Origin of the sequence: Enterobacter cloacae complex sp. IR5402 (assembly GCF_049238125.1) — a bacterium.
In the GTDB taxonomy this organism is placed as follows: Bacteria; Pseudomonadota; Gammaproteobacteria; order Enterobacterales; family Enterobacteriaceae; genus Enterobacter; species Enterobacter hormaechei_C.
Window position 1 is genome coordinate 26,607 of the sequence record NZ_JBMKHO010000017.1, and the last position, 54,922, is coordinate 81,528.

The following is a 54,922-nucleotide window of genomic DNA, read 5'->3' on the forward strand; positions in this document are numbered from 1 at the left end:
TACCCTCTCCCCAAGGGGAGAGGGAAATGGCTTATTCGTCTTCCAGTAGTGCTTCGTACGCGGTCGCATCCAGCAGCGCGGCAACCTGCGCTTCGTCGCTGGCTTTGATCTTGAAGATCCAGCCGCCTTCATACGGTTCGCTGTTCACCAGCTCCGGGGAGTCGCTGAGCGCGTCGTTCACGGCAACAATTTCACCGCTTACCGGGGCGTAGATGTCAGAGGCCGCTTTAACGGATTCCGCCACCGCACAGTCATCGCCTGCGCTCACGGTTGCGCCCACTTCCGGCAGGTCAACAAACACCATGTCGCCCAGCAGCTCCTGCGCGTGCTCGGTGATCCCAACGGTGTAAGTGCCGTCCGCCTCTTTGCGCAGCCACTCGTGTTCTTTGCTGTATTTCAGTTCTGCTGGCACATTGCTCATTGAAGTTCTCCTGATAAAAATAGTTAGGCGACCGGCTTACCGGCGCGAACAAAAATCGGTTTGGTCACGTTGACCGGCATTTCGCGGTTGCGGATCTGCACCACCGCCGTTTCGCCAATCCCCGCCGGCACGCGTGCCAGGGCAATACTGTAGCCGAGCGTCGGGGAGAACGTTCCGCTGGTAATCACGCCTTCGCGATGATTGCCATCGGCATCGGTGAAGCGCACCGGCAGCTCGCCGCGCAGCACGCCTTTTTCTTTCATCACCAGGCCTACCAGCTGTTCAGTGCCCTTCTCGCGCTGCATCTCCAGCGCTTCACGACCAATAAAATCACGGTCAGCCGGTTCCCATGCGATGGTCCAGCCCATGTTGGCGGCCAGCGGAGAGACGCCTTCGTCCATCTCCTGACCGTAGAGGTTCATCCCCGCTTCCAGACGCAGCGTATCGCGCGCGCCCAGGCCCGCAGGCTTCACACCTGCCTCCACCAGCGCACGCCAGAAATCAGCGGCCTTCTCGTTTGGCATGGCAATTTCATAGCCCGCTTCACCGGTGTAGCCGGTGGTGGCGATAAACAGATCCCCCGCCTGCACGCCGAAGAATGGCTTCATGCCTTCGGTGGCTTTGCGCTGCTCGTCGCTGAACAGAGACGCGGCTTTCGCCTGGGCGTTTGGCCCCTGTACGGCAATCAGCGACAGATCGTCACGGACAGTGATGTCAATGGCGTAAGGTTCAGCGTGTTGGGAAATCCAGGAGAGGTCTTTTTCGCGGGTGGCGGAGTTTACAACGAGGCGGAAGAAATCTTCGGTGAAGTAGTAGACGATGAGGTCGTCAATCACGCCGCCAGAGGCATTGAGCATACCGGTATAGAGCGCTTTGCCCGGCGTCTTCAGTTTGGCGACGTCGTTTGCCAGCAGATAACGCAAAAACTCCCGGGTGCGGCTACCGCGCAGGTCGACAATCGTCATATGAGACACGTCGAACATACCGGCATCGGTGCGCACCGCGTGGTGCTCATCAATCTGCGAGCCGTAGTGCAGCGGCATCATCCAGCCGTGGAAGTCCACCATGCGGGCACCGCATAACACGTGCTGTTCGTACAAAGGAGTCTGTTGAGCCATCTTTTCCTCGTTGAAAAATTCACCGTGAAACCCGGTGTCGGCCTCGCGATCGGGGGCCGACGCAAACGTTCTCTTTTACCTGAACTTACCACCTAAACCGGCGGTTAACCATAAGGTAAAACGGGTCATCACATTAGCTTATGACCAAAAATCGCTGAAAAGCCTACAGAGTTATTCACTGGGAAAATGCGATTAAACCCGCATAAAATTAACAATGATCTAACAGGATTTAGCAGATGCTGATATTTCATGCGGAAAAATGGGCCGAAATTCCGTAACATAAAAATAGTAAGATTAGATTTTCTAATGCGAAAAATGACGTGAAATTAGATTATTTCAAACGAGGGAATTTCCCCGGCGCGCAGGCCGGGAAAATAAAGTGTGACGGGGATCGAGATTAACGTAACCAGTCGGGAAGATCGTTGAGGCCCATTGCCTGACGAAGAAGCTGCGGTTTTACGCCGGGAAGGGTGTCGGCCAGTTTGAGGCCAATATCGCGCAGCAGTTTTTTCGCCGGGTTCGCTCCGGCAAACAGCTCGCGGAAGCCCTGCATACCCGCCAGCATCATAGCCGCACTGTGTTTGCGGCTGCGCTCGTAGCGACGCAGATACAGATGCTGACCAATATCTTTGCCTTCCCGATGCAGGCGACGCAGCTCTTCAACCAGCTCAGCCGCGTCCATAAAGCCGAGGTTCACTCCCTGCCCGGCCAGCGGATGAATGGTATGCGCCGCATCCCCCACCAGCGCCAGACGGTGCGCGGCAAACTGACGCGCGTAGCGACCGGTTAACGGAAACGTCTGGCGTTCGCTTTCAAGCCCGCACAGGCCCAGACGGTTATCAAACGCCACGCATAGCGCCTGACTGAAGGCATCCGGCGTCGTCTCCTGCATCTGCTGCGCTTTCTCCGGCTCTAAGGACCAGACGATGGAGCAGAGATGCGGATCGGCAAGCGGCAGAAAGGCCAGAATGCCGTCATTATGGAAAATCTGGCGCGCCACGCCGCCGTGCGGCTCTTCGGTGCGGATTGTGGCCACCAACGCGTGATGACGGTAATCCCAGAAGGTCAGCGGAATATCCGCTTTGTTACGGAGCCAGGAATTAGCGCCGTCGGCACCCACTACCAGACGCGCAGTCAGCATATCGCCACTTTCAAGAGTGATAAACGCGTCGTTTTCGCCCCACGCCACCTGATGAAGTTTCGCCGGTGCGATCAGCGTGACGTCGCTGCACTGCTGCGCTTTCTGCCACAGCGCGTGGTGGATCACCGCGTTTTCAACGATATATCCAAGGTGGCTGTAACCCATGCTTTCATCGTCAAACGCGATACGGCCAAAGCTGTCTTTGTCCCACACTTCCATCCCGTGATAGCAACTGGCACGGAGCGCCACGATTTCAGACCAGACGCCAAGGTGCGTCAGTAGCTTTTCGCTGGCGGCATTGATCGCCGAGACGCGAAGCTCTGGCGGTGCATCCTGCGCCACAGGCTGCGGCGCTTTTTGCTCAAGCACGGCCACGCGCAGGCCGCTGCCCTGTAAACCACAAGCCAGCGCCAGTCCTACCATTCCGCCGCCCACAATGGCGACATCAACATTTTGCACGGTCAATACTCCTTAACGCGCGACCCAACCCAGGGTCCGCTGCGCCAGCACGTCACGTGCCGGAATGAACAGTTCCATCGCCATAAGCCCAAGGTTGCGACCCGCAACCAGCGGTGCCCAGCGATTGGCAAACAGGTGGACTAAACCGTCGGTGACGCCAATGGTCGCCGCTTTGTCCGCCTGGCGTCGTTTCTGGTAATGGCTCAGCACTGAGTATGCGCCACAATCCTGTTGTTCGCTCCACGTTCGGGCCAGGAGCTCGGCCAGGCTCATCACGTCACGGAGGCCAAGGTTGAAGCCTTGCCCGGCGATGGGGTGTAGCGTCTGCGCGGCGTTGCCGACCAGGGCGACGCGATGGGAGACAGTCTGCGATGCGGTCGTCAGCGCAAGCGGATAGGCCACGCGTTTTCCGGCGTGGGTGATGCGCCCAAGCCGCCAGCCGAAGGCCTTTTGCAGCTCGGAACAAAAACGTTCGTCGGACCAGGAGAGAACCTCATCGGCCCGATCCTGCGCATGGCACCATACCAGCGAGCAGCGCCCGTTCGACATCGGCAGCATGGCCAGCGGGCCGTGCTCCGTGAAGCGCTCAAATGCCCTGCCGTTATGCGCGCCAGCCGTAGAGACATTAGCGATGACCGCCGCCTGTCCATAGGGTTCAGAGCGCCATTCGACGCCGCACTGCGTGGCGATCGCGGAGCGTGAACCATCTGCCGCCACCAGCAGTTGCCCCTCCAGCGTGGTGCCGTTGTCCAGCGTCACGCTGACGGCCTCGTCACGGCGGCTGAAGCTGGCGACGCGCGCCGGACAGTGCAGCGTGACGCCAGGGGCATCCTGTAACAGACGGAACAGCCGCAGCCCCACGTCATGCAGCTCGACGACCTGCCCCAGTGCCTCAATTCGGTAATCGTGGGCATCCAGCGTCACAAACCCGGCGTGGCCGCGATCGCTGACGTGAACGGTGCCGATGGCCGTCGCGCAGTCCGCTATCGCCTGCCAGATGCCAATGCGCGCAAGCTGCTGGCAGGTTCCCTGGGCCAGCGCGATGGCGCGGGCATCGAAGCCGGGATGATCGGCCGCCTGCGGCGCAACCGCCTCAACAAGATGCACCGGAAGCTGGCCTTTGGTTAACTGCGAAATGGCCAGCGCCAGAGTAGCGCCGGTCATGCCTCCGCCAACGATGATCACGCTCATACGCGTGCCGCCGCCATCAGCGCCTCGATGTCGTCGGCTTTTTTCACCACGGTCGCGGTCAGGTTTTCGTTACCGGTTTCGGTGATGACGATGTCATCTTCAATGCGAATGCCGATCCCGCGGTACTGTTCTGGCACGTCGGCATCCGGCGCGATGTACAGCCCAGGCTCAACGGTCAGCACCATGCCTGGCTCCAGCACGCGCGAACGTTCCGGACCGTATGCCCCGACGTCATGCACATCCAGCCCCAGCCAGTGGCTCAGGCCGTGCATAAAGTACGGACGATGGGCGTTTTCGGTTATAAGGGTGTCCACATCGCCTTTCAAAATGCCGAGCTTCACCAGCCCGGTAATCATGATGCGCACCACCTCGCCCGTAACCTCCTGGATGGAGGTGCCAGGGCGGAACAGCGTCAGCGCGGTCTCCAGAGACTCAAGCACGATGTCATAGATTTCACGCTGCGCGGTGGTGAATTTACCGTTCACCGGGAAGGTACGGGTGATGTCGCCCGCGTAACCCTGATATTCACAGCCCGCGTCAATCAGCACCAGATCGCCGTCGCGCAGTTCACTTTCGTTTTCGGTGTAGTGCAGAATGCAGCCGTTTTCACCGCCGCCTACGATGGTGTTATAGGACGGGAAGCGCGCGCCGTGACGGTTAAATTCATGGTGAATTTCGCCTTCAAGCTGGTACTCGAACATACCGGGACGGCACTTTTCCATGGCGCGGGTATGCGCCAGGGCGCTGATTTCGCCCGCGCGGCGCATCACGTTCAGCTCTTCTTCAGACTTAAACAGACGCATCTCATGCACCATCGGACGCCAGTCCGTCAGGGTGGCGGGTGCAGACAAATTCTGACGTGAGCCTTTACGCAGCTTATCCAGCGCGGTGAAGACAATGTCATCCGCATACGCGTATTCGCCCTGCGCGTGATAGAGCACGTCCAGGCCATTCAGCAGTTGGTAAAGCTGCTGGTTGATTTCGCTGTAGGCCAGCGCACGGTCCACGCCCAGTTTTTCCGGCGCCGCCTCCTGCCCTAAGCGGCGGCCAAACCAGATTTCCGCGGTCAGATCGCGCACGCGGTTAAAAATCACGCTGTGGTTGTGGGTGTCATTGCTTTTAATCAGCACCAGTACCGCTTCCGGCTCGTTAAACCCGGTGAAGTACCAGAAATCACTGCTCTGGCGATAGGGGTATTCGCTGTCGGCGCTGCGCGTCACTTCCGGCGCGGCGAAAATCAGGGCAGCGCTTCCCGGCTGCATTTTTGCCAGCAGCGCCTGACGACGGCGAGAATACTCTTGACTGGAGATAACCATGACACCCTCCTGTGCGTTATTTTTCTTAGTGTAATGTTGGCTTGCGAACTTCCGGCGCGGTCGGCTGCGAGCGCGTAAAGTTGTCGTGGCACAGCAGAGACGCCACGCGCACGTACTCGATAATCTCTTCGAGAGACATTTCCAGCTCTTCCTGGTCTTCGTCTTCATCGTAGCCGAGCTGGGCGATATTACGCAGATCGTCGATCGCTTCACCCGCTTCGCCGGTCACTTTATCCAGTTTAGGCTGGGTTACGCCCAGGCCAAGAAGATAGTGGTTTACCCAACCCGCGAGCGCATCGGCGCGATCGAAGACGCTGACATCGTCGCCTTCAGGCAGATAAAGCTGAAAAAGAAAGCCATCGTCTTCCAGGGAATCGCTGGTTGCGGCGTGCATTTTACGCAGCGCTTCCGCCAGTTCGTGGCCAAACGCCAGCCCTTCGTTGGTGAGGTCGTGGATCAGCGGCTGCCATGAGCTGTCGCTGTTTCCGCCGCACAGTATGCCGCTGATCAGACCGTGCATTTCGGCAGGGGTCAGACCGACTCCCTGCTGGTTCAGTAACTGGTTTAAATCCTTGTAACCAGGCATTTCGTTCTGTATAGACATACGCATTCGTCATCAAAGGGAGGATATTCATGATATGCTACCACTTTGGACCCTGGTGATACCAGAAAAGGGCTTGTATCTTCACATCAGGGTAGCTATAGTGTCGCCCCTTCGCAGCCCCCGGGGCAGTAAGCGAAGGCAGCGCAGTCAATCAGCAGGAAGGTGGCATGTCTGCACAACCCGTCGATCTCCAGATTTTTGGCCGTTCACTGCGAGTGAATTGTCCGCCTGAACAAAGGGATGCCTTGAATCAGGCTGCGGACGATTTGAATCAGCGGTTGCAAGATCTAAAAGAACGCACTAGAGTCACAAATACTGAGCAGCTGGTTTTCATCGCCGCGTTGAACATCAGCTATGAACTGACTCAGGAAAAAGCGAAGACCCGCGATTACGCGGCAAGCATGGAGCAGCGCATTAAAATGCTCCAGCAGACCATAGAACAGGCATTGCTTGATCAAGGTCGCAGTCCCGAAAGACCGGGACCAAAGTTTGAATAACACTTCTCAGTTGACTATGGTAGAGTAACTGTGAAGACAAAATTTCTCTGAGATGTTCGCAAGCGGGCCAGTCCCCTGAGCCGATATTTCATACCACAAGAATGTGGCGCTCCATGGTTGGTGAGCACGCTCGGTCCGTCCGAGAAGCCTTAAAACTATGACGACACATTCACCTTGAACCAAGGGTTCAAGGGTTACAGCCTGCGGCGGCATCTCGGAGATTCCCTCTCTTTTCTTCTACCGACTACCATGACTCAATTCCCTGAAGTTTCTGCTTCACGCCAGGACATCCGTCAGCTTATTCGCCAGCGTCGTCGCGCCTTAAGCGCCGAGCAACAGGCACATTTTGCCCAGCAGGCCGCCGCCCGCATGATGGCCTATCCGCCTGTGGTGATGGCAAACACCGTCGCCCTGTTTCTCTCGTTTGATGGTGAGCTGGATACCCAACCGCTTATCGACCAGCTCTGGCGCGCCGGGAAAAAAGTTTATCTGCCGGTGCTACATCCCTTTAGCCGAGGCAATCTGCTGTTTCTGCACTACCATCCGCACAGCGAACTGGTGGTAAATCGTCTGAAAATCACAGAACCCAAACTCGACGTGCGCGATGTGCTCCCGCTTTCCGGGCTGGATGTGCTGATTACGCCGCTGGTGGCGTTTGACGAGCAGGGCCAGCGATTAGGCATGGGCGGGGGTTTCTACGACAGGACGCTACAAAACTGGCAGCAGTACGGATTGCAGCCGGTGGGGTATGCGCATGATTGCCAGGGCGTGGAGGTATTACCCGTAGAGAAATGGGATGTGCCGTTGCCGGCGGTGGTGACGCCCAGTAAAACCTGGACCTGGTAGAATAAAGCCGGGTGGCGGCTACGCCTTACCCGGCCTACATAAATCCTCGAACATTGTAGGTCGGGTAAGCGTAAGCGCCACCCGACACCACAGACCGCACCATCAGTACAGCAGACGCGCGCGAATCGTCCCCGGAATGGCCTTCATGCTCTGCAATGCTTTCTCGGCGATGTCTTCATCCGCTTCAATATCAATAACCACATAACCCATCTGCGAGTTAGTTTGCAGATACTGCGCAGCAATGTTAACGCCCTGCTCGGCAAAGATCTGGTTGATGGCGGTCAGCACGCCAGGACGGTTTTCGTGGATGTGCAGCAGACGACGCCCACCGTGCAGCGGCAGAGACACCTCCGGGAAGTTCACCGCAGAGAGCGTTGAACCGTTGTCGGAATATTTACTCAGTTTACCCGCCACTTCCAGGCCGATATTCTCCTGCGCTTCCTGAGTAGAACCGCCAATGTGCGGCGTCAGAATCACGTTGTCGAACTCGCACAGCGGAGAGGTGAACGGATCGCTGTTAGTGGCCGGTTCCGTCGGGAACACGTCAATCGCCGCACCCGCCAGATGTTTACGCTTCAGCGCGTCGCACAGTGCAGGAATGTCAACCACGGTACCGCGCGCGGCGTTGATCAGCAGAGAGCCCGGCTTCATCAGCGCCAGCTCTTCTGCGCCCATCATGTTTTTGGTGGACGCATTTTCCGGCACGTGCAGGCTTACCACGTCGCTCATGTTCAGCAGGTCAGAAAGATGCTGCACCTGCGTCGCGTTACCCAGCGGCAGCTTGCTTTCGATATCGTAGAAAAACACGTGCATGCCGAGAGATTCCGCCAGAATACCGAGCTGCGTACCGATATGGCCGTAACCGATAATCCCGAGCTTTTTCCCACGGGCTTCGTAGGAGCCCGCAGCCAGCTTATTCCACACGCCGCGGTGCGCTTTGGCGTTAGCCTCCGGAATGCCGCGAAGCAGCAGCAGCAGCTCGCCAATTACCAGCTCCGCCACGGAACGGGTGTTAGAGAACGGCGCGTTAAAGACCGGGATACCGCGTTTTGCGGCGGCATTCAGATCAACCTGGTTGGTGCCGATGCAGAAACAGCCAATCGCCACCAGCTTTTCCGCCGCAGCAATAACGTCTTCAGTCAGTTGGGTACGGGATCGCAGGCCAATGAAATGGGCATCACGGATGGACGCTTTCAGCTCTTCGGTATCGAGCGCGCCTTTGTGAAATTCGATGTTGGTGTAACCTGCCGCACGAAGGCTATCGATTGCTTTTTGATGCACGCCCTCGACCAGCAGGAATTTAATCTTGTCTTTCTCCAGTGATACCTTTGCCATTTACCCGACCCTGTTTTTGTCTGAACTGATGTTGTGCTGGATATAAATCCGCTGTAGCCAACATATCAAAAAAAACTATTGCAGCAATATGAACGTTTGCGTCAGTACGCTGAAGGAAAGTCATACAGCGCAAAATGGCAGAGGAAAATGCTATGGAAATTTACAAACGCGGAAGGATCGGCAAAAGAGACATAAAAACGTGACACAAGTCACCGAATTTAGCGTTTCAAAAATTTTTTAGCGGGGGGAGGACTCCCCCCGTCAGATCATTTTACGATGGTTTTCACGCCGTCAGCGGTGCCGATCAGCGCCACATCCGCGCCACGGTTGGCAAATAACCCTACGGTAACAACGCCTGGAATGCCGTTGATCGCATTTTCCAGCGCAATGGCATCGAGGATCTCAAGGCCGTGAACGTCGAGGATCACGTTGCCGTTGTCGGTCACCACACCCTGACGGTATTCCGGACGACCGCCCAGCTTCACAAGTTGACGGGCAACCGCGCTGCGCGCCATCGGGATCACTTCGACCGGCAGCGGGAAATTCCCCAGAATGTCGACCTGCTTGGAGGCGTCCGCGATGCAGATGAACTTATCCGCCACGGAAGCGATGATTTTTTCGCGGGTCAGCGCCGCGCCACCGCCTTTGATCATCTGCATGTGGCCGTTGATTTCATCCGCGCCATCAACGTAAATGCCCAGACGGTCCACTTCGTTGAGGTCGAAAACGGTGATGCCGAGGCTTTTCAGCTTTTCCGTGGAAGCATCGGAGCTGGAAACCGCGCCCTCGATCTGCCCCTTCATCGTGCCCAGCGCATCGATAAAGTGCGCCGCCGTCGACCCCGTACCAACACCGACAATGGTACCCGGCTGTACGTACTGGAGAGCGGCCCATCCTACTGCTTTTTTCAGTTCATCCTGCGTCATGATCGTTTTGCCTGTGGTGTGAAAACTCAGGGCGCATTATAGAACACGTCGAATGGATTTCGTCTGCCACGAAGGGAAAATTGTGTCATAGTGCAGATTAAGCAAAATTAAGGAGTCAGCCAGAGCAATGAAACGTCCGGACTACAGAACACTACAGGCACTTGATGCAGTTATTCGTGAACGCGGTTTTGAGCGCGCGGCGCAAAAGCTGTGCATCACCCAGTCCGCCGTATCACAGCGTATCAAACAGCTTGAAAACATGTTCGGGCAGCCGCTGCTGGTGCGTACCGTACCGCCGCGTCCGACAGAGCAAGGACAAAAGCTCCTCGCCCTGCTGCGTCAGGTTGAACTGCTGGAAGATGAATGGCTGGGCGATGAACAAACCGGCTCCACGCCGCTGCTGCTGTCGCTGGCAGTGAACGCCGACAGTCTGGCAACCTGGCTGCTGCCGGCCCTTGCGCCAGTGCTGGCCGACTCCCCAATCCGCCTGAACCTTCAGGTTGAAGACGAGACCCGCACTCAGGAACGCCTGCGCCGTGGCGAAGTGGTTGGGGCGGTCAGTATTCAGCCGCAGGCGCTGCCAAGCTGTCTGGTGGATCAGCTGGGCGCGCTGGATTACCTGTTTGTCGGTTCAAAAGCCTTTGCAGAGCGCTACTTCCCGAACGGCGTGACTCGCGCCGCGCTGCTGAAAGCCCCTGCCGTCGCGTTCGACCATCTGGACGATATGCATCAGGCCTTCCTGCAACAAAACTTCGATTTGCCGCCGGGCAGCGTGCCGTGTCATATCGTTAACTCGTCCGAAGCCTTCGTACAGCTCGCGCGTCAGGGCACCACCTGCTGCATGATCCCGCATTTGCAGATTGAGAAAGAGTTGAAAAGCGGTGAGCTGATTGATTTAACCCCGGGGCTGTATCAGCGCCGGATGCTATACTGGCACCGTTTTGCCCCGGAAAGCCGCATGATGCGCAACGTCACCGACGCGCTGCTGGCGTTTGGGCATAAGGTGTTGAGACAGGATTAATCGCTTGAATTCCCTCTCCCTGTGGGAGAGGGTTAGGGTGAGGGCAAACTACTGCGCCTTAGCCGCCTCAGTTTGCTGAGTTTCAGTCGGCTCCAGCTGGAACACCACATCAACCTGATCGTCGAACTGAATGGTTGGCTGCTCGTAGGTTTCCTGAGCAGAAACCGGCGCGGCGTCCGCCTTCATCATCCGCACCATCGGGCTTGGCTGGTAGTTTGAAACGTGGTAGCGCACGCTGTAAACCGGACCGAGCTTGGTCTTGAAGCCGGAAGCCAGCTGCTGCGCCTGATGAATGGCATCATCTATCGCCGCTTTACGCGCTTCGTCTTTATATTTCTCCGGTTGCGCAACGCCCAGCGAGACGGAACGAATTTCGTTCAGCCCTGCCTTCAGCGCACCATCCAGCAATCCGTTGAGCTTATCAAGCTGGCGCACGGTCACTTCCACAGTACGCACGGCGCGATAGCCTTTCAGGATGCTTTTGCCGTTCTGGTAGTCGTAATCCGGTTGGGTACGCAGGTTCGCAGAGCTGATGTCTTTTTTCGCGACACCGTTCTGTTCCAGGAAAGAGAGGTATTGCGCAACACGATCGTCTGCCTGTTTCTTGGCGGAAGCAGCATCTTTCGCCGCCACGTTCACTTCAATTGCCAGGGTTGCAACATCCGGTACCGCATCCACACTTGCCGTGCCTGAAGTGACAATGTGCGGGCCGTTCGGCAGTTCATTCGCCTGCACCGACACCGCACCTAAACTTACTAATGCCGCCAGGGCCATCACCTTAAACTTCACTGTCATTCCTCCATGTTGCGAAGAGTGCCCTGTTAACAGGGCTCATGCCAGCAAGCTTAGCGGGTCTTGTCCAGATGTCCATAAGACAACGCTTAGTTGAACAATCCCTGTACGTGATGAATGCCCTCTTTCGCCAGCTGGAAGGCAATAAACCACATCACCAGCCCCACCAGGGTATTGATAATGCGCTGTGCTTTGGCGGTACGCAGTCGTGGCGCCAGCCACGCCGCCAGGATCGCAAGACCGAAGAACCAGAGGAAGGAGGCGCTGACCGTACCGAGCGCAAACCAGCGTTTCGGCTCAACGTCCAGCTGTCCGCCCAGGCTGCCCAGTACCACAAAGGTATCAAGGTAGACGTGCGGGTTAAGCCACGTCACGGCGAGCATGGTGACGATAATCTTCCAGCGCCCCTGCTTCATCACTTCGGCGCTAGCCAGCTCAAGATTGCTGCTCATGGCCGTTTTCAGGGCACCAAACCCGTACCACAGCAGAAACGCTACGCCGCCCCAGGTAACCAGCGCCAGCAGCCACGGCGACTGCATCAACAGGGCGCTGCCGCCAAAAATCCCGGCGCAAATCAGCAGCAGATCGCTCACCGCACACAGCAGGGCAATCATCAGATGGTACTGACGGCGAATGCCCTGGTTCATCACGAACGCATTTTGTGGACCAAGGGGAAGGATCATGGCCGCACCTAACGCAAGCCCCTGAAAATAATAAGATAACATGACGTCATTCTCGCAGAGTTGTCCTGGGGCAGACTATACTGCGGGAACGTCATTAGAGGAAATGGATAATATTAATTGGGGATTAGCCGGGCTAATAAAAGAAAAGCCCGGTGTCGCTGACGCTTACCGGGCCTACGGGAGACGTTACTCTGCTTCTTTGACTTTTTTGACGTTTACGTCCATCTGCGGGTACGGGAAGCTGATGCCGTTGGCATCGAAATCACGCTTGATGCGCTCCAGCACATCCCAGTAAACGTTTTGCAGATCGCTGCTTTTGCTCCAGATGCGCACCACAAAATTAATAGATGACGCGCCCAGCTCGTTCAGACGAACGGTCTGCTCGCGGTCCTTCAGAATGCGATCGTCAGAGGCAATGATGTTGGCGATCAGCGACTTCACCTGATCGATATCGGAGTCGTACGCCACGCTGATGATCAGCTCGTTACGACGCACCGGCTCGCGGGAGAAGTTAATGATATTGCCCGCAATGATTTTCCCGTTCGGGACTACCACAATGCGACCATCCACGGTACGCAGGGTCGTGGAGAAAATCTGAACCTGCAACACGGTACCGGCAATACCGCCCAGATCCACATACTCACCGGAACGGAACGGACGGAAGGTCACCAGCAATACGCCCGCCGCCAGGTTAGACAGCGAACCCTGCAATGCCAGACCAATGGCCAGACCGGCAGCACCGAGCACAGCGATGACGGATGCCGTCTGCACGCCGACACGCCCCAGCGCCGCAATCAGCGTAAAGGCGATAATGCCGTAACGGACCAGCGCGGAGAGGAAATCGGCGACTGTGGCATCAATGTGTCGTGCGACCATCACCCGGTTGACAGCGTTCGAAACGATACGCGCCACGATCATCCCGACAATGATGATGGCAATAGCGGCAACAATATTCACGGCGTAGCTCAGCAGTAGCGCCTGGTTGCGCACCAGCCAGTTACCCGCGTTATTGATGCTGTCTACAACATCAAGTTGTTCCATTTATTCTTCCTTTTGTTAAACCAAAACACAAAATCCATCCCCCATGGAGACAGGCAGGTCAGTAAAGGGTAAACAAAAAGCACCGGCTTTGCCAAACAGATCACAAAATCAGGTATTGCAGGATATTGAAAAAGCATAAAAAAAGGCCCGCATATGCGGACCTTCTTGACGCTATGAACAGCTCAAATTACAGAACGTCAACCGCGTTCAGTTCTTTGAATGCCTGCTCCAGACGAGTAATCATAGAAGTCTGGGCAGCGCGCAGCCATACGCGTGGATCGTAGTATTTCTTGTTCGGCTGGTCTTCGCCTTTCGGGTTGCCCAGCTGACCTTGCAGGTAAGCTTCGTTGGTTTTGTAGTATTGCAGGATACCGTCCCAGGTTGCCCATTGGGTGTCGGTATCGATATTCATTTTCACTACGCCGTAGCTTACGGAATCTTTGATTTCCTGAGCAGAAGAACCGGAACCGCCGTGGAAGACGAAGTTCAGGCTGTTGTGCGGCAGGTTGTGTTTTTTGGACACGTATTCCTGAGAATCACGCAGGATGGTCGGGGTCAGAACCACGTTACCTGGTTTGTATACGCCGTGTACGTTACCGAAGGACGCTGCGATAGTGAAGCGTGGGCTGATTTTGCTCAGCTCGGTGTAAGCGTAATCAACGTCTTCTGGCTGAGTGTACAGTGCAGAAGCGTCCATGTGGCTGTTGTCCACACCGTCTTCTTCACCGCCGGTGCAACCCAGTTCGATTTCCAGGGTCATGCCCATTTTGGACATACGCGCCAGGTACTTAGAGCAGATCTCGATGTTTTCTTCCAGAGACTCTTCGGACAGGTCGATCATGTGAGAAGAGAACAGTGGCTTACCGGTTGCTGCGAAGTGTTTTTCGCCTGCGTCCAGCAGACCGTCGATCCATGGCAGCAGTTTTTTCGCGCAGTGGTCAGTGTGCAGGATAACCGGAACACCGTAGTGCTCAGCCATCTGGTGAACGTGATGTGCGCCAGAGATAGCGCCCAGGATTGCAGCACCCTGAGGAATGTCAGTTTTCACGCCTTTACCTGCGATGAACGCAGCGCCGCCGTTAGAGAACTGAACGATAACTGGAGCTTTAACTTTAGCAGCAGTTTCCAGTACGGCGTTGATGGAGTCGGTACCCACGCAGTTAACTGCTGGCAGAGCGAAGTTGTTTTCTTTAGCTACCTGGAACACTTTCTGTACGTCATCACCAGTGATAACGCCAGGTTTTACGAAATCAAAAATTTTAGACATGTTGCTTAGTCCTGTATCTTCGGCCGTTAGAAATGGTGCGAGCTCTGATAAGCGCGCTGAAAATTGGGCAGGTTTCCCTGCCCCTGAATGGCTTACTTCTTAGCGCGCTCTTCGAGCATTGCTACTGCTGGCAGAACTTTGCCTTCCACGAATTCGAGGAATGCGCCGCCACCAGTGGAGATGTAGGAGATCTTGTCAGCGATACCGAACAGGTCGATTGCTGCCAGGGTGTCACCACCGCCTGCGATAGAGAACGCTTCGCTGTCTGCGATTGCGTTAGCCACGATCTCAGTCCCTTTGCGGAAGTTCGGGAATTCGAACACGCCGACAGGACCGTTCCACAGGATAGTTTTTGCGTTTTTCAGGATTTCAGCCAGTTTCTGTGCAGAAACGTCGCCCAGGTCCAGAATCTGCTCTTCATCTTTGATGTCGCTAACAGATTTCAGGGTTGCGGTAGCAGTTTCGGAGAACTCGGTTGCCACGCGAACGTCAGTTGGAACCGGGATATCACAGGTACCCAGCAGACGTTTGGCTTCGTCAACCAGATCCGCTTCGTACAGGGATTTACCCACGTTGTGGCCTTGCGCAGCAACGAAGGTGTTCGCGATACCACCGCCAACGATCAGCTGGTCAGCGATTTTGGACAGAGAATCCAGTACGGTCAGTTTGGTAGAAACTTTAGAACCACCAACGATAGCGACCATTGGACGAGCAGGTTCTTTCAGTGCTTTACCCAGCGCTTCCAGTTCGTCAGCCAGCAGCGGACCTGCACAGGCGACGTCTGCGAATTTACCGATACCGTGGGTAGATGCCTGCGCACGGTGAGCCGTACCGAATGCATCCATCACGAATACGTCGCACAGCGCAGCGTATTTTTTGGACAGGGTTTCGTCGTCTTTCTTTTCGCCTTTGTTGAAGCGAACGTTTTCCAGAACAACCAGCTCACCTTCGGCAACTTCCACGCCGTCCAGGTAATCTTTCACCAGGCGAACCGGGCTGGACAGTTTGTCTTTCAGGTAATTAACAACCGGCAGCAGAGAGAACTCTTCGTTGTACTCGCCTTCAGTTGGACGGCCCAGGTGGGAGGTGACCATCACTTTAGCGCCCTGCTTCAGAGCCAGTTCAATGGTTGGCAGAGATGCACGGATACGCGCGTCGCTGGTCACTTTGCCATCTTTAACCGGTACGTTCAGATCGGCACGGATGAAAACGCGTTTACCTGCCAGATCCAGATCGGTCATCTTAATTACAGACATGGTGAATCCTCTCGTTGATTCTTAAAGTTTTGCAAGCGCAAGGTGCGCTCTACCTGAAACCTTTCGCGGCCATGGCTAACGTGGTGTCGAGCATTCGGTTAGCAAAGCCCCATTCGTTATCACACCAGACCAGCGTCTTGATGAGGTGCGCACCACTGACTCGCGTCTGCGTGCCATCCACGATGGCGCTATGCGGGTCGTGGTTAAAATCTACTGAGACCAACGGTAATTCCGTATAGTCAACTATACCATGAAATGCTCCCTGTGCCGCTTTTTGCAGCAACAGGTTGACTTCACAGGCTTTTACCGGTTTTTTCACCGTCACGCTAAGATCGATTGCGGTGACGTTTATCGTCGGAACGCGCACGGCAATCGCTTCAAAACGGTCGTTAAACTGCGGGAAAATACGGGTGATCCCGGCAGCCAGTTTCGTATCCACCGGAATGATTGACTGGCTCGCCGCGCGAGTGCGTCGTAAATCCGGATGGTAGGCGTCGATTACCTGCTGATCGTGCATGGCGGAGTGAATCGTGGTCACGGTGCCGGATTCAATGCCATAAGCATCGTCTAACAGTTTAATGACCGGAATAATGCAGTTGGTGGTGCAGGAGGCGTTGGAGACAATGCGGTGTTCAGCGTGCAGCTCGTGCTGGTTAACACCAAACACGACGGTGGCGTCGAGGTCGTTACTGCCGGGATGGGAGAACAGCACTTTTTTCGCGCCAGCATTCAGATGCGCTTCGCCATGTTCACGGTTACCGTACACGCCGGTACAGTCCAGCACCACATCCACACCCAGTTCGCGCCAGGGCAGCCCTTCAATACTGTTCTCATGCAGCACGCGGATGGCATCGTCACCGACGAACAGCTGTTCCCTTTCCTGGCGAACATCCCAGGCAAAGCGACCGTGGCTGGTGTCATATTTCAACAAATGTGCCATGCCCGCAGCATCCGCCAGTTCATTGATTGCCACCACGGTGATTTCCGCACGACGCCCGGATTCATATAAAGCACGAACCACGTTGCGCCCGATGCGACCGAAGCCATTAATCGCTACGCGTACGGTCATAGATCTCCTGCAAAGCTATCCCTAAGTTTGAGGTGGCTGAAAGAGTAATCCAGCGACGCCCGAAGTGGAATCCTTGCTGTCACAAACTGCGATTGATTGGTCAATTGTCGAACATTTAATCGACTGAAACGCTTCAGCAAGAATAAGCGAATCGAGGAATAAAAGGAATGTCTGTCCAGATGAATAAGCGAGCTATATGACTTGCGTCACATTTTGGGTGGAATAATGCTTACAAAAAAGCCGGGTGGCGCGTTAGCGCTTACCCGGCCTACTTTATTCTCCCTCTCCCCGTGGGAGAGAGCCAGGGTGAGGGCATCAGCCCGCACCGGACAAACAATTACAGCAGTTCTTTCGCCTTAGCGACAACGTTTTCAACGGTGAAGCCGAACTCTTCAAACAGCTGTTCAGCTGGCGCAGACTCACCAAACGTGGTCATCCCGACGATAGCGCCGTTCAGACCCACGTATTTGAACCAGTAGTCTGCGATACCCGCTTCCACTGCCACGCGAGCGGAGACCGCTTTAGGCAGTACGGATTCGCGGTACGCGGCATCCTGCTTGTCGAACGCATCGGTAGAAGGCATAGAAACCACACGCGCTTTCACGCCTTCGGCAGTCAGTTTTTCCCATGCGGCAACGGCCAGTTCAACTTCAGAACCGGTCGCGATGAAGATCAGCTCAGGCTGGCCTGCGCAATCTTTCAGCACGTAACCACCGCGCGCGATGTTTGCCAGCTGCTCTGGGGTACGCTCCTGCTGCGCCAGGTTCTGACGGGAGAGGATCAGCGCGGTCGGGCCATCCTGACGCTCAACGCCGTATTTCCACGCCACCGCAGATTCAACCTGGTCACATGGACGCCATGTGCTCATGTTCGGGGTCACGCGCAGGGAAGCCACCTGCTCTACTGGCTGGTGAGTTGGACCATCTTCGCCCAGACCGATGGAGTCGTGGGTGTAGACCATCACCTGACGCTGTTTCATCAGCGCAGCCATACGCACGGCGTTACGTGCATATTCCACAAACATCAGGAAGGTAGAAGTGTACGGCAGGAAACCACCGTGCAGAGCGATACCGTTGGCAATCGCAGTCATACCGAACTCACGTACACCGTAATGGATGTAGTTACCGGCAGTATCTTCGTTGATTGGCTTAGATCCGGACCACAGGGTCAGGTTTGATGGCGCCAGGTCAGCGGAGCCGCCGAGGAATTCTGGAAGCAGAGGGCCAAACGCTTCGATCGCATTCTGAGATGCTTTACGGCTGGCGATCTTGGCTGGGTTCGCCTGCAACTTCGCGATGAACTCGTTCGCTTTGGCGTCGAAGTCAGACGGCATGTCACCTTTCATACGACGGGTGAACTCAGCCGCTTCCTGTGGGAAGGCTTTCGCGTAAGCCGCGAACTTCTCGTTCCAGGCCGCTTCTTTCGCCTGACCCACTTCTTTCGCATCCCACTGAGCGTAGATTTCAGACGGGATTTCGAAGGCAGGGTGTTTCCAGCCCAGCGCTTCACGGGTCAGTGCGATTTCCGCATCGCCCAGCGGTGCGCCGTGGGAGTCATGGGTGCCCGCTTTGTTCGGAGAACCGAAGCCGATGATGGTTTTGCACATCAGCAGGGACGGTTTGTCGGTCACAGCGCGCGCTTCTTCTACTGCACGTTTAATCGAGTCAGCATCGTGGCCATCAACGCCACGCACAACGTGCCAGCCGTAGGCTTCGAAACGTGCTGCGGTGTCGTCAGTGAACCAGCCTTCAACATGACCGTCGATGGAGATACCGTTGTCGTCGTAGAACGCAACCAGTTTACCCAGCTTCAGGGTGCCTGCCAGGGAGCACACTTCGTGAGAAATGCCTTCCATCATGCAGCCGTCGCCCAGGAAGGCGTAGGTGAAGTGGTCAACGATGTCGTGGCCAGGACGGTTAAACTGCGCCGCCAGGGTCTTCTCTGCAATCGCCATACCTACGGCGTTAGCGATGCCCTGACCCAGCGGACCGGTAGTGGTTTCAACGCCAGCGGTGTAGCCCACTTCCGGGTGACCTGGAGTTTTGGAGTGCAGCTGACGGAAGTTTTTCAGCTCTTCGATTGGCAGATCGTAGCCAGTGAGGTGCAGCAGGCTGTAGATCAGCATAGAGCCGTGGCCGTTAGACAGCACGAAACGGTCGCGGTCTGCCCATGCCGGGTTCTGCGGGTTATGGTTCAGGAAATCACGCCACAGGACTTCGGCGATGTCAGCCATGCCCATAGGGGCGCCCGGGTGGCCGGATTTGGCTTTCTGTACTGCGTCCATGCTCAGCGCACGAATAGCATTAGCAAGCTCTTTACGTGAGGACATTTTAACTCCAGATCGGACTGTTAAAGGCCATGCCCTTGACGACAGCGCGTTTTGGGCTACGCCGGAAAAAAGTGCCAACAATGTAACCCAAGCCGCAGGGCATGTACATGGAGCATTCTTTTGCTGCTTAAGAAATCTCTGGATCATGCTCGCATGTTGCGCAATCTGCTCGCCCGCCCCTGTAGATATTCCTTATACTTAGCCCGACACCGGCTTCGTTGACGGTGCATTTTTCGGAATTAATTCAGATTAACGAGTACGGAAGCAACATCATGAAAATGCGTGCAATCGGGCTGGCTGTGGGGACAACGCTCCTGCTAAGCGGCTGTCAGAATATGGATTCTAACGGCCTGATGACCTCAGGCGCAGAAGCTTTTCAGGCCTACTCACTGAGCGATGCGCAGGTGAAAGCGCTGAGCGACGAGGCCTGTAAGGATATGGATGGAAAAGCTACGCTTGCCCCGGCAAACAGCACCTACACGCAGCGTCTGAACAAGATTGCTTCCGCGCTGGGCGACAACATTAACGGTCAGCCGGTGAACTACAAGGTGTATATGGCGAAAGACGTGAACGCCTTCGCGATGGCTAACGGCTGTATCCGCGTATACAGCGGCCTGATGGACATGATGACCGACAACGAAGTGGAAGCGGTGATCGGCCATGAAATGGGTCACGTTGCTCTGGGTCACGTGAAGAAAGGGATGCAGGTTGCGCTGGGCACCAATGCCGTGCGTGCAGCGGCGGCCTCTGCGGGCGGCATTGTCGGCAGCCTGTCCCAGTCGCAGCTGGGCGACGTGGGTGAGAAACTGGTTAACTCCCAGTTCTCCCAGCGTCAGGAGTCGGAAGCGGATGACTATTCTTACGATCTGTTGCGCAAGCGCGGCATCAACCCATCAGGTTTAGCCACCAGCTTCGAAAAACTGGCGAAACTGGAGGAAGGCCGTCAAAGCTCCATGTTTGACGATCACCCGGCCTCCGTTGAACGCGCGCAGCATATCCGTGACCGCATGGCGGCAGACGGTATTAAATAATACTCCGGCCCGGTGCGCGCCGCGCTACCGGGCAACAAGACTCAATCAGTACAGCGTTTTCTGTGGCGGCCCGGCAAACTTAAGGGCGCCAATCTGCCCCATCCGCACCTCTACCACCGACGGCCCCGGCATCGCTAACGCTTCCATCATCACCGCGTCAAAATCCTCGGCCTGCTCAACGCTCCAGGCCTGTAGACCAATCGCCTGCGCCAGCAGGGTAAAATCCGGAGTATGCAGCGCGTTATAATACTGACGCCCGCCAAAATATTTATCCTGAATACCACGCATTACGCCGTAGCCCCCGTCGTTCATGATCAGCAGCGTCACGTTGGCTTTCTCCTGCGCCAGCGTCGCCAGTTCGCCTAAATTGAGGCTCAGGCCGCCGTCGCCCACCAGCCCCACCACCTTGCGCTGTGGGTTGGCAATCGCGGTGCCGATAGCCATCGGCAGGCCCATGCCAATCGCCCCGGCGAGGGAGTGAATATTCATCAGCGGACCGTTAGCCCTGAACAGGCGGCTACCCCACAGGCTGCCGGACACGGTGATATCGCGCACCAGCAGGCCGTCTTTCGGCAGGGCTTTCTCAATGGCGTCGTTAAGCTTCGCATAGGCGCCGCACTGCTCGCGCAGCCCCTGCTCAGCTTGCCCGACAGCCTGCTGTACCTGCGTATCCCACTGGGCGTTGCCCCACTCGCGGCCCTGCACTTTTTCAGCCAGCGCGCCAAGCAGCGCGGAACAATCGGCTATCAACGTGCTATCCATCAGGTAGTTACGGCTTGCTGCCGCCGGGTCGATATCGAGCTGCACCCGCGGGGAAGGCAGCTCAAGCGTCCAGGATCGGGTTTCGTTGCTGCGCAGGCGAGAACCGGCCACCAACGTAAAATCACACTGCGCAATGAGCGCCTCCACCGACGGCGAGTTGTGGAACGCCCGCAGGCTGGCGCGGTGGTTGTCCGGCAGCACGCCGCGCGCGTGGGTGCTGGAAATCACGGTGATGCCCGCATCCGCCAGTTTTTTCACCGCCTCAGCGCTTCCCAGCGCCCCGCCGCCCAGCCACAGCAGCGGCTGTTTCGCCTGTTTGAGCTGCGCCCACAGCGCGTCAACCATTCCGGTATCCACGGCCGGAGCCGATACCGGTTTGATCGGAGCGGTTACCAGCGACAGCGGAATTTTGGCGCTCTGAATATCAATCGGTATTTCCACCGAGACCGGTCCGCACGGCGGGGTCTGCGCGTCCTGGATGGCTTTATGCAGAATCGCTATCGCCTGATTCGCATTGCTGATGCGGTACGCCCGTTTTGAGCTGGCCTTCAGGAAGGTCAGCTGGTCACGGGTTTCATGGATAAACCCGGTGTCGGCGTCCAGCCAGGCTTTCTCAACCTGCCCGGTTAAATGCAGCAGCGGCGTGCAGGCATTCATGGCTTCCACCAGCGCGCCTACCGCGTTCCCGGCCCCCGCGCCGGTGCTGGTCAGCGCCACGCCGAGGCCGGAAAAGCGCCCGTGAGCATCGGCCATGGTGACGGAACCGGCTTCACCGCGCGCGGGCACAAAGCGGATATTGCCCCGCTGCCCAACCGCATCCGCGATCGGCAGGTTGTGAATGGAGATGACGCCGTAGATGGCCTCAACCTGATACTGCTCCAGCGTTCTGGCGATGGCGTCGCCGACGGTTATCATTTCGCTCATTGCTCACCCTTTCTCAGTCGCACCAGTGGTTGACGCTGTTACCCGTCGCCAGATAAATGCTCTTTTGTTGCATCCAGGCTTTCAGCCCCTGGATACCCTTCTCGCGGCCCAGACCGCTCTCTTTAAAGCCCCCGAACGGGGTCGAAATCGCAAAAACCTTGTAGGTGTTGATCCACACCGTGCCTGCCTCCAGCTGCTCGCTGAGACGCAGGGCGCGACCGGTATCGCGCGTCCAGATCCCCGCCGCCAGGCCGTACACCGAGTCGTTCGCCTCGTGGATAAGCGTGGCTTCATCGCCAAACGGCATCGCCACCAGCACCGGGCCGAAGATCTCTTCCTGACAGGCGCGGGCGCTGTTGCTCAGCCCTTCGATAATGGTTGGCAGAAAGAAGCTGCCGTTTACCAGAGCGGGATCGGCGGGGATCTCGCCGCCGCACAGCACGCGGCCCCCTTCACGCTTCGCCAGTTCGACGTACTGGATCACGCTCTGGCGATGTTTTTCGTTGATCAGCGGTCCTACATGGACGCCGTCGGTAAACGGATGTCCGACGCGCAGCCCGCGTGTTAATTCCAGCAGCCTCGCCATCAGCGGGGCGTAAATACTCTCGTGGATAAACAGCCGCGACCCGGCGATACACGCCTGCCCCGCCGAGCTGAAAATGCCGTAGCAGATCCCGCGCGCGGCCTGTTCGATATCGGCATCCTCCAGCACGATGGTCGGCGATTTGCCGCCCAGTTCCAGCGAGGCCGGGATCAGTTTTTCCGCCGCCACGTGCGCCAGATGACGGCCCGTGGTGGTGCCGCCGGTAAAGGAAATTTTCCGCACGCGAGGATGACGCGCCAGCGCATCGCCAATCACCGAGCCTTTGCCCGGCAGGACACTCAGCAGCCCGGCGGGCAGCCCGGCCTGTTTAAAAATCCGCGCCAGCTCCAGCGCCATCAGCGGCGTGGCTTCGGCGGGCTTGAGGATCACCGCGTTCCCGGCGGCAATCGCCGGTGCGACCTTCTGCATTTCGCTGGCAATCGGCGAGTTCCACGGCGTGATGGCCGCCACCACGCCAAGGGGCTCGTAGCAGCTCAGCGTCAGCAGATCCGGCTGGCGCGGCGTCGGAAGTTCCCCTTCCAGCAGCTCGCAGGCGGCGGCAAAGTAGCGCGCCGTTCCCGCCGCGCTCATCACCAGCCCGCGCGCTTCCGCCAGCGGCTTGCCGTTATCACGGCTCTGCATCTGCGCCAGCGCATCGACGCGGGATTCAATAAGATCGGCAACTTTATGCAGGATCTTCGCGCGCATGTGCGGCAGACTGTTACGCCATGCGGGATCGCGCCAGGCGCGCTCTCCGGCGGCTACCGCCTCCTCCAGGTCATCCAGACTGGCGGCATTCAGCGTCGCGTTGAGCGACCCGTCTGCCGGAAAGTGGCTCTGCATCGGGTTGCCGCCGCCGCGTCGCCACTGGCCGCCGATAAAAATCTTCAGATCGTCCATCGTCACTCCTCAGCTCAGGGCCAGCTCGCGGCAGGCGCGCACCGCGCTCAGTGCCGCCAGGGTGGAGGTTTTAGGATTAGAAGCCAGCGGCAGTCCGCTCAGTTCCAGATGGAACTCGCCGAATAATCCTTCGACATGCAGCGTGTGGGTGTTACGTTTCGTTGCCGGGTCAACCATCAGTTGCACGCGGGTGTCGTCCATCCCGACGCCGCCGAGCGCCACGGTCGCCGCCACGTTGGCGTTCGCCGGGAACAGGCGCGCCGCCTCGCGGGCGCTGCCCTCGAAGAAAACCTTTGCCTCTGACACCGCATTCAGATCGATAAGCTGCTCGGCATAGCTGCCGCGCCAGCTGGCCGGGCTTTTGCGCGACTGATAGGTGACGCGCTCAAGCCCGCCCTCTTTCGCCGCCGCCAGCCCGTCGATACCGGCCACCGCACCGGAAAGCAGGGTCAGTTTTCCGCCCGCGGCGAGCAGACGCTGCTCCAGCGCGCTGTCCGCCAGCGCGCCGGTGGAAATGATGGCCAGATGCCAGCCGCGACGCAGGATCTCTTCCCCGTACTGGGCCACCGCCTGCTGGCTGGCGCATTCCAGCACCAGATCCGGCGTTTGTGCGCACGCCATCGGCGACGTCAGCGCCTCGACCGCATTGCCAAACTGGTCGTGAATGGCGGGATGGTGAGACGCGCGCGCCACGATCCAGCCGATAGCCACGCCGGCGGGCAGGCGCTCAATCACCGCCTGCGCCATGGCGCCATAACCAATTAACATTACCTTTTTCATGATGCGTCCTTACAGATGGCGGCAAAAGCCGCCGGAAACGTCCAGCGCCGCGCCGGTGGTAAACGAGGCCAGCGGCGAGGCGAGGAACAGCAGCGCCTGCGCGGGCTCCTGCGGCTTGCCGAGGCGCGCCATTGGAATGCCACGCTTGCGCGCGATATCCGCCGTCCACTCCGGCCAGCTTTGGCTTTTGTCCGCCCGGCGTTCAAAGCGGCGCTGCCACTGACCGGATTCCACCATGCCGAGCAGTATGGAATTGACGCGAATGCCCTTGCCCACCAGCTCTTTCGAGAGCGTCAGCGTCATGTTCAGCAGCGCGGCACGAGCGGCGGAGGTGGCGATCATGTGCTCCTCCGGCTGTAGCGCCAGCAGGGAGTTGACGCAGGTAACAGAGGCAATGTCCGATTGCTCCAGCAGAGGCTGAAACGCCTGCACCGGGTTAATCACCCCGAACAGTTTGAGTTCGGCTTCGTGCAGCCACGCCTCGCGCGGCGTGTCATGGAAGTGCGCCACGTAGCCCTGCCCGGCGTTGTTGATCAGCATATCCGCCGCGCCAAAACGCGCCTGCACCGCATCCGCGAAGGCCTGAACTTCGTCGGCATTCAGCACGTCGCAGCGGAAAGCGAAAATCTCCCCGTGGGGAAATTCGTTTTGCAGCGTCGCATGGGCGCTGGCGAGCCGGTCCTCGTCACGGCCGCAGAAGGCGACTTTCGCCCCTTCCCCCAGCAGCAGGCGCAGCGTTTCAAAGCCAATGCCGGAAGAACCGCCGGTGACTACCGCTACGCGCCCGTCAATTTGTGCATTCATCGCGCACCTCTTCGTTAATGCGTAAAAGCTGTTGGTTGAAAAACGCGTCGTTATCGAGATAGCTGGCGTGCCCGGCCTGCGGAATGGCGATAAACGGCATGCCGTAGCGCAGCGCCAGACCCTGAACCAGCTCCGGCTGGGTGATGGCATCCTGCTCGCCGCACCAGACTTCAAAACTGCCGGAATAACGCTTCAGCCAGCCGTGGATGTCGTCATGCGCCAGCATCCACGAGGCGGCAAGGTAGCCTTCCGGGCGCAGCACCCGCATGCCCGCCGCGACGGTGGCGATATCTTCCGCGCGCGCGCCGGGGCGCAGCAGCTTCGGGGCGCGGGTCTGGGCGAGGATTTCGCCCCCCAGCGCCATCTGCTGCTCGCGGTTGCGCCAGACCTGCTCCCGCTGCTCCGGCGCGGCATTGCCGTACCCCTGCGCCGCGTCGGCCAGCACCAGATGAATGACGCGATCCGGGAACTTTGCCGCAAAGGCGCTGGCCACCAGCGCCCCCAGGGAATGGCCGACCAGCACTGTCTGCCAGACACCGGCGCGATCCAGCATGGCCGCCAGCGCGTCGGCGTAATCCCCCGCGTTTGCCCGCGCTACGGCCAGCATCGGGCTTTCGCCGTAACCGGGCATATCCCACGCCAGCACGCGAAAACCGTTCAGCGCCATCTGCTTGTGCCAGGAGGCGGCGCCGGAGCTGATCCCGTGCAGCAGCATCAGCGGAATGCCGCTTCCCTGTTCACGAAAACCCGTCATCATGCCCCCTTAGTTCCGCTTCACTTTGGAAAGCGGATGGTCGGACGGATAGGTCGGGATTTCCGGCTTATTGGTCCCCAGCATGACGCACATCAGCGCTTCTTCTTCGCCGTGGTTAAACAGGCCGCGATAGATGCCCGGCGGAACGGAGATCAGGTCACGCTCGCGCAGCACGGTTTCGGTGTAGTTGTCGCCGTCCTGGATCATCAGCGTGATCTGCCCCTTGAGCATGAAGAACACCTCTTCCACGTCGTCGTGCAGGTGCAGCGGTCCTTCGCACTTCGACGGCAGCACCATGGTGGAGAAGGTAAAATGGTCCGCCTGCACGGTGTTGGTGTCGTTCGCCACGCCGGTTGCGCCGGTGCCGATGTAGCGCATCTGCGCCCGGCGATATTTCGGATCAAAATCGGCCTGGAACTTCAGCGCGTTCCAGTCGTATTTACGGCCTTCGAAGCGCGCGATGCGCGACTCGACCCACTCTTCCATCGTCAGATGGTCAGGTTTGATGCCTGTTTTGTTGGTTACGATTGAATCAGTCATGACACTCTCCTCAGTAACGTCTCAGCAGCGGCAGTAACAGGACGCAGCCCACCGCCGCCATCACCGCCAGAAAAATCAGCCCGGAATCCATGCTGTGGGTAAAGGCGATAAGCGCGCCCATCACCGCCGGCGACAGCGCGCCCGCAAAGTTTCCCAGCCCGTTGAAGATACCGCCCGCCGTGGCGCTCACACGGGGATGGGTGGCCTTCGCCAGCAGGGCGAAAATGTTGGGTGCGCCGGTGCCCCACATAAAGGTGCTGAAGCTCATCGCCGCGATGATGGCAAGCGGGGTGTCGAGGTGCATCACCGCCGCCAGCCCGACGGCCGCCCCCGCCATCGAGATAAAGCAGGCCGCCGCGCGCTTATCGACCCGGTCAGACAGCCACGCGCCAATCACTTCCCCTGCCAGCATGGCGATGAACGGCATCGACGACAGCCAGCCCGCATGCTCCAGGTGGATGCCTTTGCCCTTAATTAAGTAGCCAGGCAACCAGCCGTTGATGCCCCACAGGTAGGTCAGGAAAGCGATGTTAAAGATGCAGATGATCCAGAAGTGCGGGCTGACAAACAGCTCACGCCGCGCCGCGCGCCGCTCGTCCCGGGACGCCTGCGAGGTGCCGGGTTTTGCCTCCAGGCGGATACCGCGCAGACCAATGCGCACAAAGATAAGCACCGGCACGGTAAGCATGGCCATCACAAAGAAAGTGCTCTGCCAGCCAAAGGTGTTTAGCAGCCAGAGGGAGAGCGGGAAACCAATCGCCGCGCCCACCGGGGTGCCCAGCAGCCACAGCATGGTGGCGCGCGCCTGCAAATGCTGCGGGAAGTTGTGGCGTACAATGGCGAAGGCCAGCGGGAACAGCGGTCCTTCCGCCACGCCCAGCAGAATACGCAGGACGATCATCAGCGTGTAGTTATGGGTAAAGCCCATCGCCACCATCAGCACGCACCACACTGCCATCATCCCGGTGAGCAGGCGCAGCGGCGCGATTTTGTCGCCTAAACCGCTTAAAAACACCGATGAGAAGCCATAGCTCAGCAGGAAAGCGCTCATCAGAATGCCGAGACGCGTGGTGTCGAAATCAATGCCCATCGCCTGCTGGAAATGGGTATCCGAAAAGAGCGCCGCGATGCTGATTTTGTCGAAAAAGGCCAGCAGCACGCAGGCCAGCAGCGACAGCGGGATGGCCCAGCGCACCGCTTTTTCGGGCGTGCGGGTCCCCTCACCGCTCGCCTCAACCGGCGCGGTGTTAGTCTCTAGTGTGGTCATTTCTCCCCCTACGGGTGCGGGTTAGCTATCGCAGTGACATCAGTGAAAATGTCGGGTCGGCAAGCGGTACGTCCGACAGATCCCGCCCTGCCGCCATCCAGCGCTTCGCCAGCTTGACGGTGCGCGCATCGTTGAACGCCACCAGCTGCGTCAGCCGCCCGTTGTCGTCCAGCGAGAAGTACAGCGCCTCTTCACGTACTATCGTTCGGCAGCCTGCCTGCGGAATGCCGAGGATCTGAATGTTGTGCTGGTATTGATCCGACCACAGCCACGGCGCGTCGTCATAACCTGGCGCATCGGGATTGAGCATCGCTTTCGCCGTTGCCACCGCCTGATTCTGGGCGAAGGCCCAGGACTGGATGCACAAGCCGTAGTGATGGTGCTGGGCGACATCTCCTGCGGCAAAGATGAACGGATCCGAGGTGCGTCCCTGGGCATCCACCACGATCCCGCGCCCGGTTTTCAGCCCCGCGTCACGCGCCAGCTCCAGATTGAGATCGACGCCGATCCCCACCACCACTGCATCAAAGGTTTCACGGTTGCCGTCGCAGTGGACGACCGGCAGGCCGCCGTCGTCCTCCAGCTCCAGCGCGCCGCAGCCGGTACGGATCTCCACCCCCTGCTCGCGGTGGATGGCCTCCAGGCGCTGCGACACCTCGCCGCTCACCGAGCGCATGCACAGCGCAGGCTGCTGCTCGAACAGCGTGACCGCCACGCCGCTTTTCCGCGCGGAAGCGGCAATCTCAAGGCCAATCCAGCCGCCGCCGATAATCGCGAGTTTGTGACTTTCCATCAGGCGACTTTTCAGGCGCTGCGCGTCCTGCCAGTGGCGCAGGGTATAGACCTGCGGATGGCTGGCCCACGCCTGCGAAGGCAGGCGCGCCCGACCGCCGGTAGCGATTAAAAGGATGTTGTAACTAAGCTGCTCGCCGTTGCTAAGAAGGACTTTTTTTTCATCGCGATCGACAGATTCAGCGAGCAGCGGTCGGTACCAGGTCAGGTTCAGCGCCTGCTGCACCTCGTCGGTAAACAGCCTTGGGAGCGCCGCGTCCGGTTCCAGCAGAGACGCTTTTGACAGCGGCGGCCGCTCGTAGAAATCCCATTCCTCTTCCGCTACCACGCAAATCTCGCCGTCGAAGCCCTCGTCACGCAGGGTTTTCGCCGCCCAGCCGCCTGACTGGCCGCCGCCGATAATGACAATGCGCGATGTCATACCGCCTCCGGCTTTTTCTGCTGACGGCGCGTGTCGTGGTCAATCCCGCCTTCCACCGCCCACTCGGTGAAGGAGACCAGGGAATGCTCCAGCTCGCGCGGCTGCCAGTTTTCCGTCAGGTAATCATCGTTGGTGTAATACTCAAACGCGCCGCCGGTCGGGCTGTTGACGTACCAGAAGTACGCCGACGACACCGGATGACGTCCCGGTCCGATAAAGGTGCTCCAGTCATGTTTATTCATCGCGATACCGCCGCCGATCACCTCGTGGATATCGCGCACGGTGAAGGCCACGTGGTTAAGGCCGCGCTTGCGGTTCGGCAGTTGCAGCAGGAACAGGTTGTGATGGCCGCCACGCACGCCGCAGCGCAGGAACACGGCGCGGTTGATATAGCGATCCGAGACCTGGAAGCCGAGCACCTCGCGGTAGAATTTTTCCACCGCCGCCAGCTCCTCCACGAAGAACACCACATGCCCCACGTTGATCGGCTGGGCGCGATCGTAAACCGGGCTGGGCGTGTCGATACGGCGGGCGTCGCCCCACTGGTTTATTGGCTCGACGTTAAGCTCCACGTCGGTCTGCTGGGTCACCTGCACGCGCAGCGTCATGCCGTTCGGATCGAGGCATTCCAGCGCGTCGCCCACTTCGCGAAAGCCGGGCTGCTGCGCCAGCTTCGGGCGCAGCGCGTCGAGATCGGACTGTGCGGCAACCGCCCAGGTCATGCGGCGCAGGGTGTTGCCCGCTTCAAACGCGGGCGGCAGGTCGGGGCTGTCGATCGGGTTAAGCTCCACGCGCGCGCCGCTCAGGGTGGTGAAACGCTGGCCGCTGGCATCGCCCGTCAGGCCAAAATCACGCATAAATTTGGCGCAGTGCGTCAGGTCTTCCACACCAAATTCCAGCTTTTCAATTCCGGTTACACTCATCGTTCGTTGCCTCATCTGGCCCAGATTGGGCGTAAAACATGCCCGACGCAGTCAAGCGCCTGGCGTTAACTCACTGATTTAACTGGCCTGTGATAGATACCCTAAGAAGCCAGAAATTTTATCCGCCGCAAGGCGAACCTCGTTTTGCAGGCGCTCGCGGTCGCTCTGCGGGATCTCCTCCGACGGCACCAGAATGCTGACTACCGCCGCCACGCGGCCGCTTCGGTCATACACCGGGTAGACGATGGAAGAGATGCCGTGGCGGAAGAAGGATTCGCCGATGACATACCCGCGGGCTTTGTCCTGCTGCACCATCTGCCACAGGGCTTCACGGTCGTGAAGCTGCCCCGGCGTGTTGCCCGGCAGACGCTCATGCGGGAACAGCTGTTCGAAATCAGCGCGGGAAATATCGGTCAACAGCATGCGGCCCAGCGAGGTACAGTGCACCGGCAGACGGGTACCAATGCTGACCTGGTTGATACGCGACCCGGCGGCGCTGACGCGGGCGATGTATATAATGTCGCGCCCGTCGCGGATCGCCAGATGGCTGCTGCACTGGCTCACGTCGCGCAGTTGCTCGATCACCGGCTGGCCGACCTGCGCCACGTCCAGCGAGGCGATGTACTCAAAGCCAAGACGCAGCACGTTCATGCCCAGCGAAAAGGTATTGGTGCGCGTGTTGCGCTCCAGAAAGCCCATGTACTCCAGCGTCTGCACCACGCGATAGGCGGTCGCCTTCGGCATATCCACCAGCCGGTGCAGCTCGGCAAAAGTCAGATCGCGATGCTGCTCGCCAAAGGCCAACAGCAGCTGTAAACCGCGCTCCAGCCCCGGCACCAGATACTTCACTTCCTGATCGTTTGCCATCATCGCCCTACCTTAGTTAAAGACAAAACCGCCGTTGACCGGGATCAGCTGTCCGGTGATGAACCGAGACAGATCGCTTAGCAGCCAGACCACGCTGCCGGTGACATCTTCCGGCTGCTGCGCGCCGGTTAACGCGCGTCCGTTTTCGTAGAGCTGATGCCGTTCGGCGGGGACATATTCCGTCGCCTCGACGCGGGTTAACCCCGGCGCGATGGCATTAATGCGTATACGCTTTTCACCCAGTTCGCGCGCCATTGATCGGGTCATGGCAATGACGGCCCCCTTGCTGGCGACGTAGGCCATCAGGCGCGGCGCGCCCCACAGCGCGGTGTCGGACGCCACGTTCACAATGCCCGCCCCTTCACGCAGCAGCGGCACGGCGGCGCGCGTCACCAGCCAGGTGCCTTTGACATTGACGCTCATCACCCGATCCCAGAGATCCGGATCGTAATCGAGCATGTTTTTGCCGCCGACGCCCGTCGCCATCGCCGCGTTGTTCACCAGGCCATCGATCTGACCCTGCTCGCCAATGGCGCTGAACACCTGCTCAATGGACTGTGGATCGGCCAGATCGATAACGTGCGGTTCGATCGCATAGCCCCGCTCGCTCAGGGCGTGGGCGCTTTCGGCCAGCTCGCCCTTCAGGATGTCGCACATCACCACCGCCGCGCCCTGCTCCGCGCAGGCTTTGGCAAAGTGAAAGCCCAGCCCGCGCGCGGCGCCGGTTATGACGATGCGCTTGCCGCTCAGCAGCCCGTTCATCAGGCGGCTCCCTGCTGTGCTTCACGCATCGCCAGCTGCTCTTTGGCGGCCTTTTGCATCATGCGGCGCAGGCGCGAAAGACCGACGTCGTGCTGATACAGGTACTCATGATCGCGCGCGTTTGGCGCCAGGCTTTCCAGCACCACGCGGTCCTGCTCCAGCACTTCCCAGTGCAGTTTTTCCAGACGGTTGCGGTACATGAAACGCCACATATCGCGCTGCCAGCCCTGCACCCGGCGAATGCGCCAGAAGAAGACGCGGCAGTTGTCGTTATCTTCCGGCACCACCATGCCGACGATAAAGAAGTGGCCGCCCGGCCCGAAGCGCTTCTTGTACGGAATGGAGAGGCGCATCCAGCAGGTGCCGCTGTTGCCCAGCTCCACCCAGTCAAAATTGACGCCGCTCTGCCCTTTCTTCTCGAAAATAAAACCGGTTTTGGTCGGCTGGAGCACCATGTCGGCCTTGCGATCCCCTTCCGCCATCGAGTGCGACGAGGAGTGCAGATAGGTGCCGTGCATCGGGTCCATCACGTTTTCCAGCGCGTACTGGTAATTGCATTTCCACGCGGCGGTGCAGAGGAAGTTGCTGAAGCTGTCCGTATCGGCGAGCTCGTCCGGGAAGGTCAGCTCGTCCGGCTGCTGGTCCGCGGTGACGCCAAACCAGAGGAAGATGGCGCCGTGCGCCTCCTGCACGTTATAGCTGCGTACGCACTGCTGGCCGACCAGCGGACATTTATCTACGGCGGGCACGTCTTTCACTTCGCCGTTGCCCGCCACCTCTACGCCGTGATACCAGCAGGCAATGCGGTCCCCGAGGTTCCAGCCCATCGACAGGCGCGCGCCGCGGTGCGGGCAGCGGTCCTCCAGCGCCTGAACCTGGCCATCTTTATTGCGCCAGACCACAATCTGCTCGCCCAGGCGGGTGATGCCCACCGGCGCAGACTGCACTTCCCAGCTCGCCAGCACCGGATACCAGAGGCCGCGCAGACCTTTATCCAGATAATGTTGTACGGTCGTCGTCATCACGTTGCCCTCAGTAGCCGTTAACCTGTAAGAATGCCTGGAAACTGGCGTCGCTCCACGGCTCGCCCTGCTGGTCGTGCATACGCACCGCGTTCAGCCCGCTTACCAGCTCCGGCAGAGTTTCAACGCCCTGCTCGAAGAGATCTTCCAGCGTCGCAATCAGCTTCACTTCCCAGCTTTCCGGCTCGCGGCTGCGGGTCTGCCAGATCAGGTTCTGGTACTCGCCCGGCTTGTGAATGGCGCCATTACCGCCCTCTGCCGGCGGGGTAAACTGGCGGCTTTCCGGCAGCGCCGGGTTGTAGTTCAGCGTGTCGCTCATGCCACGGTCTCCTCAACGAAGGTAATCTGAATCTGGTTTTCAAAGACCCGAACCGGGTATCGGTTGAGGTTGCGTCCTCCGGGGCCGTGCAGACACTGGCCGGTTTTGACGTCGAACACCGCCTCGTGCAGCGGGCATTCCACCTTGCCGTCTTCCACGAACCCCTGACTCAGCAGGGCATAGGCGTGCGGGCATACGTCCTCCAGCGCGTAATATTCACCGTCGATCAGGTAAACGCCGATCTCTTTACCGTCGACGTTGCCGCTAAAAGGGAAATCTTCCTGTACTTGCTCTGCGTCACATACGCCTATCCAGCTCATCACGATCCTCCAGGCTTTTGTTTCATATATGAAACTCTGTTTCTTATTTAATACGGTCAATATAAAAGCGATGAATGTTTCGTCAAGCGACAATGTGACGAATTTGTTAATCGATCAGCAATTAATTAACTAAGTGTGCAAGGGATCACGAAAAAATGCAGCGATATGAAATTTTCATTATTGCAGCGTGAGAAATACGTTTTTTTAATGGCCTCTTATTTTGAATAAAAGATATTGACTTCCTTTCTTTTTACTCTTTAAAAATAAATGAACGTCACCTCTTTCGCGTTTCACCTGTGAAACTCATTTTTAATTTATCTTTACTAAACAAAGAGTTTCACAGGTGAACCATTTTAGCTCCGTGACAATCACATTGATGAAAAATATAAGTTACAAAAAACGTAAGGCGGACATGATGACGGCAAGATGGCAAGGCACGATTGCGCTTTTATTACTCATTATTATTTCGTACGTCGATCGGGTAAATATCTCGGTAATGATTTTAAACCCGGAATTTGCCGAACATTTTCAGTTAAATGAAAACAGAATGTTACAGGGTATGCTCATGACCTGCTTTCTTCTGGGTTATGGTTTTTCCGCTCTATTATTAACGCCGGTTATTGAAAGCAAACTTCATTATCGGCAGGGATTATTAAGCAGCATTGCGATTTGGGCCGCGGTCTGCGCGGTTTCGCCTTTGCTCGGCTCGCTGACGGGAATGCTCATCGCCCGCGTGATTCTGGGGATCGCGGAGGGTCCGCTATTTTCGCTGAAAACGCGCTTTATCAGCGATAACTTTAGCGCGCAAGAGATCGGTAAACCCAACGCCGTGACCGCGCTGGGCGTCTCGCTCGGGCTGGCCGTGGGCTTTCCGCTGGTGACCTGGCTGATGTCGCATCTGGGCTGGGCCGGATCGTTTTATGCACTGGCGGCAATCAACCTTCTCCTCGGGGGCAGCTTAATCTGGCGTTTTCTGCCCGCGCCGCGCAAGCTCCCGACCGCGAAAAAACCGGGGTTTGTCCACACCTTCACGCTGGCCTGGCAGACGCCGCTGCTGGGCTGGATCATGGTGGTTGAAATCGCCACCCTGAGCTATCTCTGGGGGAGCAGCGCCTGGCTGCCCGCGTGGCTGCGCGACGAGCATCATTTCTCGCTGCATGCCACGGGCTGGCTTGCGGCGATCCCCTTCCTGCTCAGCCTGGGGTCAAAGTTTCTGGGCGGCGTGCTGCTCGACAAAATGCGTCCGGAACAGGCACCGGTGCTGTTTGTGGTGGGCGGGGCGATGACGGCGCTGTCCGTGGTCGCGCTGATGCTCAGCCATCAGCCTGCCTGGCTGGCGCTGTTTATGCTTTCGGCTAATGTCTTCTGGGGGCTACAGGGGGCGGCTATTCCGGCGGTGATCCAGCATCACGCCGCGCGGGAAGCGGTGGGCAGCGCTTACGGCATAATCAATGGGATCGGCAATATCTGCGCGGCGTTTATTCCGCTGCTGATGGGGATGGTGATGAGATCGGTGGGGTCGGTCAGTTCAGGCTTTTCGGTGCTGGTCGTTTCGCAGGTTATCACCCTGCTTGCCGGGGGAATGTTGCTGCTGCGCATGCGGCGCGCAGCAGCAATCAGCGCGTAAGGCTTATTCGCCTTTTTTCGCCGCCTGGATATAGAGCATTTCCAGCGCCAGGGTCGCCGCGGCCAGCGCGGTGATCTCGGACTGGTCATAGGCCGGAGCCACTTCCACCACGTCCATCCCGACGATGTTCAGATCCTTCAGGCCGCGCACCAGTTTGATGGCGCGGTCTGATGTCAGGCCGCCGATCACCGGCGTACCGGTACCCGGTGCGAATGCCGGATCCAGGCAGTCGATGTCGAAGGTCAGATAGACAGGCATGTCGCCGACGATCTGCTTAACCTGAGCCAGAATATCGTCCACGCCGCGATCGTTCACCTGGCCCGCGTCGAGTACGGTGAAGCCGTTGTCTTTGTCAAACTCGGTGCGGATGCCGATCTGCACCGAGTGGTTCGGATCGATCAGGCCTTCCTTCGGCGCGGTGTAGAACATGGTGCCGTGGTCGAACTCGCAGCCGTTCGCGTAGGTGTCGGTGTGCGCATCGAAGTGCACCAGCGCCATTTTACCGAAGTGCTTCGCGTGGGCGCGCAGCAGCGGCAGGGTCACGAAGTGGTCACCGCCGAAGGAGAGCATGCGTTTACCGGCCGCCAGCAGCTTCTCGGCGTGTGCCTGCAATTTTTCGCTCATCTCACGCGCGTCGCCGAAGGCGTACACCAGATCGCCGCAGTCCACCACGTTCAGGCGCTCGCGCATGTCGAAGTTCCACGGGAAGCGGTTGTGCTCCCAGGCCAGGTTAGTGGAAACCTGACGGATCGCCGCCGGACCATGACGACCACCCGCGCGACCGGACGTTGCCATGTCGAACGGTACGCCGGTGATCACCCAGTCCGCATCGCTGTCGTACGGCTGGAAGTTCATCGGAAGGCGTAAAAAACCAAACGCGTTAGATACCAGAGAGTTATCGTACTGATGACCTAAAGTGCTCATGTCCTGACCTCTTATAAAGTCGATACATTAAAAACAGATGAAAAAAAATCCCCTCCGCGTCGTTAAACCCGACGAGGAAGGGATTGATTCGTAAATCGCTAATTGGGGCGAATTATCGCCGTTAATTCATACGGGTTCAAGTGAGTATAGGGCATTGTGCGGTCTGTTGCCCTCACCCCGCCCCTCTCCCACGGGGAGAGGGAGTTTACCTACTCATCTTCCAGGTAGGTGTACCCGTACAGACCCGCTTCAAACTCTTCCAGGAACTGCTGCTGCAAGGCATCGTCCAGACCGGTGTTTTTCACCTGATCGCGGAACTGGGTGAGCAGTTTTTTCGGATCCAGCTGAACGTATTCGAGCATGTCCGCCACGGTGTCCCCTTCGTCGGACAGCTCAACCTCCACGCTGCCGTCAGGGAAGACAAACACGTCAACCGCTTCGGTATCACCGAACAGGTTGTGCATGTTGCCGAGGATCTCCTGATACGCCCCCACCATAAAGAAGCCCAGCATTGGCGGGTTCTCCGGATCGTACTCCGGCATTGGCATCGTCGTTGCGATACCGTCACCGTCAACGTAATGGTCAATCGCGCCGTCAGAGTCACAGGTGATGTCCAGCAGCACGGCGCGGCGTTCCGGGGCGTGGTTCAGCCCTTCCAGCGGCAGAACCGGGAATAGCTGGTCGATACCCCAGGCATCCGGCATCGACTGGAACAGGGAGAAGTTGACGTACATTTTGTCCGCCATACGCTCCTGCAACTCGTCGATAATCGGACGGTGCGCGCGGTTGCTCGGGTCGAGCTGTTTCTGCACTTCGTGGCACATATTCAGGTAGAGCTGCTCGGCCCACGCGCGCTCTTGCAGGCTGAATGTGCCTGACGAGTAGCCGACGTGAATATCGTGCAGGTCCATCTGGCTGTCGTGCAGCCATTCGCGCAGGGAACGACGCGTGCCCGGCTCGTGCATCTCCTGCCAGGTTTCCCACATGCTTTGCAGGGAACGTGGGGCATCGTCTGCCGGAGGCGTGGCTTCGGTGATTTCGCTACGCTCAACGCCAATGATGTTAGAGACCAGTACCGTATGGTGCGCCGTGACCGCGCGGCCGGATTCGGTGATCACCGTCGGGTGCGGCAGGCCGTGCTCTTCGCAGGCATCGCCAATCGCCCAGATGATGTTGTTGGCATATTCGTTCAGGCCATAGTTTACCGAACAGTCAGACTGCGAGCGGGTCCCTTCGTAGTCCACGCCCAGGCCGCCGCCCACGTCAAAGCACTGAATATTCACGCCGAGCTTATGCAGCTCAACGTAGAAACGTGCCGATTCACGCACGCCGGTGGCGATGTCGCGAATGTTGGCCATCTGCGAGCCGAGGTGGAAGTGCAGCAGCTGAATGCTGTCCAGACGACCGCGCTCGCGTAGAATTTCCACCAGCTGAAGCACCTGGTTCGCCGCGAGGCCGAACTTGGATTTTTCACCGCCGGAAGACTGCCATTTACCGGAACCCTGCGACGCCAGTCGCGCACGCACGCCAAGGCGTGGGATCACGTTCAGACGCTCGGCCTCTTCCAGCACGATCGCGATTTCGGTCATCTTCTCGATCACCAGATAGACCTTGTGGCCCATCTTCTCGCCAATTAATGCCAGACGAATGTATTCGCGATCTTTATAGCCGTTACAGACGATCACCGACCGGGTCATGCCCGCGTGCGCCAGAACCGCCATCAGCTCCGCTTTAGAGCCTGCTTCCAGGCCCAGCGGCTCGCCGGAGTGGATCAGGGACTCAATCACGCGACGGTGCTGGTTGACCTTGATCGGGTAAACGAGGAAATAGTCGCCGTTATAACCATACGATTCCCGCGCGCGTTTGAACGCGGCGTTAATAGAACGCAGGCGATGTTGCAGGATCTGCGGGAAGCAGAACAGTGCAGGCAAGCGCTGACCCTGCGCTTCACGGGTTTTCACCAGTTTAGCGAGATCCACGCGCGCTTCCGGGACGTCCGGATCCGGGCAGACACTGATGTGGCCCAGCTCGTTAACGTCGTAGTAGTTATTGCCCCACCAGGCAATATTGTAAGTGCGCAGCATCTTGCTGGCTTCCTGGGAGCTCATCGCAACCTCCTGCATAGAACGTAGTACACCCTGTTCGCCTGCTGACGAAGGCGAAAGCGAAGACATGTCGTCAGACATAGCGAACCTCAACTCTTTGTATTAAGTGTAAAACAGTTGACTACTATCGCAGCGTTATACGGCGATAACAACCCATTAACGGCTCCATTTCCCAGCAGAGTATGCTGAAATCCAGACCGTGCGACCGGTTTCTTATTCATATCATTGTAAAACACGTATCCGAACTCTGTATGACAAGGTTCGGCGAAACCACGAGAAAACTCCTGTATTAACAAGAGCGCCCTTGTTCAGTTTTCACAAAGCGTGACCGGCTCTGGAATCCTGAGAAGCACCGAGATGGGTATAACATCGGCAGGTGTTTAGACCAGAAGTGCGGGTGGGAATCAAATGCGCGCCAGAACGGCTGCGCTGAATGAGCGGAAAACGATGGTTCATTATCTGGTATCACCTCCACGGCCGCCTCTGCTGAAACGGACCACAAGCCAAAGCTAAAAGTTCACTGCTTAACCCGGCTGGAAGTGGCGACACGATGTGTTCATCGAGCGCTTATTTTATATGAGCCGCGCGCCGCGTTTTATACCGAGAAGGTCGCTAAAAAGCAAAACAAAAATGCGCAGGTTGCCAGCGTCGTCAGGAAAAATTTCCAGCAGCGTTTTCAACGCAATGAGAGGTGAGTCAAAAAAAACTGGAAATCGGGTGAAGAAGTGACCTAAAATAGACGTCCAGATGTTAATCCATCCATACCGATTAACACTCAGACTGCCAGTGTCAAAATCCTGTAGGCCTTGGTAGAATTATCTCCTATGGCTATTCCACACAGCAGCTTGAGCTAACCAAATTCCTCTTAGGTGAAATAAAACATGGCAAAACACCTGTTTACGTCCGAGTCCGTATCAGAAGGACATCCTGATAAAATTGCTGACCAAATCTCCGATGCGGTGCTGGATGCGATCCTCGCGCAGGATCCAAAGGCGCGCGTAGCGTGTGAAACCTATGTCAAAACCGGCATGGTTCTGGTTGGCGGTGAGATCACCACCAGCGCATGGGTTGATATCGAAGAGATCACCCGTAACACGGTGCGTGAGATCGGTTATGTACATTCTGATATGGGCTTTGATGCCAACTCCTGCGCCGTACTGAGCGCGATTGGCAAACAGTCTCCGGACATCAACCAGGGCGTTGACCGTGCCGATCCGCTGGAACAGGGCGCGGGCGACCAGGGCCTGATGTTCGGCTACGCAACCAACGAAACCGACGTGCTGATGCCAGCGCCGGTGACCTACGCACACCGTCTGGTGCAGCGTCAGGCTGAAGTACGTAAAAACGGCACCCTGCCGTGGCTGCGTCCGGATGCGAAAAGCCAGGTGACCTTCCAGTATGACGACGGGAAAATCGTCGGTATCGATGCCGTGGTTCTTTCCACGCAGCATGCTGAAGAGATTGACCAGAAATCCCTGCAAGAAGCGGTGATGGAAGAGATCATCAAGCCGGTTCTGCCAACTGAATGGCTGAGCTCTGCGACCAAATTCTTCATCAACCCAACCGGACGCTTTGTTATCGGCGGCCCAATGGGTGACTGCGGTCTGACCGGTCGTAAAATCATCGTAGATACCTACGGCGGCATGGCACGTCACGGCGGCGGCGCATTCTCCGGTAAAGATCCGTCTAAAGTTGACCGTTCTGCCGCGTACGCTGCACGTTATGTGGCGAAAAACATCGTTGCTGCCGGTCTGGCTGACCGCTGTGAAATTCAGGTTTCCTACGCCATCGGCGTGGCTGAGCCAACCTCCATCATGGTGGAAACCTTCGGTACTGAAAAAGTGCCTTCTGAACAGCTGACCCTGCTGGTGCGTGAGTTCTTCGACCTGCGTCCATACGGTCTGATTCAGATGCTGGATCTGCTGCACCCAATCTACCAGGAAACTGCAGCGTACGGTCACTTTGGTCGCGAACATTTCCCATGGGAAAAAACCGACAAAGCCGCCCTGCTGCGTGATGCTGCCGGTCTGAAATAATCGACTGCCAGCAGCTTAAACAGGCCAGCCTTTGTGCTGGCCTTTTTTATGTCGGGTGGCGGCTATGCCTTACCCGACCTACGGGTAGTGAGTTTTTGTAGGCCGGGTAAGGCGCAGCAGCCACCCGACAATGTTTGGAACCGTTTACACCTCACTCTCTATACCCCGCTTTCAGAATATTCTCTTTGCATGATCGCATTTCTTCTGCTGTTACATTCCCTTTCAGTTAAGTCTGAAATTTGTGCAAACGCGATGCACATCAATTAATTTACCTCTATATTTTCAAAGCTTTAATTATTTTTACGGTTACAAGCCAGTGTAACCGATTACACCGTTGTGATTTGACTCACATATTTTTATGAGCCGCTCACCTACTCTTAATATCGTAAAAACTGATAACCCAACTGGAGGGCATAATGCCTGACAATAATAAACAGGGGCGTACGTCCAATAAGGCAATGACGTTCTTCGTCTGCTTCCTCGCCGCTCTGGCAGGATTACTCTTTGGCCTGGATATTGGCGTAATTGCCGGTGCATTACCTTTCATCACCGATGAGTTCCAGATTAGCGCACATACTCAGGAATGGGTGGTTAGCTCCATGATGTTCGGTGCCGCCGTCGGCGCGGTCGGCAGCGGCTGGCTCTCCTTTAAGCTCGGGCGTAAAAAGAGCCTGATGATTGGCGCGATCCTCTTCGTTGCCGGCTCACTGTTCTCTGCCGCTGCGCCTAATGTTGAAGTGCTGATCATCTCCCGCGTGCTGCTCGGTCTGGCAGTGGGCGTGGCGTCTTATACTGCCCCGCTGTACCTGTCTGAAATCGCTCCGGAAAAAATCCGCGGCAGCATGATTTCCATGTATCAGCTGATGATCACCATCGGTATTCTGGGGGCTTATCTCTCCGATACCGCCTTCAGCTACAGCGGCGCATGGCGCTGGATGCTGGGCGTCATCATCATTCCTGCCATCCTGCTGCTGATTGGCGTCTTCTTCCTGCCGGACAGTCCGCGCTGGTTTGCCGCCAAACGCCGCTTCCATGATGCCGAACGCGTGCTCTTACGCCTGCGTGATACCAGCGCCGAAGCCAAAAACGAGCTGGAAGAGATCCGCGAAAGCCTGAAGGTCAAACAGTCCGGCTGGGCGCTGTTCAAAGAGAACAGCAACTTCCGCCGCGCGGTGTTCCTCGGCGTGCTGTTACAGATCATGCAACAGTTCACCGGGATGAACGTCATCATGTATTACGCGCCGAAAATCTTCGAACTGGCGGGCTACACCAACACCACCGAGCAGATGTGGGGCACCGTGATCGTCGGCCTGACCAACGTGCTGGCGACCTTTATCGCTATCGGCCTGGTGGACCGCTGGGGACGTAAGCCAACCCTGACGCTGGGCTTCCTGGTGATGGCCGTCGGGATGGGCGTGCTGGGTACCATGATGCACATGGGCATTCACTCCCCAACGGCACAGTACTTCGCCGTGGCGATGCTGCTGATGTTTATCATTGGGTTTGCGATGAGCGCCGGTCCGCTGATTTGGGTGCTGTGCTCTGAGATCCAGCCGCTGAAAGGACGTGATTTTGGCATCACCTGCTCTACCGCGACCAACTGGATTGCCAACATGATCGTCGGCGCAACGTTCCTGACCATGCTTAATACTCTGGGTAATGCCAACACCTTCTGGGTCTACGCCGGTCTGAACCTGTTCTTTATTGTTCTCACTATCTGGCTGGTTCCTGAAACCAAACATGTTTCACTGGAACACATTGAACGTAACCTGATGAAAGGTCGTCCTCTGCGCGAAATCGGCGCACACGACTGATCCTCCTGCGGGAGGCGCCTCTTGCGCCTCCCCGCTTCCCGCTTTATGCTCTGCCCCTATGAAAGCACCCCGTCTCCCCATCGCCATTCAGCAAGCCGTTATGCGCAGCCTGCGGGAAAAACTCGCCCAGGCCAACCTGAAGCTCGGCCGCAATTATCCTGAACCGAAGCTGGTCTATCAGCAGCGTGGCACCGCGGCAGGTACCGCCTGGCTGGAATCGTATGAGATCCGCCTCAACCCGGTGTTGATGATGGAAAATCAGCAGGCGTTTATCGAAGAAGTGGTGCCGCACGAGCTGGCGCATCTGCTGGTGTGGAAGCACTTTGGCCGCGTCGCGCCGCACGGCAAAGAGTGGAAGTGGATGATGGAGGCGGTGCTCGGCGTTCCGGCCCGTCGCACCCATCAGTTCGAGCTGGAATCGGTACGCCGCAATACCTTCCCCTACCGCTGCCAGTGCCAGCAGCACCAGCTTACCGTCCGCCGCCATAACCGCGTAGTGCGGGGCGAGGCGACCTACCGCTGCGTTAAATGCGGCGAACCGCTGGTTGCGGAATAATCACGCGAACTTTCAGGAACTTTCCTGATCTGACTGATTGCATACGGGAACAACATTCGTTACGTTGCGGGCTCGTTTTGACACGGAGTGTAAGATGTCCCGTAATGTTTCTCTCGCGGTCGCTTTTCTGGCGACAGCGCTCTCCGGCCATGCTCTGGCCGACGGTATTCACAGTTTCTCTCAGGCAAAAACCGCAGGCGTAAAGATTAACGCCGACGTACCGGGTGATTTCTACTGCGGCTGTAAAATTAACTGGCAGGGTAAGAAAGGGGTCGTGGATCTGGGATCCTGCGGCTATAAGGTGCGCAAGAACGAGAACCGCGCCAGCCGAATCGAATGGGAACACGTCGTTCCGGCCTGGCAGTTTGGCCACCAGCGCCAGTGCTGGCAGGACGGTGGACGTAAAAATTGCGCAAAAGATCCGGTCTACCGCCAGATGGAAAGCGATATGCACAACCTGCAACCCGCCGTGGGTGAGGTCAATGGCGACCGCGGAAACTTCATGTACAGCCAGTGGAACGGTGGCGAAGGCCAGTACGGTCAGTGCGCCATGAAGGTCGATTTCAAAGAGAAAGTCGCCGAACCGCCTGCCCGCGCGCGCGGTAGCATCGCCCGCACTTATTTCTATATGCGCGACCGCTACGATCTCAATCTTTCCCGCCAGCAGACGCAGCTCTTCAATGCCTGGGACAAGCTCTACCCGGTGACGGACTGGGAATGCCAGCGCGACGAACGTATCGCCAAAGTCCAGGGGAATCACAACCCTTACGTCCAGCGGGCTTGCCAGGCGCAAAAGAGCTAACCTACACTACGGCAATTCGCTTATATCGCATGACACATGGAATTTCTGACTATGCGCATCCCTCGCATCTATCACCCTGAACTGATTACCCCAGGCGGCGAAATCGCCCTGTCTGATGATGCCGCAAACCATGTAGGCCGCGTGCTGCGCATGGGTGCAGGCCAGGCGATTCAGCTCTTTGACGGCTCTAATCAGATTTTCGACGCTGAAATTACGCGCGCCGATAAAAAAAGCGTGCACGTGAAGGTGCTGCGTGGCGACGTGGATGACCGGGAATCGCCGCTGCACATTCACCTGGGCCAGGTGATGTCGCGTGGGGAAAAGATGGAGTTCACCATTCAGAAATCCATTGAACTGGGTGTAAGCCTCATTACGCCACTTTTTTCTGAGCGCTGCGGCGTTAAACTGGATGCGGAACGTCTGAACAAAAAGATCCAGCAGTGGCAAAAAATTGCCATTGCGGCCTGCGAACAGAGCGGCCGCAATCGTATCCCGGAGATCCGCCCGGCGATGGATCTGGAGGACTGGTGTGCAGAAGAGGAAAGCGGGCTTAAGCTCAATCTTCATCCGCGCGCCAGCGCCAGCATCAATACGCTGCCGCTGCCCGTTGAGCGTGTACGCCTGCTGATTGGCCCGGAAGGCGGCCTGTCGGCTGACGAAATTGCCATGACGGCGCGTTACCAGTTTACTGATATTCTGTTGGGACCTCGCGTTCTGCGCACTGAGACAACGGCACTCACCGCCATTACCGCGCTACAGGTGCGATTTGGCGATCTGGGTTGAAGCAAAGACCCATAACCGGAGAAGAAGATGATTAAGCTCGGCATCGTGATGGACCCCATCGCAAACATTAACATCAAGAAAGACTCCAGCTTCGCTATGCTGCTGGAAGCGCAGCGTCGCGGCTATGAACTCCACTACATGGAGATGAACGATCTTTACCTGATCAACGGTGAAGCCCGCGCACGCACCCGCATCGTTAACGTCGAGCAGAACTACGAAAAATGGTACGAATTCGGTACCGAGCAGGATATTGCCCTGGCCGACCTCAACGTCATCCTGATGCGTAAAGATCCGCCGTTCGACACCGAATACATTTATTCCACCTATATCCTTGAGCGTGCCGAAGAGAAAGGCACGCTGATCGTCAACAAGCCGCAGAGCCTGCGCGACTGCAACGAGAAGCTCTATACCGCATGGTTCTCTGACCTGACGCCGGAAACGCTCGTCACCCGCAGCAAAACGCAGCTGAAAGAATTCTGGCAGAAGCACGGCGACATCATCATGAAACCCCTGGACGGCATGGGCGGCGCGTCGATCTTCCGGGTGAAAGAGGGCGATCCGAACATTGGCGTGATTGCCGAAACGCTGACCGAGCTGGGAACCCGCTACTGTATGGCACAGAACTATCTGCCGGCCATTAAAGACGGCGACAAGCGTGTGCTGGTCGTAGACGGCGAGCCGGTGCCTTACTGCCTGGCGCGTATTCCGCAGGGAGGGGAAACCCGTGGCAACCTGGCGGCTGGCGGCCGTGGCGAACCGCGTCCGTTAAGCGAAAGCGACTGGGAAATTGCCCGCCGCGTCGGCCCTACGCTTAAAGCCAAAGGCCTGATCTTCGTTGGCCTCGATATCATCGGCGATCGTCTGACCGAAGTGAACGTCACCAGCCCAACCTGCATTCGTGAAATCGAAGCGGAATTCCCGATCTCGATCACCGGAATGCTGATGGACGCTATCGAAAAACGTTTACAGAAATAACCTGTGACAGCGCCTGTGTTTATCCCCATACTGGGCGCTGTCGCTTTTTAAACCAGGAAACAGTACCTCTGACAATGAATTTACAGCATCACTTTCTTATTGCCATGCCTGCTCTCCAGGATCCGATTTTCCGCCGCGCCGTGGTCTATATTTGTGAATACAACGAAGACGGCGCGATGGGGATTATCATCAATAAGCCGCTGGAAAACCTTCAGGTTGAAGGGATTCTGGACAAGCTGAAAATCCCTGCTGAAGCGCGGCTGCCGGAAATCCGTCTTGATAAACCGGTGATGCTCGGCGGCCCGCTTGCAGAAGATCGTGGTTTTATCCTGCATACCCCGCCGGTTTTCTCGTCCAGCATTCGTATCTCCGATAACACCGTCGTCACCACCTCTCGCGATGTGCTTGAAACGCTGGGCACTGCCAGTCAGCCTTCTGAGGTGCTGGTTGCGCTCGGTTACGCCTCCTGGGAAAAAGGGCAGCTGGAACAAGAAATTCTGGATAACGCCTGGCTGACGGCCCCTGCGGATATGAATATCCTGTTTAAAACCCCTATCGCCGATCGCTGGCGTGACGCGGCAAAACTGATTGGCATTGATATTCTGACCATGCCTGGCGTTGCGGGGCACGCGTAATGAGCGGCACCCTTCTCGCCTTCGACTTCGGCACCAAAAGCATCGGCGTCGCTGTGGGTCAACGGATCACCGGCACCGCTCGCCCGCTCACTGCGCTGAAAGCTAACGACGGCACGCCGGACTGGAACCTTATTGAGCGCTTGCTCAAAGAGTGGCAGCCGGACGACGTGATTGTCGGTCTGCCGCTGAACATGGACGGCACCGAGCAGCCGCTTACCGCCCGCGCGCGCAAGTTCGCGAACAAAATCCATGGTCGCTTTGGTGTCTCCGTTAAGCTGCACGATGAACGTTTGAGCACCGTCGAGGCACGCGCTGGCCTGTTCGAGCACGGTGGCTTCCGGGCGTTGAACAAAGGCAGCGTGGATTCAGCTTCAGCCGTCATTATCCTCGAAAGCTATTTCGACCAGGGTTACTGAGCGCCGGGGCCTACAGCCGCCCCTGCGCCCGTCGCTCCGCCAGACTCTGCTCAAAGTTCTGCATCCCCGCCTGCTGCCCCGTTTGAATAATGCCCGGCAGTTGCCAGGTTTTGCCTTCGCGGATCAGGTTTGCCGCCGCCGACGTATTCACCAGTAGCTCATACAGCGCCACGCGCCCGCCCTGGACATCCTGACGCAGCTTCTGCGCCAGAACCGCACGCAGGCTTCCCGCCAGTTGATTACGCACCGGATCTTTCTCCTGCGCCGGAAAGGTATCGACCAGGCGCTCGATCGCCTGCGCCGCACCGCGCGTGTGCAGCGTGGCCAACACCAGATGGCCGGTTTCCGCCGCCGTCAGCGCCAGGCGTATCGTCTCGCTGTCGCGCAGCTCACCAAGCAGAATCACATCCGGATCTTCACGCAGCGCGCTGCGCAGGGCCTCGGCAAAGGACGGGCTGTGCAGGCCTATCTCCCGCTGCTGGATCAGGCAACGTTCACTCTGGTACATAAACTCCACCGGATCTTCCAGGGTCAGAATATGCCCGTCCGTCTGGTGATTGAGGAAATCGACCATCGCGGCCAGGGTGGTCGATTTCCCACTGCCGGTGGCGCCGGTGACCAGAATCAGGCCATTGTCATTGGACAAAAGCTCCGGGATCGCTCGCGGCACACCTAACGCAGAGAGCTGCGGGCACGTCAGCGGCAACAGGCGCAGCGCGATCGAAACGCCGTGCATATGCTTAAACGCACTGCCGCGCAGCCGCTGACAGTCTGCGAGGGTAACGGCAAAATCAACCTGCCCATTTGCCCACCAGGCGCCCTGCTGTTCATCGTTGAGCCACGCTTTTAATAACGCCTCCACATCCGGGGGCGGAAACGGCGCAGGTTCAAGACGGCCTGACCTGCGCCAGCGCGGAGGTGAATCACTGCACAGGTGTAGATCGGAGACGTTATGCTTTACACTAAGGGCCACAATTTCTTCCACATCCATAGACTACTCCTCGGAAAATGAACGACATTGCGCATAACCTGGCACAGGTCCGGGACAAAATCTCAGCCGCGGCAACGCGTTGCGGCCGTGCTCCAGAAGAAATTACGTTGCTTGCAGTCAGCAAAACCAAGCCTGCGAGCGCCATCGCAGAAGCGATAGCCGCCGGTCATCGTGCCTTTGGTGAAAACTATGTGCAGGAAGGCGTAGATAAGATTCTCGCTTTCCGGGAACGGGGAAATGCAGACCTGCAATGGCACTTTATCGGTCCGCTACAGTCGAACAAAAGCCGTCTGGTAGCAGAGCACTTCGACTGGTGTCACACCATCGATCGTCTGCGTATCGCTACCCGTTTGAGCGACCAGCGCCCTATTGAGATGCCAGCGCTTAACGTGCTAATTCAAATCAACATCAGCGATGAAAACAGCAAGTCCGGCATTACGCTGAGCGAACTGGATGCGCTGGCGGCGGACGTAGCGGCGCTGCCGCGCTTAACCCTGCGCGGGCTGATGGCTATCCCGGCGCCAGAGTCAAGTTATGAAAGGCAGTTTGCCGTAGCACAGCAAATGGCTGTAGCATTTGAGGCGCTTAAAGCGCGCTATGACACGGTAGACACGCTTTCTCTGGGCATGTCGGATGATATGGAAGCCGCCATCGCGGCAGGCAGCACCATGGTGCGCATCGGCACAGCAATTTTCGGTGCGCGCGATTACCCCCAATAATAAGGAAACCTGAGGAACGCCATGAAGACGTTGACTTTCCTGCTTTCAACGGTCATTGAACTGTATACGATGGCGCTGCTGTTGCGCGTCTGGATGCAGTGGGCCCGTTGTGATTTTTACAATCCATTCTCACAATTTATCGTGAAAATCACGCAGCCCATTGTGGGGCCGCTTCGCCGCATCATTCCGGCAATGGGGCCGATTGACAGTTCATCTCTGCTGATGGCGTTTATTCTGAGCGTTATCAAAGCGATCGTGCTGTTTATGGTCATCACTTTCCAGCCGATTATCTGGATTTCAGCCGTTCTGATCCTGGTTAAAACCGTCGGCTCGCTGATCTTCTGGGTCCTGCTGGTGATGGCGATCATGAGCTGGGTAAGCCGGGGCCGTAGCCCGGTGGAGTACGCGTTGATTCAGCTGACAGAACCGTTGCTGCGTCCAATTCGTAGCCTGCTGCCTGCGATGGGCGGAATCGACTTCTCACCGATGCTTCTCGTTCTGCTGCTGTACGTGCTGAATATGGGTATCGCGGAACTGTTACAGGCGACGGGTAATATGCTGCTGCCGGGGCTGTGGATGGCGTTATGAGTGCAGTTAGCCCCTGCGCCGACGGGCTGGTTTTACGGCTGTACATTCAGCCGAAAGCCAGCCGCGACAGTATTGTTGGGCTGCATGGCGACGAGCTAAAAGTCGCCATCACGGCCCCGCCGGTTGACGGCCAGGCGAATGCGCATCTGACCAAATATCTGGCTAAACAGTTTCGCGTCGCTAAAAGCCAGGTCATCATTGAGAAAGGTGAACTTGGCCGGCATAAACAGGTAAAAATCCTTAACCCGCAATCTATCCCGACGGAAGTCGCGGCTCTGACAGAACAGGACTAAACCATGCAGAAAGTTGTTCTCGCCACCGGTAACGCCGGTAAAGTGCGCGAGCTGGCCTCGCTATTAAATGATTTTGGGCTGGACGTGGTGGCTCAGACCGAGCTGGGCGTGGACTCCGCCGAAGAGACCGGCCTGACGTTTATCGAAAACGCCATTCTGAAAGCGCGCCATGCGGCGCAGGTAACCGGACTGCCCGCGATTGCCGATGATTCCGGTCTGGCCGTGGATTTTCTGGGCGGTGCGCCGGGGATTTACTCCGCCCGCTATTCCGGGCCGGACGCCACCGACCAGCAGAACCTGGAAAAGCTGCTTGTGGCCCTGAAAGACGTTCCTGACGAACAGCGTACCGCGCAGTTCCACTGCGTGCTGGTCTACATGCGTCACGCGGAAGATCCCACGCCGATTGTCTGTCACGGCAGCTGGCCGGGCGTGATCACCCGTGAAGCGGCGGGCAACGGCGGCTTTGGTTACGACCCGATTTTCTTTGTCCCGACCGAGGGCAAAACCGCTGCGGAACTCACCCGCGAAGAGAAAAGCGCGATCTCCCACCGTGGACGCGCCCTGAAACTGTTACTGGAAGCACTGCGTAATGGCTAATTTGCCGCCTCTGAGTCTTTATATTCACATCCCATGGTGCGTGCAGAAATGTCCGTACTGTGATTTCAACTCGCACGCGCTGAAGGGTGAAGTGCCGCACGATGATTACGTCGCGCATCTGCTGGCCGATCTGGATGCCGATGTACCGTACGCACAGGGACGTGAAGTGAAGACCATTTTTATTGGTGGCGGTACGCCGAGCCTGCTTTCAGGCCCGGCGATGCAGACGCTGCTGGACGGTGTGCGCGCACGCCTGAACCTGGCAGCGGATGCTGAAATTACGATGGAAGCCAACCCCGGCACCGTTGAGGCCGACCGTTTTGTCGAGTACCAGCGTGCGGGCGTGAACCGTATCTCTATCGGCGTGCAGAGCTTTAGCGAGCCAAAGCTGAAGCGTCTGGGGCGCATTCACGGCCCGGAAGAGGCAAAGCGCGCGGCAAACCTGGCAACGGGGCTTGGGCTGCGCAGCTTTAACCTCGACCTGATGCACGGCCTGCCGGATCAGTCGCTCGAAGAAGCGCTGGACGATTTGCGTCAGGCGATTGAACTGAACCCGCCGCATCTGTCGTGGTATCAGTTGACCATTGAACCGAACACCCTGTTTGGTTCGCGCCCGCCGGTGCTGCCGGACGACGACGCGCTGTGGGATATCTTCGAGCAGGGCCACCAGCTTTTGACCGCGGCGGGATATCAGCAATACGAAACGTCGGCGTATGCGAAGCCGGGCTATCAGTGTCAGCACAATCTGAACTACTGGCGTTTTGGCGACTATCTCGGAATTGGCTGCGGTGCGCACGGCAAGGTGACCTTCCCGGACGGACGCATTCTGCGTACCGCCAAAACGCGTCATCCGCGCGGGTATATGGAAGGCCGCTACCTGGAGCGTCAGCACGACGTCGAGGCGGTGGATAAGCCGTTTGAGTTCTTTATGAACCGCTTCCGTCTGCTGGAAGCCGCTCCGCGCGCGGAATTTACGCGTTATACCGGGCTGCCGGAGTCAGTGATTCGCCCGCAGATTGACGAGGCGCTGGCGCAGGGGTATCTGACCGAGTGTGATGTGTCCTGGCAGATCACCGAGCACGGCAAGCTGTTCCTGAACTCCCTTCTTGAGTTGTTCCTCGCTGAAAATCCTGAAGGCTGATTCAGGATTTTACATCCCGTTCTGCTGGCTGAGGGAAAGGCTGGCAGAGTGTGGGGATGGAAACAATACGTTCATACGCAAAGCAGCTCAGACGCGAGCTGACACAGGAAGAAAGACGGCTTTGGTATTTACTGCGCAGCCGCCGTTTCGAAAATTATAAATTTCGCCGACAGCACCCGGTAGGTAACTACATTCTGGATTTCGCCTGTTGCGCGGCTCGGCTGGCCGTTGAGCTGGATGGCGGACAACATGATGAAAATCAGGAATACGATCGACAAAGGACATTGTGGTTAAACCATAAGGACTGGCACGTCATTCGATTCTGGAACAACGAACTCTGGAATAACGAAGAGGCGGTGTTAGAAAGGATCCTTGAAACGCTGCAAGCGCTGCAACCCTCACCCCGGCCCTCTCCCTGAAAGGGAGAGGGGGCAAACATCCCCTCGCCCCTTTAGGAAAAGGGTTAATGTGAGGGCGCAAACTATTCCCTCGCCCCTTTGGGGAGAGGGTTAGGGTGAGGGGCTAAGTGAATTACTTCAGCGTCCCCACCAGCGCCTTCCGACTGTCTTCCAGCGACACCACGCGCTTACACACGTCTTTGCCGAACTGCTGGAAATCGGCTTCCTGATTCTTCCACTCGTTCTGAATCGAGGTTTGCAGTCCGCCCAGACTACCCAGTACACCCTGCAAAGGATTACCGCCACCCTTCAGCACCGCTTTGGCGCCCATCTCGTTGATGCTGTCCTGGAGAATGCCGCCCATCGCCTGGTTCACCAGCTGCTGACCGTCGGCACGCACCTGATCGATCGCCTTATAGTGGAACGTCAGGCCATCAGAGCGCGTCTCGATAATACGGTTCATCTGCTCTTTCAGCTGCTTATCCAGCTTCGTCAGGCGGGTGCGCATATTGCTGCTCTCCCCCACCTCTTTGGTGATGATTTTATCCAGCGCCACGCGGCTCTTTTCAACGCGGGTCAGCGCGCCATCGTTGATCCAGGGCAGCGCGGTACGCAACTCGGCCTGGTAGTCCATCGCCTGCTCGCGCTGGGCGGCCGTCAGGTTTTGCGGTTTGCCGTTAAAGGTCACGTTGCCATCCGGCGTAATCACCAGATTGCCATTCTCGCCCTTAACCTGCACGGTTTGCGGACTCAGCACCACGTCATCACGCGGGGTGACGCTACATTTATACTCCGCATGGGCGGTGGATCCGATTGCCAGTAAAGCAACAGCCAGCAACGTTTTGCGCATCTTAAACACTCCCTCAGACAAAATGGGCCAGCTAATGCTGGCCCCGTTCTTGCTTTATTAGTCCCACCAAACGTCGAAAAGTTCGCTAACGCGGACATCTTCCAGTTTGTGGTCTTCAAGCCATTTGCGTACCAGCGCCTGATGCTCTTCGGTGCATTTCCCCACTTCCTGGGTGCAAATCAGACCTTCCCACGCCAGATAGCCGCTACCGTCGAAGGCCAGCTTGTTTGGCTCGATCACCTCGTTGATGAACGCATCAACGTCCTGATCGATCTGCTCAACGCTGGTGCCTTCCGGGAAACGCCAGGCAACGGAGAAACCCACTTCCTGGAATTCTTCGATGTGCATCTTTTTACGCAGACGACGGCTACGATTCTTTGCCATTATTTCACCCTCTCGAACATTAAGTCCCATACGCCGTGACCAAGACGATGGCCACGCTGTTCAAATTTTGTCACCGGACGTGAATCCGGACGCGGTACGTAGTCGTTGCTTTCAGACTGATTTTTATACCCGTCCAGGGACGACATCACTTCCAGCATATGTTCCGCATAAGGTTCCCAGTCGGTTGCCATGTGGAAAACGCCGCCCAGCTTGAGCTTACTTTTCACCAGCTCGGCAAACGGTGCCTGAACGATACGGCGTTTATTATGACGCGCTTTGTGCCATGGGTCAGGGAAAAAGAGCTGAACCATGTTCAAAGAATTGTCAGGAATCATTTTGTGCAGCACTTCCACCGCGTCGTGACACATCACGCGCAGGTTCTCAACGCCCTCTTCGTGGGCCGTTGCCAGGCACGCGCCGACGCCCGGCCAATGTACTTCAATACCGAGGAAGTTCTGCTCCGGGCGCGCTTTCGCCATAGTGACCAGCGAGGTGCCCATACCAAAGCCGATCTCCAGGGTCACTGGCGCGTCGCGGCCAAACAGGTCGGTGAAGTCGAGCGGTTGCTCGCTGAACTCAACGCCCATCACCGGCCAGTAGTTGTCCAGCGCGTGTTGCTGCCCTTTTGTCAGGCGCCCCTGACGGCGGACAAAGCTGCGAATACGGCGCAGCGGGCGACCGTTTTCATCAAATTCCGGTGAAATGACGTCGTTTTTCATAAAAGAGTTGTCTGCTTGTGAGAATGTTCGGGAAACGGGCATTATCCAAAGTTAAGGCTTCTATGCAAGCATGGGAAAGATCCGGTTTACAGCAGATTGACGCTGTGCTGCAATCTGCGTCCCTGATTAAGCGAATCGATGACCATGCAAGCCTCTCAATTTTCAGCCCAGGTGCTGGACTGGTACGACAAATACGGGCGTAAAACCCTGCCCTGGCAAATTGAAAAAACGCCGTACAAAGTATGGCTCTCCGAGGTGATGTTGCAACAAACGCAGGTCGCGACGGTCATTCCTTACTTCGAGCGTTTTATGGCGCGCTTCCCGACAGTTACCGATCTGGCGAACGCCCCGTTGGACGAGGTGCTGCACCTGTGGACCGGGCTTGGCTATTACGCCCGCGCGCGCAACCTGCACAAGGCCGCACAGCAGGTCGCGACGCGCCACAACGGTAAATTCCCGGAAACCTTCGACGAGGTGGCGGATTTGCCCGGCGTCGGGCGTTCGACCGCAGGCGCAATCCTCTCCCTCTCTTTAGGCAAACATTTCCCTATTCTCGACGGCAACGTCAAGCGCGTGCTCGCACGCTGCTACGCCGTAGATGGCTGGCCGGGTAAGAAAGAGGTTGAGAAACACCTGTGGGAGATCAGTGAAGCGGTCACTCCGGCGAAAGGGGTGGAGCGTTTTAACCAGGCGATGATGGATCTGGGCGCGATGGTCTGTACCCGTTCAAAACCGAAGTGCGAACTCTGCCCGGTAAACAACCTCTGCGTGGCCTATGCGAACCACACCTGGGCGCAGTATCCGGGGAAAAAACCGAAGCAGACGCTGCCTGAACGCACCGGGTACATGCTGCTGATGCAGCATGGCGACGAGGTGTTTCTCGCTCAGCGCCCGCCGAGTGGCCTGTGGGGTGGTCTATACTGCTTCCCACAGTTTGAGGATGAAGCCTCGCTTCGGGCATGGCTTGAACAGCGCGGCATTGCGGCCGAAACCCTGACGCAACTCAACGCGTTCCGTCATACCTTCAGCCATTTCCATCTGGACATTGTGCCGATGTGGCTTCCCGTGTCCTCATTCACGTCGTGCATGGATGAAGGCACCGCTCTCTGGTATAACTTAGCGCAACCGCCATCAGTCGGGCTGGCGGCTCCCGTGGAGCGCCTGTTACAGCAATTACGTGTCGGTGCAATGGTTTAGCATCGGCAAGACAAAGAGGAATGAGTATGGCCAGAACCATTTTTTGTACTTTCCTACAGCGCGACGCTGAAGGCCAGGATTTCCAGCTCTACCCGGGCGACCTGGGTAAGCGCATTTACAACGAGATCTCCAAAGAAGCCTGGGGACAGTGGCAGAAAAAACAGACCATGCTGATCAACGAGAAAAAGCTCAGCATGATGAACCCGGAACACCGCAAACTGCTGGAGCAGGAGATGGTGAACTTCCTGTTCGAGGGTAAAGACGTCCACATCGAAGGCTATACGCCACCGGAAAAATAATAACGCGCAGCTGCTGCCCGGCTGCGCTGCGCTTGCACGGGCCTACGGTTTTGTAGGTCGGGTAAGCGCAGCGCCACCCGGCAACAGCAACCCCAAAGCAAACACAACACGCACTCCCGGAATGATGAAAAAACTTTTAGCGCTAGCCCTTGTTGCGCCGTTGCTTGTGTCTTGTTCTTCCAAAAAAGGCGATGAATACAACGAAGCCTGGGTCAAGGACACCAACGGTTTTGACATTTTGATGGGGCAGTTTGCCCACAACATCGAGAACATATGGGGATTTAACGAAGTTCTTATTGCCGGACCGAAGGACTACGTTAAGTACACCGACGCCTATCAGACCCGTAGCCACATCAACTTTGATGACGGTACGATTACGGTTGAAACCATCGCGGGGACTGAACCTGCGGCGCATTTACGTCAGGCCATCATTAAAACCCTGCTGATGGGCGACGATCCGGGGTCTATCGACCTCTATTCTGATGCCGATGACATCACCATCTCCAAAGAGCCGTTCCTGTATGGCCAGGTCGTTGACCAGACCGGTCAGCCGATCCGCTGGGAAGGCCGCGCCACAAAATTTGCCGACTATCTGCTGCAAACGCGCCTGAAAAGCCGTACCAACGGCCTGAAAGTGATCTACAGCGTCACCATCAACCTGGTGCCAAACCACCTCGACAAGCGTGCGCATAAGTATCTGGGCATGGTGCGTCAGGCGTCGCGTAAGTATGGCGTGGATGAGTCGCTGATCCTGGCGATTATGCAGACCGAGTCCTCGTTCAACCCCTACGCGGTAAGCCGTTCCGACGCGCTGGGGCTGATGCAGGTTGTGCAGCACAGCGCCGGTAAAGACGTGTTCCGCGCGCAGGGGAAATCCGGCACGCCGAGCCGCAGCTACCTGTTTGACCCGCAGAGCAACATTGATACCGGCACGGCCTATCTGGCGATGCTGAACAATGTCTATCTCGGCGGGATTGATAACCCAACCTC

Annotated in this window: 59 protein-coding genes and 1 other RNA gene (1 of these 60 running past the window's edge); 23 read left to right on the forward strand and 37 right to left on the reverse strand. The window is 57.5% G+C overall.

Annotated features, from left to right (window positions below):
* Positions 1–31: 31 nt before the first annotated feature.
* The 6 genes from gcvH to ACOTXL_RS20655 form a co-directional block, all read right to left on the reverse strand.
* Positions 32–421 (reverse strand): glycine cleavage system protein GcvH, encoded by a 390-nt coding sequence (gene gcvH, locus ACOTXL_RS20630; protein WP_006811885.1) that lies wholly within the window; start codon positions 419–421, stop codon positions 32–34.
* 23 nt (positions 422–444) lie between these two features.
* Complete coding sequence (gcvT, locus tag ACOTXL_RS20635; protein WP_003860107.1) at positions 445–1,539, reverse strand: glycine cleavage system aminomethyltransferase GcvT; 1,095 nt, start codon at positions 1,537–1,539, stop codon at positions 445–447.
* Between the two features lie 397 nt (positions 1,540–1,936).
* On the reverse strand, positions 1,937–3,139 hold the full coding sequence (gene ubiI / locus ACOTXL_RS20640) for an FAD-dependent 2-octaprenylphenol hydroxylase (RefSeq protein WP_045350801.1): 1,203 nt from the start codon (positions 3,137–3,139) through the stop codon (positions 1,937–1,939).
* A 12-nt stretch (positions 3,140–3,151) separates the two neighbouring features.
* Positions 3,152–4,330: a 2-octaprenyl-6-methoxyphenyl hydroxylase gene (ubiH, locus tag ACOTXL_RS20645; protein ID WP_003860103.1), complete on the reverse strand. Its 1,179-nt coding sequence runs from the start codon at positions 4,328–4,330 to the stop codon at positions 3,152–3,154.
* Complete coding sequence (gene pepP, locus ACOTXL_RS20650) at positions 4,327–5,640, reverse strand: Xaa-Pro aminopeptidase (protein ID WP_086527952.1); 1,314 nt, start codon at positions 5,638–5,640, stop codon at positions 4,327–4,329. The genes ubiH and pepP overlap by 4 nt, the downstream gene beginning before the upstream one ends.
* A 31-nt stretch (positions 5,641–5,671) precedes the next feature.
* Positions 5,672–6,250: a YecA family protein gene (locus ACOTXL_RS20655; protein ID WP_003860099.1), complete on the reverse strand. Its 579-nt coding sequence runs from the start codon at positions 6,248–6,250 to the stop codon at positions 5,672–5,674.
* Positions 6,251–6,417: 167 nt separating this feature from the next.
* Between ACOTXL_RS20655 and zapA the strand changes: the two genes are divergently transcribed.
* The 3 genes from zapA (at position 6,418) to ACOTXL_RS20670 (ending at position 7,593) form a co-directional block, all read left to right on the forward strand.
* Positions 6,418–6,747, forward strand: a complete 330-nt coding sequence (gene zapA / locus ACOTXL_RS20660) for a cell division protein ZapA (protein ID WP_003860096.1) — start codon at positions 6,418–6,420, stop codon at positions 6,745–6,747.
* A 41-nt stretch (positions 6,748–6,788) separates the two neighbouring features.
* Positions 6,789–6,972: non-coding RNA, 6S RNA (gene ssrS / locus ACOTXL_RS20665), on the forward strand.
* Positions 6,973–6,996: 24 nt separating this feature from the next.
* Entirely contained in the window at positions 6,997–7,593 is a 597-nt protein-coding gene (locus tag ACOTXL_RS20670; protein WP_032610088.1) for a 5-formyltetrahydrofolate cyclo-ligase, read from the forward strand.
* 102 nt (positions 7,594–7,695) lie between these two features.
* Here the strand turns inward: ACOTXL_RS20670 and serA are convergent, their stop codons facing one another.
* On the reverse strand, positions 7,696–8,928 hold the full coding sequence (gene serA, locus ACOTXL_RS20675; RefSeq protein ID WP_032610090.1) for a phosphoglycerate dehydrogenase: 1,233 nt from the start codon (positions 8,926–8,928) through the stop codon (positions 7,696–7,698).
* A gap of 266 nt (positions 8,929–9,194) precedes the next feature.
* Positions 9,195–9,854 (reverse strand): ribose-5-phosphate isomerase RpiA, encoded by a 660-nt coding sequence (rpiA, locus tag ACOTXL_RS20680; protein WP_003860091.1) that lies wholly within the window; start codon positions 9,852–9,854, stop codon positions 9,195–9,197.
* A 127-nt stretch (positions 9,855–9,981) separates the two neighbouring features.
* Between rpiA and argP the strand changes: the two genes are divergently transcribed.
* Positions 9,982–10,875 (forward strand): DNA-binding transcriptional regulator ArgP, encoded by an 894-nt coding sequence (gene argP, locus ACOTXL_RS20685; RefSeq protein WP_003860089.1) that lies wholly within the window; start codon positions 9,982–9,984, stop codon positions 10,873–10,875.
* A gap of 48 nt (positions 10,876–10,923) precedes the next feature.
* Here argP and ACOTXL_RS20690 read toward each other — a convergent pair whose 3' ends face one another.
* From ACOTXL_RS20690 to tkt, 7 genes are all read right to left on the reverse strand, one after another.
* On the reverse strand, positions 10,924–11,664 hold the full coding sequence (locus tag ACOTXL_RS20690; protein ID WP_023314807.1) for an oxidative stress defense protein: 741 nt from the start codon (positions 11,662–11,664) through the stop codon (positions 10,924–10,926).
* A 92-nt stretch (positions 11,665–11,756) separates the two neighbouring features.
* A complete protein-coding gene (gene argO / locus ACOTXL_RS20695; RefSeq protein WP_003860085.1) occupies positions 11,757–12,392 on the reverse strand; it encodes an arginine exporter ArgO in 636 nt (211 codons plus the stop codon).
* A 144-nt stretch (positions 12,393–12,536) separates the two neighbouring features.
* Positions 12,537–13,391 carry a small-conductance mechanosensitive channel MscS gene (gene mscS, locus ACOTXL_RS20700; protein ID WP_003860082.1) on the reverse strand — a complete coding sequence of 285 codons (855 nt, stop codon included), beginning with the start codon at positions 13,389–13,391 and terminating at the stop codon, positions 12,537–12,539.
* A gap of 187 nt (positions 13,392–13,578) precedes the next feature.
* Positions 13,579–14,658 (reverse strand): class II fructose-bisphosphate aldolase, encoded by a 1,080-nt coding sequence (fbaA, locus tag ACOTXL_RS20705; protein WP_003860079.1) that lies wholly within the window; start codon positions 14,656–14,658, stop codon positions 13,579–13,581.
* Between the two features lie 92 nt (positions 14,659–14,750).
* Positions 14,751–15,914 (reverse strand): phosphoglycerate kinase, encoded by a 1,164-nt coding sequence (gene pgk / locus ACOTXL_RS20710; protein ID WP_045350802.1) that lies wholly within the window; start codon positions 15,912–15,914, stop codon positions 14,751–14,753.
* A gap of 49 nt (positions 15,915–15,963) precedes the next feature.
* On the reverse strand, positions 15,964–16,983 hold the full coding sequence (epd, locus tag ACOTXL_RS20715) for an erythrose-4-phosphate dehydrogenase (protein ID WP_003860076.1): 1,020 nt from the start codon (positions 16,981–16,983) through the stop codon (positions 15,964–15,966).
* Between the two features lie 337 nt (positions 16,984–17,320).
* On the reverse strand, positions 17,321–19,312 hold the full coding sequence (gene tkt, locus ACOTXL_RS20720; protein WP_003860074.1) for a transketolase: 1,992 nt from the start codon (positions 19,310–19,312) through the stop codon (positions 17,321–17,323).
* 272 nt (positions 19,313–19,584) lie between these two features.
* Here tkt and ACOTXL_RS20725 point away from each other — a divergent pair, with 272 nt between their 5' ends.
* Complete coding sequence (locus ACOTXL_RS20725) at positions 19,585–20,343, forward strand: M48 family metallopeptidase (RefSeq protein ID WP_003860073.1); 759 nt, start codon at positions 19,585–19,587, stop codon at positions 20,341–20,343.
* Between the two features lie 45 nt (positions 20,344–20,388).
* On the opposite strand, the gene ACOTXL_RS20730 is transcribed toward ACOTXL_RS20725, so the two are convergent.
* The 14 genes from ACOTXL_RS20730 to ACOTXL_RS20795 form a co-directional block, all read right to left on the reverse strand.
* Entirely contained in the window at positions 20,389–22,029 is a 1,641-nt protein-coding gene (locus ACOTXL_RS20730) for a thiamine pyrophosphate-binding protein (RefSeq protein ID WP_022651819.1), read from the reverse strand.
* Between the two features lie 13 nt (positions 22,030–22,042).
* Entirely contained in the window at positions 22,043–23,512 is a 1,470-nt protein-coding gene (locus ACOTXL_RS20735) for an aldehyde dehydrogenase (protein WP_032667307.1), read from the reverse strand.
* A gap of 9 nt (positions 23,513–23,521) precedes the next feature.
* Complete coding sequence (locus ACOTXL_RS20740) at positions 23,522–24,292, reverse strand: aspartate dehydrogenase (protein ID WP_023314812.1); 771 nt, start codon at positions 24,290–24,292, stop codon at positions 23,522–23,524.
* Between the two features lie 9 nt (positions 24,293–24,301).
* Positions 24,302–25,096: an SDR family oxidoreductase gene (locus ACOTXL_RS20745; RefSeq protein WP_022651822.1), complete on the reverse strand. Its 795-nt coding sequence runs from the start codon at positions 25,094–25,096 to the stop codon at positions 24,302–24,304.
* Positions 25,080–25,850, reverse strand: a complete 771-nt coding sequence (locus ACOTXL_RS20750; protein ID WP_032610096.1) for an alpha/beta fold hydrolase — start codon at positions 25,848–25,850, stop codon at positions 25,080–25,082. Before ACOTXL_RS20750 ends, ACOTXL_RS20745 begins: the two co-directional genes overlap by 17 nt.
* Before the next feature lie 9 nt (positions 25,851–25,859).
* Positions 25,860–26,390: a cupin domain-containing protein gene (locus ACOTXL_RS20755; RefSeq protein WP_003860061.1), complete on the reverse strand. Its 531-nt coding sequence runs from the start codon at positions 26,388–26,390 to the stop codon at positions 25,860–25,862.
* Between the two features lie 10 nt (positions 26,391–26,400).
* Positions 26,401–27,657: an MFS transporter gene (locus ACOTXL_RS20760; RefSeq protein WP_023314815.1), complete on the reverse strand. Its 1,257-nt coding sequence runs from the start codon at positions 27,655–27,657 to the stop codon at positions 26,401–26,403.
* 25 nt (positions 27,658–27,682) lie between these two features.
* Entirely contained in the window at positions 27,683–28,870 is a 1,188-nt protein-coding gene (locus ACOTXL_RS20765) for an NAD(P)/FAD-dependent oxidoreductase (protein ID WP_045350803.1), read from the reverse strand.
* Positions 28,867–29,793 (reverse strand): VOC family protein, encoded by a 927-nt coding sequence (locus tag ACOTXL_RS20770; protein WP_003860055.1) that lies wholly within the window; start codon positions 29,791–29,793, stop codon positions 28,867–28,869. The genes ACOTXL_RS20765 and ACOTXL_RS20770 overlap by 4 nt, the downstream gene beginning before the upstream one ends.
* A 78-nt stretch (positions 29,794–29,871) precedes the next feature.
* Entirely contained in the window at positions 29,872–30,660 is a 789-nt protein-coding gene (locus ACOTXL_RS20775; protein WP_003860053.1) for an IclR family transcriptional regulator, read from the reverse strand.
* Between the two features lie 12 nt (positions 30,661–30,672).
* Positions 30,673–31,422, reverse strand: coding sequence for an SDR family oxidoreductase (locus tag ACOTXL_RS20780; protein WP_003860050.1), 750 nt, complete (start codon positions 31,420–31,422; stop codon positions 30,673–30,675).
* Positions 31,422–32,444 (reverse strand): aromatic ring-hydroxylating oxygenase subunit alpha, encoded by a 1,023-nt coding sequence (locus ACOTXL_RS20785; RefSeq protein ID WP_003860047.1) that lies wholly within the window; start codon positions 32,442–32,444, stop codon positions 31,422–31,424. The genes ACOTXL_RS20780 and ACOTXL_RS20785 overlap by 1 nt, the downstream gene beginning before the upstream one ends.
* A gap of 10 nt (positions 32,445–32,454) precedes the next feature.
* Entirely contained in the window at positions 32,455–32,763 is a 309-nt protein-coding gene (locus ACOTXL_RS20790) for a recombinase-like helix-turn-helix domain-containing protein (protein ID WP_003860045.1), read from the reverse strand.
* Entirely contained in the window at positions 32,760–33,083 is a 324-nt protein-coding gene (locus ACOTXL_RS20795; protein ID WP_003860044.1) for a Rieske (2Fe-2S) protein, read from the reverse strand. The genes ACOTXL_RS20790 and ACOTXL_RS20795 overlap by 4 nt, the downstream gene beginning before the upstream one ends.
* 415 nt (positions 33,084–33,498) lie before the next feature.
* Here ACOTXL_RS20795 and ACOTXL_RS20800 point away from each other — a divergent pair, with 415 nt between their 5' ends.
* Positions 33,499–34,710, forward strand: a complete 1,212-nt coding sequence (locus tag ACOTXL_RS20800; RefSeq protein WP_045332930.1) for an MFS transporter — start codon at positions 33,499–33,501, stop codon at positions 34,708–34,710.
* Positions 34,711–34,713: 3 nt separating this feature from the next.
* On the opposite strand, the gene speB is transcribed toward ACOTXL_RS20800, so the two are convergent.
* From speB to ACOTXL_RS20820, 4 genes are all read right to left on the reverse strand, one after another.
* Positions 34,714–35,634 (reverse strand): agmatinase, encoded by a 921-nt coding sequence (speB, locus tag ACOTXL_RS20805; RefSeq protein WP_017382921.1) that lies wholly within the window; start codon positions 35,632–35,634, stop codon positions 34,714–34,716.
* Between the two features lie 209 nt (positions 35,635–35,843).
* Entirely contained in the window at positions 35,844–37,820 is a 1,977-nt protein-coding gene (speA, locus tag ACOTXL_RS20810) for a biosynthetic arginine decarboxylase (protein ID WP_017382922.1), read from the reverse strand.
* 8 nt (positions 37,821–37,828) lie between these two features.
* Entirely contained in the window at positions 37,829–37,960 is a 132-nt protein-coding gene (yqgB, locus tag ACOTXL_RS20815) for an acid stress response protein YqgB (protein ID WP_057979949.1), read from the reverse strand.
* A gap of 94 nt (positions 37,961–38,054) precedes the next feature.
* Entirely contained in the window at positions 38,055–38,195 is a 141-nt protein-coding gene (locus ACOTXL_RS20820) for a hypothetical protein (RefSeq protein ID WP_418235904.1), read from the reverse strand.
* A gap of 425 nt (positions 38,196–38,620) precedes the next feature.
* Between ACOTXL_RS20820 and metK the strand changes: the two genes are divergently transcribed.
* From metK to ruvX, 8 genes are all read left to right on the forward strand, one after another.
* A complete protein-coding gene (metK, locus tag ACOTXL_RS20825) occupies positions 38,621–39,775 on the forward strand; it encodes a methionine adenosyltransferase (RefSeq protein WP_003860037.1) in 1,155 nt (384 codons plus the stop codon).
* Between the two features lie 416 nt (positions 39,776–40,191).
* Complete coding sequence (gene galP / locus ACOTXL_RS20830; RefSeq protein WP_015571832.1) at positions 40,192–41,589, forward strand: galactose/proton symporter; 1,398 nt, start codon at positions 40,192–40,194, stop codon at positions 41,587–41,589.
* A 58-nt stretch (positions 41,590–41,647) separates the two neighbouring features.
* Positions 41,648–42,145, forward strand: a complete 498-nt coding sequence (locus ACOTXL_RS20835) for a SprT family zinc-dependent metalloprotease (RefSeq protein ID WP_003860035.1) — start codon at positions 41,648–41,650, stop codon at positions 42,143–42,145.
* 94 nt (positions 42,146–42,239) lie between these two features.
* Entirely contained in the window at positions 42,240–42,947 is a 708-nt protein-coding gene (gene endA, locus ACOTXL_RS20840; RefSeq protein WP_003860034.1) for a deoxyribonuclease I, read from the forward strand.
* Positions 42,948–42,998: 51 nt separating this feature from the next.
* Positions 42,999–43,730, forward strand: coding sequence for a 16S rRNA (uracil(1498)-N(3))-methyltransferase (gene rsmE / locus ACOTXL_RS20845; protein ID WP_003860033.1), 732 nt, complete (start codon positions 42,999–43,001; stop codon positions 43,728–43,730).
* A 27-nt stretch (positions 43,731–43,757) separates the two neighbouring features.
* The gene (gshB, locus tag ACOTXL_RS20850; protein ID WP_003860032.1) at positions 43,758–44,705 is read left to right on the forward strand and encodes a glutathione synthase; all 948 of its coding nucleotides are present in this window, start codon (positions 43,758–43,760) and stop codon (positions 44,703–44,705) included.
* A gap of 74 nt (positions 44,706–44,779) precedes the next feature.
* Positions 44,780–45,340, forward strand: coding sequence for a YqgE/AlgH family protein (locus tag ACOTXL_RS20855; protein ID WP_003860031.1), 561 nt, complete (start codon positions 44,780–44,782; stop codon positions 45,338–45,340).
* Positions 45,340–45,756, forward strand: coding sequence for a Holliday junction resolvase RuvX (gene ruvX / locus ACOTXL_RS20860; RefSeq protein WP_003860030.1), 417 nt, complete (start codon positions 45,340–45,342; stop codon positions 45,754–45,756). The genes ACOTXL_RS20855 and ruvX overlap by 1 nt, the downstream gene beginning before the upstream one ends.
* Positions 45,757–45,766: 10 nt before the next feature.
* Here the strand turns inward: ruvX and ACOTXL_RS20865 are convergent, their stop codons facing one another.
* Complete coding sequence (locus tag ACOTXL_RS20865) at positions 45,767–46,747, reverse strand: type IV pilus twitching motility protein PilT (RefSeq protein WP_045350805.1); 981 nt, start codon at positions 46,745–46,747, stop codon at positions 45,767–45,769.
* A 17-nt stretch (positions 46,748–46,764) separates the two neighbouring features.
* Here ACOTXL_RS20865 and ACOTXL_RS20870 point away from each other — a divergent pair, with 17 nt between their 5' ends.
* From ACOTXL_RS20870 to ACOTXL_RS20895, 6 genes are read left to right on the forward strand one after another with little or no spacing between them, the layout of a single operon-like run.
* Positions 46,765–47,466, forward strand: a complete 702-nt coding sequence (locus tag ACOTXL_RS20870) for a YggS family pyridoxal phosphate-dependent enzyme (protein ID WP_032610102.1) — start codon at positions 46,765–46,767, stop codon at positions 47,464–47,466.
* 21 nt (positions 47,467–47,487) lie between these two features.
* On the forward strand, positions 47,488–48,054 hold the full coding sequence (locus tag ACOTXL_RS20875) for a YggT family protein (protein WP_003860024.1): 567 nt from the start codon (positions 47,488–47,490) through the stop codon (positions 48,052–48,054).
* Positions 48,051–48,347 (forward strand): DUF167 family protein YggU, encoded by a 297-nt coding sequence (gene yggU, locus ACOTXL_RS20880; protein WP_003860023.1) that lies wholly within the window; start codon positions 48,051–48,053, stop codon positions 48,345–48,347. The genes ACOTXL_RS20875 and yggU overlap by 4 nt, the downstream gene beginning before the upstream one ends.
* Positions 48,348–48,350: 3 nt before the next feature.
* Positions 48,351–48,944: an XTP/dITP diphosphatase gene (locus ACOTXL_RS20885; protein ID WP_022651831.1), complete on the forward strand. Its 594-nt coding sequence runs from the start codon at positions 48,351–48,353 to the stop codon at positions 48,942–48,944.
* A complete protein-coding gene (hemW, locus tag ACOTXL_RS20890; protein ID WP_045332868.1) occupies positions 48,937–50,085 on the forward strand; it encodes a radical SAM family heme chaperone HemW in 1,149 nt (382 codons plus the stop codon). The genes ACOTXL_RS20885 and hemW overlap by 8 nt, the downstream gene beginning before the upstream one ends.
* A 56-nt stretch (positions 50,086–50,141) precedes the next feature.
* On the forward strand, positions 50,142–50,504 hold the full coding sequence (locus ACOTXL_RS20895) for an endonuclease domain-containing protein (RefSeq protein WP_022651832.1): 363 nt from the start codon (positions 50,142–50,144) through the stop codon (positions 50,502–50,504).
* Positions 50,505–50,616: 112 nt separating this feature from the next.
* Here ACOTXL_RS20895 and ACOTXL_RS20900 read toward each other — a convergent pair whose 3' ends face one another.
* Genes ACOTXL_RS20900 through trmB form a run of 3 tightly spaced genes read right to left on the reverse strand, consistent with a single transcriptional unit; the run spans position 50,617 to position 52,436 of the window.
* Positions 50,617–51,333, reverse strand: coding sequence for a DUF2884 domain-containing protein (locus ACOTXL_RS20900; RefSeq protein ID WP_003862419.1), 717 nt, complete (start codon positions 51,331–51,333; stop codon positions 50,617–50,619).
* Between the two features lie 57 nt (positions 51,334–51,390).
* On the reverse strand, positions 51,391–51,717 hold the full coding sequence (locus ACOTXL_RS20905; RefSeq protein WP_003862421.1) for a YggL family protein: 327 nt from the start codon (positions 51,715–51,717) through the stop codon (positions 51,391–51,393).
* Entirely contained in the window at positions 51,717–52,436 is a 720-nt protein-coding gene (trmB, locus tag ACOTXL_RS20910; protein ID WP_410031838.1) for a tRNA (guanosine(46)-N7)-methyltransferase TrmB, read from the reverse strand. The genes ACOTXL_RS20905 and trmB overlap by 1 nt, the downstream gene beginning before the upstream one ends.
* Before the next feature lie 144 nt (positions 52,437–52,580).
* On the opposite strand from trmB, the gene mutY reads away from it, so the two are divergent.
* From mutY to mltC, 3 genes are all read left to right on the forward strand, one after another.
* Positions 52,581–53,633 carry an A/G-specific adenine glycosylase gene (gene mutY, locus ACOTXL_RS20915; protein ID WP_003862424.1) on the forward strand — a complete coding sequence of 351 codons (1,053 nt, stop codon included), beginning with the start codon at positions 52,581–52,583 and terminating at the stop codon, positions 53,631–53,633.
* 26 nt (positions 53,634–53,659) lie between these two features.
* The gene (locus ACOTXL_RS20920) at positions 53,660–53,932 is read left to right on the forward strand and encodes an oxidative damage protection protein (protein ID WP_003862425.1); all 273 of its coding nucleotides are present in this window, start codon (positions 53,660–53,662) and stop codon (positions 53,930–53,932) included.
* Positions 53,933–54,056: 124 nt separating this feature from the next.
* Positions 54,057–54,922: the 5' portion of a membrane-bound lytic murein transglycosylase MltC gene (gene mltC / locus ACOTXL_RS20925; protein ID WP_003862427.1), read on the forward strand. It continues 211 nt past the right edge of the window; 866 of the gene's 1,077 nt are visible here — the first part of the coding sequence; it begins with the start codon at positions 54,057–54,059; its stop codon lies off the right edge, out of view.

What these genes read in the sequence shown, in the direction of transcription:
- serA (WP_032610090.1), bottom strand. Translation starts at nt 8,928, where the DNA reads ATGGCAAAGGTATCACTGGAGAAAGACAAGATTAAATTCCTGCTGGTC.
- ACOTXL_RS20895 (WP_022651832.1), top strand. Translation starts at nt 50,142, where the DNA reads ATGGAAACAATACGTTCATACGCAAAGCAGCTCAGACGCGAGCTGACA.
- hemW (WP_045332868.1), top strand. Translation starts at nt 48,937, where the DNA reads ATGGCTAATTTGCCGCCTCTGAGTCTTTATATTCACATCCCATGGTGC.
- mutY (WP_003862424.1), top strand. Translation starts at nt 52,581, where the DNA reads ATGCAAGCCTCTCAATTTTCAGCCCAGGTGCTGGACTGGTACGACAAA.
- ACOTXL_RS20755 (WP_003860061.1), bottom strand. Translation starts at nt 26,390, where the DNA reads ATGACTGATTCAATCGTAACCAACAAAACAGGCATCAAACCTGACCAT.
- ACOTXL_RS20785 (WP_003860047.1), bottom strand. Translation starts at nt 32,444, where the DNA reads ATGACGACGACCGTACAACATTATCTGGATAAAGGTCTGCGCGGCCTC.
- ACOTXL_RS20865 (WP_045350805.1), bottom strand. Translation starts at nt 46,747, where the DNA reads ATGGATGTGGAAGAAATTGTGGCCCTTAGTGTAAAGCATAACGTCTCC.
- ACOTXL_RS20735 (WP_032667307.1), bottom strand. Translation starts at nt 23,512, where the DNA reads ATGGACGATCTGAAGATTTTTATCGGCGGCCAGTGGCGACGCGGCGGC.
- ACOTXL_RS20780 (WP_003860050.1), bottom strand. Translation starts at nt 31,422, where the DNA reads ATGAACGGGCTGCTGAGCGGCAAGCGCATCGTCATAACCGGCGCCGCG.
- rpiA (WP_003860091.1), bottom strand. Translation starts at nt 9,854, where the DNA reads ATGACGCAGGATGAACTGAAAAAAGCAGTAGGATGGGCCGCTCTCCAG.
- ACOTXL_RS20655 (WP_003860099.1), bottom strand. Translation starts at nt 6,250, where the DNA reads ATGTCTATACAGAACGAAATGCCTGGTTACAAGGATTTAAACCAGTTA.
- fbaA (WP_003860079.1), bottom strand. Translation starts at nt 14,658, where the DNA reads ATGTCTAAAATTTTTGATTTCGTAAAACCTGGCGTTATCACTGGTGAT.
- ACOTXL_RS20870 (WP_032610102.1), top strand. Translation starts at nt 46,765, where the DNA reads ATGAACGACATTGCGCATAACCTGGCACAGGTCCGGGACAAAATCTCA.
- ACOTXL_RS20730 (WP_022651819.1), bottom strand. Translation starts at nt 22,029, where the DNA reads ATGAGCGAAATGATAACCGTCGGCGACGCCATCGCCAGAACGCTGGAG.
- ACOTXL_RS20800 (WP_045332930.1), top strand. Translation starts at nt 33,499, where the DNA reads ATGACGGCAAGATGGCAAGGCACGATTGCGCTTTTATTACTCATTATT.
- yqgB (WP_057979949.1), bottom strand. Translation starts at nt 37,960, where the DNA reads ATGAATAAGAAACCGGTCGCACGGTCTGGATTTCAGCATACTCTGCTG.
- endA (WP_003860034.1), top strand. Translation starts at nt 42,240, where the DNA reads ATGTCCCGTAATGTTTCTCTCGCGGTCGCTTTTCTGGCGACAGCGCTC.
- ACOTXL_RS20740 (WP_023314812.1), bottom strand. Translation starts at nt 24,292, where the DNA reads ATGAAAAAGGTAATGTTAATTGGTTATGGCGCCATGGCGCAGGCGGTG.
- trmB (WP_410031838.1), bottom strand. Translation starts at nt 52,436, where the DNA reads ATGAAAAACGACGTCATTTCACCGGAATTTGATGAAAACGGTCGCCCG.
- epd (WP_003860076.1), bottom strand. Translation starts at nt 16,983, where the DNA reads ATGACCGTACGCGTAGCGATTAATGGCTTCGGTCGCATCGGGCGCAAC.
- tkt (WP_003860074.1), bottom strand. Translation starts at nt 19,312, where the DNA reads ATGTCCTCACGTAAAGAGCTTGCTAATGCTATTCGTGCGCTGAGCATG.
- argO (WP_003860085.1), bottom strand. Translation starts at nt 12,392, where the DNA reads ATGTTATCTTATTATTTTCAGGGGCTTGCGTTAGGTGCGGCCATGATC.
- ACOTXL_RS20920 (WP_003862425.1), top strand. Translation starts at nt 53,660, where the DNA reads ATGGCCAGAACCATTTTTTGTACTTTCCTACAGCGCGACGCTGAAGGC.
- gshB (WP_003860032.1), top strand. Translation starts at nt 43,758, where the DNA reads ATGATTAAGCTCGGCATCGTGATGGACCCCATCGCAAACATTAACATC.
- ACOTXL_RS20905 (WP_003862421.1), bottom strand. Translation starts at nt 51,717, where the DNA reads ATGGCAAAGAATCGTAGCCGTCGTCTGCGTAAAAAGATGCACATCGAA.
- rsmE (WP_003860033.1), top strand. Translation starts at nt 42,999, where the DNA reads ATGCGCATCCCTCGCATCTATCACCCTGAACTGATTACCCCAGGCGGC.
- ACOTXL_RS20835 (WP_003860035.1), top strand. Translation starts at nt 41,648, where the DNA reads ATGAAAGCACCCCGTCTCCCCATCGCCATTCAGCAAGCCGTTATGCGC.
- ACOTXL_RS20750 (WP_032610096.1), bottom strand. Translation starts at nt 25,850, where the DNA reads ATGACGGGTTTTCGTGAACAGGGAAGCGGCATTCCGCTGATGCTGCTG.
- ACOTXL_RS20795 (WP_003860044.1), bottom strand. Translation starts at nt 33,083, where the DNA reads ATGAGCTGGATAGGCGTATGTGACGCAGAGCAAGTACAGGAAGATTTC.
- ruvX (WP_003860030.1), top strand. Translation starts at nt 45,340, where the DNA reads ATGAGCGGCACCCTTCTCGCCTTCGACTTCGGCACCAAAAGCATCGGC.
- speB (WP_017382921.1), bottom strand. Translation starts at nt 35,634, where the DNA reads ATGAGCACTTTAGGTCATCAGTACGATAACTCTCTGGTATCTAACGCG.
- speA (WP_017382922.1), bottom strand. Translation starts at nt 37,820, where the DNA reads ATGTCTGACGACATGTCTTCGCTTTCGCCTTCGTCAGCAGGCGAACAG.
- metK (WP_003860037.1), top strand. Translation starts at nt 38,621, where the DNA reads ATGGCAAAACACCTGTTTACGTCCGAGTCCGTATCAGAAGGACATCCT.
- ACOTXL_RS20875 (WP_003860024.1), top strand. Translation starts at nt 47,488, where the DNA reads ATGAAGACGTTGACTTTCCTGCTTTCAACGGTCATTGAACTGTATACG.
- ACOTXL_RS20745 (WP_022651822.1), bottom strand. Translation starts at nt 25,096, where the DNA reads ATGAATGCACAAATTGACGGGCGCGTAGCGGTAGTCACCGGCGGTTCT.
- zapA (WP_003860096.1), top strand. Translation starts at nt 6,418, where the DNA reads ATGTCTGCACAACCCGTCGATCTCCAGATTTTTGGCCGTTCACTGCGA.
- ubiH (WP_003860103.1), bottom strand. Translation starts at nt 4,330, where the DNA reads ATGAGCGTGATCATCGTTGGCGGAGGCATGACCGGCGCTACTCTGGCG.
- ACOTXL_RS20885 (WP_022651831.1), top strand. Translation starts at nt 48,351, where the DNA reads ATGCAGAAAGTTGTTCTCGCCACCGGTAACGCCGGTAAAGTGCGCGAG.
- galP (WP_015571832.1), top strand. Translation starts at nt 40,192, where the DNA reads ATGCCTGACAATAATAAACAGGGGCGTACGTCCAATAAGGCAATGACG.
- ACOTXL_RS20725 (WP_003860073.1), top strand. Translation starts at nt 19,585, where the DNA reads ATGAAAATGCGTGCAATCGGGCTGGCTGTGGGGACAACGCTCCTGCTA.
- ACOTXL_RS20855 (WP_003860031.1), top strand. Translation starts at nt 44,780, where the DNA reads ATGAATTTACAGCATCACTTTCTTATTGCCATGCCTGCTCTCCAGGAT.
- ACOTXL_RS20760 (WP_023314815.1), bottom strand. Translation starts at nt 27,657, where the DNA reads ATGACCACACTAGAGACTAACACCGCGCCGGTTGAGGCGAGCGGTGAG.
- ACOTXL_RS20900 (WP_003862419.1), bottom strand. Translation starts at nt 51,333, where the DNA reads ATGCGCAAAACGTTGCTGGCTGTTGCTTTACTGGCAATCGGATCCACC.
- argP (WP_003860089.1), top strand. Translation starts at nt 9,982, where the DNA reads ATGAAACGTCCGGACTACAGAACACTACAGGCACTTGATGCAGTTATT.
- ACOTXL_RS20790 (WP_003860045.1), bottom strand. Translation starts at nt 32,763, where the DNA reads ATGAGCGACACGCTGAACTACAACCCGGCGCTGCCGGAAAGCCGCCAG.
- ACOTXL_RS20770 (WP_003860055.1), bottom strand. Translation starts at nt 29,793, where the DNA reads ATGAGTGTAACCGGAATTGAAAAGCTGGAATTTGGTGTGGAAGACCTG.
- gcvH (WP_006811885.1), bottom strand. Translation starts at nt 421, where the DNA reads ATGAGCAATGTGCCAGCAGAACTGAAATACAGCAAAGAACACGAGTGG.
- ACOTXL_RS20670 (WP_032610088.1), top strand. Translation starts at nt 6,997, where the DNA reads ATGACTCAATTCCCTGAAGTTTCTGCTTCACGCCAGGACATCCGTCAG.
- ACOTXL_RS20765 (WP_045350803.1), bottom strand. Translation starts at nt 28,870, where the DNA reads ATGACATCGCGCATTGTCATTATCGGCGGCGGCCAGTCAGGCGGCTGG.
- gcvT (WP_003860107.1), bottom strand. Translation starts at nt 1,539, where the DNA reads ATGGCTCAACAGACTCCTTTGTACGAACAGCACGTGTTATGCGGTGCC.
- ACOTXL_RS20820 (WP_418235904.1), bottom strand. Translation starts at nt 38,195, where the DNA reads ATGAACCATCGTTTTCCGCTCATTCAGCGCAGCCGTTCTGGCGCGCAT.
- yggU (WP_003860023.1), top strand. Translation starts at nt 48,051, where the DNA reads ATGAGTGCAGTTAGCCCCTGCGCCGACGGGCTGGTTTTACGGCTGTAC.
- pgk (WP_045350802.1), bottom strand. Translation starts at nt 15,914, where the DNA reads ATGTCTGTAATTAAGATGACCGATCTGGATCTGGCAGGTAAACGCGTT.
- ACOTXL_RS20775 (WP_003860053.1), bottom strand. Translation starts at nt 30,660, where the DNA reads ATGGCAAACGATCAGGAAGTGAAGTATCTGGTGCCGGGGCTGGAGCGC.
- mscS (WP_003860082.1), bottom strand. Translation starts at nt 13,391, where the DNA reads ATGGAACAACTTGATGTTGTAGACAGCATCAATAACGCGGGTAACTGG.